The organism is Paraliomyxa miuraensis (genome assembly GCF_026337845.1).
Taxonomy (GTDB): domain Bacteria; phylum Myxococcota_A; class Polyangia; order Nannocystales; family Nannocystaceae; genus Paraliomyxa; species Paraliomyxa miuraensis.
Window position 1 is genome coordinate 1 of the sequence record NZ_JAOVZF010000130.1, and the last position, 57671, is coordinate 57671.

46 protein-coding genes and 2 pseudogenes (1 of these 48 running past the window's edge) are annotated in these 57671 nt (G+C 70.3%); 22 read left to right on the forward strand and 26 right to left on the reverse strand.

The genetic code is table 11. From position 1 onward, the window contains the following. The 4 genes and pseudogenes from OEB96_RS03435 to OEB96_RS03450 form a co-directional block, all read left to right on the forward strand. A pseudogene (locus OEB96_RS03435) lies at nucleotides 1–1604 on the forward strand (hypothetical protein); the annotation flags it as partial. A 54-nt stretch (nucleotides 1605–1658) separates the two neighbouring features. Beyond that, nucleotides 1659–2135: a hypothetical protein gene (locus tag OEB96_RS03440; protein ID WP_266213980.1), complete on the forward strand. Its 477-nt coding sequence runs from the start codon at nucleotides 1659–1661 to the stop codon at nucleotides 2133–2135. 83 nt (nucleotides 2136–2218) lie between these two features. Beyond that, the gene (locus tag OEB96_RS03445; RefSeq protein ID WP_266213981.1) at nucleotides 2219–2692 is read left to right on the forward strand and encodes a hypothetical protein; all 474 of its coding nucleotides are present in this window, start codon (nucleotides 2219–2221) and stop codon (nucleotides 2690–2692) included. 47 nt (nucleotides 2693–2739) lie between these two features. Beyond that, nucleotides 2740–3243 carry a hypothetical protein gene (locus OEB96_RS03450; RefSeq protein WP_266214036.1) on the forward strand — a complete coding sequence of 168 codons (504 nt, stop codon included), beginning with the start codon at nucleotides 2740–2742 and terminating at the stop codon, nucleotides 3241–3243. 40 nt (nucleotides 3244–3283) lie between these two features. On the opposite strand, the pseudogene rhuM reads toward OEB96_RS03450, so the two are convergent. The 4 genes and pseudogenes from rhuM to OEB96_RS03470 form a co-directional block, all read right to left on the reverse strand. Continuing rightward, nucleotides 3284–3439, reverse strand: a pseudogene (gene rhuM / locus OEB96_RS46595) (RhuM family protein); the annotation flags it as partial. A 38-nt stretch (nucleotides 3440–3477) separates the two neighbouring features. Next, the gene (locus OEB96_RS03460; protein ID WP_266213982.1) at nucleotides 3478–3948 is read right to left on the reverse strand and encodes a hypothetical protein; all 471 of its coding nucleotides are present in this window, start codon (nucleotides 3946–3948) and stop codon (nucleotides 3478–3480) included. A 5-nt stretch (nucleotides 3949–3953) separates the two neighbouring features. Continuing rightward, nucleotides 3954–5576, reverse strand: coding sequence for a hypothetical protein (locus tag OEB96_RS03465; protein WP_266213983.1), 1623 nt, complete (start codon nucleotides 5574–5576; stop codon nucleotides 3954–3956). A 68-nt stretch (nucleotides 5577–5644) separates the two neighbouring features. Next, complete coding sequence (locus tag OEB96_RS03470) at nucleotides 5645–6226, reverse strand: SRPBCC family protein (RefSeq protein WP_266213984.1); 582 nt, start codon at nucleotides 6224–6226, stop codon at nucleotides 5645–5647. A gap of 75 nt (nucleotides 6227–6301) precedes the next feature. On the opposite strand from OEB96_RS03470, the gene OEB96_RS03475 reads away from it, so the two are divergent. Next, complete coding sequence (locus OEB96_RS03475; RefSeq protein WP_266213985.1) at nucleotides 6302–7219, forward strand: LysR family transcriptional regulator; 918 nt, start codon at nucleotides 6302–6304, stop codon at nucleotides 7217–7219. A 12-nt stretch (nucleotides 7220–7231) separates the two neighbouring features. On the opposite strand, the gene OEB96_RS03480 is transcribed toward OEB96_RS03475, so the two are convergent. Continuing rightward, the gene (locus OEB96_RS03480) at nucleotides 7232–7909 is read right to left on the reverse strand and encodes a TrmH family RNA methyltransferase (protein ID WP_266213986.1); all 678 of its coding nucleotides are present in this window, start codon (nucleotides 7907–7909) and stop codon (nucleotides 7232–7234) included. After that, entirely contained in the window at nucleotides 7906–9330 is a 1425-nt protein-coding gene (locus OEB96_RS03485) for a DsbA family protein (protein WP_266213987.1), read from the reverse strand. The genes OEB96_RS03480 and OEB96_RS03485 overlap by 4 nt, the downstream gene beginning before the upstream one ends. A 113-nt stretch (nucleotides 9331–9443) precedes the next feature. Here OEB96_RS03485 and OEB96_RS03490 point away from each other — a divergent pair, with 113 nt between their 5' ends. Further along, complete coding sequence (locus tag OEB96_RS03490) at nucleotides 9444–10547, forward strand: hypothetical protein (RefSeq protein WP_266213988.1); 1104 nt, start codon at nucleotides 9444–9446, stop codon at nucleotides 10545–10547. Between the two features lie 84 nt (nucleotides 10548–10631). After that, entirely contained in the window at nucleotides 10632–11918 is a 1287-nt protein-coding gene (locus OEB96_RS03495) for an aspartate aminotransferase family protein (RefSeq protein ID WP_266213989.1), read from the forward strand. Nucleotides 11919–11924: 6 nt separating this feature from the next. On the opposite strand, the gene OEB96_RS03500 is transcribed toward OEB96_RS03495, so the two are convergent. Together OEB96_RS03500 and OEB96_RS03505 are read right to left on the reverse strand one after the other, a co-directional pair. Further along, complete coding sequence (locus tag OEB96_RS03500) at nucleotides 11925–13637, reverse strand: AAA family ATPase (protein ID WP_266213990.1); 1713 nt, start codon at nucleotides 13635–13637, stop codon at nucleotides 11925–11927. Between the two features lie 25 nt (nucleotides 13638–13662). Further along, a complete protein-coding gene (locus OEB96_RS03505) occupies nucleotides 13663–16497 on the reverse strand; it encodes a serine/threonine-protein kinase (protein WP_266213991.1) in 2835 nt (944 codons plus the stop codon). Between the two features lie 153 nt (nucleotides 16498–16650). On the opposite strand from OEB96_RS03505, the gene OEB96_RS03510 reads away from it, so the two are divergent. After that, nucleotides 16651–17823 (forward strand): hypothetical protein, encoded by a 1173-nt coding sequence (locus OEB96_RS03510; protein WP_266213992.1) that lies wholly within the window; start codon nucleotides 16651–16653, stop codon nucleotides 17821–17823. Nucleotides 17824–17876: 53 nt separating this feature from the next. Here OEB96_RS03510 and OEB96_RS03515 read toward each other — a convergent pair whose 3' ends face one another. Beyond that, nucleotides 17877–19277 carry an MYXO-CTERM sorting domain-containing protein gene (locus tag OEB96_RS03515; RefSeq protein ID WP_266213993.1) on the reverse strand — a complete coding sequence of 467 codons (1401 nt, stop codon included), beginning with the start codon at nucleotides 19275–19277 and terminating at the stop codon, nucleotides 17877–17879. A gap of 199 nt (nucleotides 19278–19476) precedes the next feature. Then, nucleotides 19477–20079, reverse strand: coding sequence for a TetR/AcrR family transcriptional regulator (locus tag OEB96_RS03520; protein ID WP_266213994.1), 603 nt, complete (start codon nucleotides 20077–20079; stop codon nucleotides 19477–19479). Nucleotides 20080–20160: 81 nt separating this feature from the next. Here OEB96_RS03520 and OEB96_RS03525 point away from each other — a divergent pair, with 81 nt between their 5' ends. Continuing rightward, nucleotides 20161–20658 carry a DUF4188 domain-containing protein gene (locus tag OEB96_RS03525; RefSeq protein ID WP_266213995.1) on the forward strand — a complete coding sequence of 166 codons (498 nt, stop codon included), beginning with the start codon at nucleotides 20161–20163 and terminating at the stop codon, nucleotides 20656–20658. 57 nt (nucleotides 20659–20715) lie between these two features. Here OEB96_RS03525 and OEB96_RS03530 read toward each other — a convergent pair whose 3' ends face one another. Further along, nucleotides 20716–22191, reverse strand: coding sequence for a hypothetical protein (locus OEB96_RS03530; protein ID WP_266213996.1), 1476 nt, complete (start codon nucleotides 22189–22191; stop codon nucleotides 20716–20718). Nucleotides 22192–22264: 73 nt separating this feature from the next. Then, nucleotides 22265–22693, reverse strand: coding sequence for a Kazal-type serine protease inhibitor domain-containing protein (locus tag OEB96_RS03535; protein ID WP_266213997.1), 429 nt, complete (start codon nucleotides 22691–22693; stop codon nucleotides 22265–22267). 70 nt (nucleotides 22694–22763) lie between these two features. On the opposite strand from OEB96_RS03535, the gene OEB96_RS03540 reads away from it, so the two are divergent. Next, nucleotides 22764–24698 carry a hypothetical protein gene (locus OEB96_RS03540; RefSeq protein WP_266213998.1) on the forward strand — a complete coding sequence of 645 codons (1935 nt, stop codon included), beginning with the start codon at nucleotides 22764–22766 and terminating at the stop codon, nucleotides 24696–24698. A gap of 214 nt (nucleotides 24699–24912) precedes the next feature. Next, entirely contained in the window at nucleotides 24913–25743 is an 831-nt protein-coding gene (locus OEB96_RS03545; protein WP_266213999.1) for a hypothetical protein, read from the forward strand. A gap of 13 nt (nucleotides 25744–25756) precedes the next feature. Here OEB96_RS03545 and OEB96_RS03550 read toward each other — a convergent pair whose 3' ends face one another. Further along, complete coding sequence (locus OEB96_RS03550; protein ID WP_266214000.1) at nucleotides 25757–27694, reverse strand: M13-type metalloendopeptidase; 1938 nt, start codon at nucleotides 27692–27694, stop codon at nucleotides 25757–25759. Between the two features lie 93 nt (nucleotides 27695–27787). Further along, nucleotides 27788–30154: a hypothetical protein gene (locus tag OEB96_RS03555; RefSeq protein ID WP_266214001.1), complete on the reverse strand. Its 2367-nt coding sequence runs from the start codon at nucleotides 30152–30154 to the stop codon at nucleotides 27788–27790. Nucleotides 30155–30293: 139 nt separating this feature from the next. On the opposite strand from OEB96_RS03555, the gene OEB96_RS03560 reads away from it, so the two are divergent. Further along, on the forward strand, nucleotides 30294–31991 hold the full coding sequence (locus OEB96_RS03560) for a metallophosphoesterase family protein (RefSeq protein WP_266214002.1): 1698 nt from the start codon (nucleotides 30294–30296) through the stop codon (nucleotides 31989–31991). Nucleotides 31992–32021: 30 nt separating this feature from the next. On the opposite strand, the gene OEB96_RS03565 is transcribed toward OEB96_RS03560, so the two are convergent. Both OEB96_RS03565 and OEB96_RS03570 read right to left on the reverse strand, forming a co-directional pair. Further along, nucleotides 32022–34946: a serine/threonine-protein kinase gene (locus tag OEB96_RS03565; protein WP_266214003.1), complete on the reverse strand. Its 2925-nt coding sequence runs from the start codon at nucleotides 34944–34946 to the stop codon at nucleotides 32022–32024. Continuing rightward, nucleotides 34946–35542, reverse strand: a complete 597-nt coding sequence (locus OEB96_RS03570) for an RNA polymerase sigma factor (RefSeq protein WP_266214004.1) — start codon at nucleotides 35540–35542, stop codon at nucleotides 34946–34948. The genes OEB96_RS03565 and OEB96_RS03570 overlap by 1 nt, the downstream gene beginning before the upstream one ends. Nucleotides 35543–35792: 250 nt before the next feature. On the opposite strand from OEB96_RS03570, the gene OEB96_RS03575 reads away from it, so the two are divergent. From OEB96_RS03575 to OEB96_RS03585, 3 genes are all read left to right on the forward strand, one after another. Continuing rightward, the gene (locus OEB96_RS03575) at nucleotides 35793–36911 is read left to right on the forward strand and encodes an ADYC domain-containing protein (protein WP_266214005.1); all 1119 of its coding nucleotides are present in this window, start codon (nucleotides 35793–35795) and stop codon (nucleotides 36909–36911) included. Next, the gene (locus tag OEB96_RS03580) at nucleotides 36896–37537 is read left to right on the forward strand and encodes an RNA polymerase sigma factor (RefSeq protein WP_266214006.1); all 642 of its coding nucleotides are present in this window, start codon (nucleotides 36896–36898) and stop codon (nucleotides 37535–37537) included. The genes OEB96_RS03575 and OEB96_RS03580 overlap by 16 nt, the downstream gene beginning before the upstream one ends. Before the next feature lie 91 nt (nucleotides 37538–37628). Beyond that, nucleotides 37629–38252, forward strand: coding sequence for a hypothetical protein (locus OEB96_RS03585; RefSeq protein WP_266214007.1), 624 nt, complete (start codon nucleotides 37629–37631; stop codon nucleotides 38250–38252). A gap of 7 nt (nucleotides 38253–38259) precedes the next feature. On the opposite strand, the gene OEB96_RS03590 is transcribed toward OEB96_RS03585, so the two are convergent. From OEB96_RS03590 to OEB96_RS03620, 7 genes are all read right to left on the reverse strand, one after another. Further along, on the reverse strand, nucleotides 38260–38946 hold the full coding sequence (locus tag OEB96_RS03590; protein WP_266214008.1) for a hypothetical protein: 687 nt from the start codon (nucleotides 38944–38946) through the stop codon (nucleotides 38260–38262). Then, nucleotides 38943–39335, reverse strand: a complete 393-nt coding sequence (locus OEB96_RS03595; protein WP_266214009.1) for a hypothetical protein — start codon at nucleotides 39333–39335, stop codon at nucleotides 38943–38945. The genes OEB96_RS03590 and OEB96_RS03595 overlap by 4 nt, the downstream gene beginning before the upstream one ends. Nucleotides 39336–39337: 2 nt before the next feature. Next, a complete protein-coding gene (locus tag OEB96_RS03600; RefSeq protein WP_266214010.1) occupies nucleotides 39338–40240 on the reverse strand; it encodes a hypothetical protein in 903 nt (300 codons plus the stop codon). Nucleotides 40241–40329: 89 nt separating this feature from the next. Continuing rightward, the gene (locus OEB96_RS03605; RefSeq protein WP_266214011.1) at nucleotides 40330–41556 is read right to left on the reverse strand and encodes a hypothetical protein; all 1227 of its coding nucleotides are present in this window, start codon (nucleotides 41554–41556) and stop codon (nucleotides 40330–40332) included. A 38-nt stretch (nucleotides 41557–41594) separates the two neighbouring features. Then, entirely contained in the window at nucleotides 41595–42536 is a 942-nt protein-coding gene (locus OEB96_RS03610; RefSeq protein ID WP_266214012.1) for an HAD family hydrolase, read from the reverse strand. 208 nt (nucleotides 42537–42744) lie between these two features. After that, nucleotides 42745–44481: a class I adenylate-forming enzyme family protein gene (locus OEB96_RS03615; protein ID WP_266214013.1), complete on the reverse strand. Its 1737-nt coding sequence runs from the start codon at nucleotides 44479–44481 to the stop codon at nucleotides 42745–42747. Further along, entirely contained in the window at nucleotides 44481–44897 is a 417-nt protein-coding gene (locus OEB96_RS03620; RefSeq protein ID WP_266214014.1) for an HIT family protein, read from the reverse strand. Before OEB96_RS03620 ends, OEB96_RS03615 begins: the two co-directional genes overlap by 1 nt. Before the next feature lie 77 nt (nucleotides 44898–44974). On the opposite strand from OEB96_RS03620, the gene OEB96_RS03625 reads away from it, so the two are divergent. The 3 genes from OEB96_RS03625 to OEB96_RS03635 all read left to right on the forward strand — a co-directional run bounded on the left by OEB96_RS03625 (nucleotide 44975) and on the right by OEB96_RS03635 (nucleotide 48877). Then, on the forward strand, nucleotides 44975–45544 hold the full coding sequence (locus OEB96_RS03625) for a hypothetical protein (RefSeq protein ID WP_266214015.1): 570 nt from the start codon (nucleotides 44975–44977) through the stop codon (nucleotides 45542–45544). 130 nt (nucleotides 45545–45674) lie between these two features. Further along, on the forward strand, nucleotides 45675–47942 hold the full coding sequence (locus tag OEB96_RS03630) for a thiamine pyrophosphate-dependent enzyme (RefSeq protein WP_266214016.1): 2268 nt from the start codon (nucleotides 45675–45677) through the stop codon (nucleotides 47940–47942). A 137-nt stretch (nucleotides 47943–48079) separates the two neighbouring features. Continuing rightward, nucleotides 48080–48877, forward strand: a complete 798-nt coding sequence (locus OEB96_RS03635) for an oxygen-binding di-iron domain-containing protein (protein ID WP_266214017.1) — start codon at nucleotides 48080–48082, stop codon at nucleotides 48875–48877. Between the two features lie 41 nt (nucleotides 48878–48918). On the opposite strand, the gene OEB96_RS03640 is transcribed toward OEB96_RS03635, so the two are convergent. The 3 genes from OEB96_RS03640 to OEB96_RS03650 are packed head-to-tail and all read right to left on the reverse strand — an operon-like array spanning nucleotide 48919 to nucleotide 53323. Then, a complete protein-coding gene (locus tag OEB96_RS03640; protein ID WP_266214018.1) occupies nucleotides 48919–50466 on the reverse strand; it encodes a phytoene desaturase family protein in 1548 nt (515 codons plus the stop codon). Continuing rightward, nucleotides 50463–52133, reverse strand: coding sequence for a phytoene desaturase family protein (locus tag OEB96_RS03645; RefSeq protein ID WP_323137330.1), 1671 nt, complete (start codon nucleotides 52131–52133; stop codon nucleotides 50463–50465). The genes OEB96_RS03640 and OEB96_RS03645 overlap by 4 nt, the downstream gene beginning before the upstream one ends. Continuing rightward, nucleotides 52130–53323 carry an aminomethyltransferase family protein gene (locus tag OEB96_RS03650; RefSeq protein ID WP_266214019.1) on the reverse strand — a complete coding sequence of 398 codons (1194 nt, stop codon included), beginning with the start codon at nucleotides 53321–53323 and terminating at the stop codon, nucleotides 52130–52132. Before OEB96_RS03650 ends, OEB96_RS03645 begins: the two co-directional genes overlap by 4 nt. Nucleotides 53324–53456: 133 nt before the next feature. Here OEB96_RS03650 and OEB96_RS03655 point away from each other — a divergent pair, with 133 nt between their 5' ends. The 4 genes from OEB96_RS03655 to OEB96_RS03670 form a co-directional block, all read left to right on the forward strand. Further along, nucleotides 53457–54665, forward strand: a complete 1209-nt coding sequence (locus OEB96_RS03655; protein WP_266214020.1) for a hypothetical protein — start codon at nucleotides 53457–53459, stop codon at nucleotides 54663–54665. 96 nt (nucleotides 54666–54761) lie between these two features. Next, on the forward strand, nucleotides 54762–56135 hold the full coding sequence (locus tag OEB96_RS03660) for a ferritin-like domain-containing protein (protein WP_266214021.1): 1374 nt from the start codon (nucleotides 54762–54764) through the stop codon (nucleotides 56133–56135). A gap of 52 nt (nucleotides 56136–56187) precedes the next feature. Continuing rightward, nucleotides 56188–57282 (forward strand): DUF5924 family protein, encoded by a 1095-nt coding sequence (locus OEB96_RS03665; protein WP_266214022.1) that lies wholly within the window; start codon nucleotides 56188–56190, stop codon nucleotides 57280–57282. Nucleotides 57283–57295: 13 nt separating this feature from the next. After that, nucleotides 57296–57671, forward strand: partial view of a hypothetical protein gene (locus tag OEB96_RS03670; RefSeq protein ID WP_266214023.1) — the start only. 842 nt of this gene lie beyond the right edge of the window; the window shows 376 of its 1218 coding nt (coding positions 1–376); it begins with the start codon at nucleotides 57296–57298; its stop codon lies off the right edge, out of view.

A 57671-nucleotide genomic window follows, 5' to 3' on the forward strand; every position in this document is an offset into this window, starting at 1 on the left:
AGGAGCCGGATGCGGGAAATCCGCACGTCCGGATCTGTGGGGGGCCGGTCCCGGGAGTCATCCCGGGACCGGTCTACCCGACCACGTCTGCGCTCGAGCCCATCGGCGGCAACCTCGTGCGTACGATCCTGCTCCAGAACGGCCCGATCGCAGGATTCGGCGATACGCAGCTACTCTTGGTGCTTCGACACGAGCTCGGGCACATGATGGGCTTCGTCCACGAGGAGGTCAATCACCCGGGGTCGATGGGGAACGGCTGTAGCGATTCCGACCCTCGCCACCTGACGCCGATCGACCCTACCTCGGTGATGAGCACGCCCGGGTGCACGGGCTTCTCCGATGATGCCGAGCACCTCACACACTACGATCGCCTCTCGGCGTTCTTTCTTCAGCACACCCCTCGGGCTCGCTTCGAGACCAGAGCGCCCGCGCTCGGCTATCGATATGCTGGCGTCCTCGGCCAAGGCTCCGAGATACTCTGGCACGTCGAAGGCGCGACCGAAGGGATCCTGTGGCGACCGCAACTGGGACCCGACGGGATCACGTTCACGGCCGCGTCGTTCCCCTATTCCTCGCCGCAGCCGCCGCCAGCGGGAGGATGGTTCCCGAACGCGAGCGAGGTCGTGATTCCGCTGCAACTGTCCGATGACGCGACGACCTTCGACCTGCTTTTCTTCGGGCCTGGTCCCGACGTCACCGACCTCGCGGTCTTCAACTCCGGCCTCACCACCACCGCCTTCGAGTGGCCGCACGACTCGTTCGCGGTGCCCGTCATCGGGCGCTTCGACGGTCTGCACCTCGACCGCGATGTCGTCTATCTCTACCGGCCCGGCAACGAAGCCGATACCGCGGTCGCGGCCGCGAGCAATGCCATCAAGGAGTGGGCCGACGTGCCGCAGCAGTCCGACTTCGCGTATCCGCTCGCGGCTCCCTACCGTGGAGCCGGACGCCCCGACGACATCGTGTGGTTCGAGCCCCAGGCGGGCCGCGTGACCACGTGGCGGCTCGACGATGAGACGTTCGAGGTGGTCGAGACGTCCAGGAAGCCACAAGGCGAGCTCGGGCTGGTACCCGGCGAGAACATCCCCGCGATCGGAGACTTCAATGGCGATGGCCGAGCCGATATCATGTGGCAAGGAGTCTCCAACCTTCCGGCCGGCTTCCTCGACATCGAGGACGTACTGTGGCTCTCGACGAGCACCGCGACCCGGCTCGGCTTCGCCACGATCCCCAAGCGGGTGGGTCACAGCTTCAGACCGTTCGTGGGTGACTTCGACGGCGACGGCATCGACGACATCTTTTGGCACCGCAGCTGGGGTCTGACCTCAGAAGGCGCGTCGGCATGGGCAACGGGCCCGAGCTACGTGTGGTACCATGATCAAGCGGGCGGGCACGAGGCCAAGCCGTTCTCGCTCGAGGGAGACTACAGCCCCTATGTGGGCGACTTCGACGCCGATGGCTGCCACGACGTGGCATGGTTCGATGCCGTCGGCGACATGCTGCACGTGTGGCGCTGCATGCCCGGAGAGAGGGACTTCGATTGCGGGGTCACCATGCCAACGCCGCCCGACCACGCGCCCGTGGGGATGCACTGGGGGTTCTGAGATGCTACGGTGGCTCTACGACGCCAACCAACGGGAGGGAACGGGGTGGGGTTCATGTCCAAGACCATCACGATCGTGGCCCTTGTAATCACCTTCGCGGGCTGCGGTCCCGAGATCGACGACGACCCACCGGGGACACTCGAATACGAAGACCCTTTCGCACGATACTATAGGCTCGAACGGCGTGTCGACATCGTGGCGAAGGATCCCATGCTTGCCCGTTCAGGATGTGGATTCCTAACCGACCGAGCCTACGACGATCTCATGAACACGATCGATGCGCTCGATCCCAGCGTAGACTACGGCGTGCACCCAGAGTGCTCACAAACTGCTCCTCCGGCGGACGACTGGTTCTACATCGAGGGTTTCACGCACAGCCCCTTCCTCTGCGCGTGGTACTGCTGTCATCCCGATCTCATCCGGGCTGCAACGGTCTACTTCGTCGTAGGAAGCAACCTCTTCGATCAAAGGCCCAACATCGACGGCGAGCCCTACGTCGCCCTCGAGCCGGATATGCCGTGCCCGGAGTGACACTTGCGGTCGTGGGACGGGATCGTGCGCGGCGACATGTTGCACTTGTGGAGTTGCATGTCCGGCGCGAGGGGGTGGGGCTCATGTACAAGACCATCACGATCTTGGCCCTTGCGATCATCTTCGCCGGCTGCGGCCCCGAGACGCCCGACGAGGACGATGAGCCGCCGGGCACGCTCGAGTACGAGATCCCCGAAGCTCGGTTCTACCGGCTCGATCGCCGCCTCGACATCGTTGGCGTGGACCCCTCGGTCGACCGCTCGGGCTGCGGGTTCTTGACCGATCGTGCCTACGAAGACCTCACCGGCACGCTCGAAGGACTCGATCCGAATGCGGAGTACAGGCGATCCGACTGTGAGTACAGTCCCAACGGGTTGCTGTACATCGAGGGCTTCGCGAATAGCCCCTTCGATTGCAATTGGTACTGCTGCCATAGCGAGATCCTTCCCATGGTAGTCGTGTACTGGTCCGCATTGAACAACATCTACGGTCAAAGGCCCAGCATCAACGGCGAGCCCTACGTCGCCCTCGAGCCGGACATGCCGTGCCCGGAGTGACACTTGCGGTCGTGGGACGGGATCGTGCGCGACGATACGCTTCACGTGTGGCGCTACACGCCCGGCGCGAGGGGGTGGGGCTCAAATACGAGACCATCACGATCTTGGCCCTTGCGATCATCTTCGCCGGCTGCGGCCCCGAGACGCCCGAGGATGAGCCGCCGGGCACGCTCGAGTACGAGATCCCCGAAGCTCGGTTCTACCGGCTCGATCGCCGCCTCGACATCGTTGGCGTGGACCCCTCGGTCGACCGCTCGGGCTGCGGGTTCTTGACCGATCGTGCCTACGAAGACCTCACCGGCACGCTCGAAGGACTCGATCCGAATGCGGAGTACAGGCGATCCGACTGTGAGTACAGTCCCAACGGGTTGCTGTACATCGAGGGCTTCGCGAATGGCCCCTTTGCCTGCAGTTGGTACTGCTGCCATAGCGAGCTACTTCCCATGGTAATCGTGTACTGGGCCGCGGGAAGCAGCCTCTATGGCCCAGATCCGAACATCGACGGCGAGCCCTACGTCGCCCTTGAGCCGGACATGCCGTGCCCGGAGTGACACTTGCGGTCGTGGGACGGGATCGTGCGCGGAAGCCCTTGATCATGAACTCGCGCAGGGTCTTGGTCGCCCAGATGCGGAATTGGGTGGCCTGATGGCTGTTGACGCGGTAACCGACGGCGATGATGGCGTCGAGGTTGTAGAAGGTCGTATCGAGCTCGCCAGACTCGAAGACTCTCTCGAAGTGCTTGCTCATCGGGGCGTGCACCGATGCAAGCGCACGCGAATCAGCCCTCAGTACACCACCACCCCGTCATCCACCACCCCCACCCCGTGCTCATCGACGCACCGCCTCCGACCAACCCCCCCGGTCCAGCGCAGCTCCGCCACCCGAAAGCAGTCCTCCCGCTCGTGCCGGATCACCACCAGCGGATTGCCATCCGGCGGCCCGCAGCGCCGGCCGGGGCACCGAGCACGCGGGCGCTCGGTCCACATCGCCACGCCCGGCTCGCCGCCCAGCCGCTCGGCTGCCGCCGCACAGGCGGCATCGGTCCCTTGCACGTGCACGAGCGACACGGGCTGCTCGCGGTCGTCTCGCGCCTCCTCGACCGCACGCCGCAGGACCACCTCGCAGGCCCCCACGATCTCCTTCGCGGGCGGCTCGACATCCCGCGCGGCCCGGCACCCCGCGCTCGCCCACGTCGCCAGCGCCACCACCATCCCGGCCCCGACCCCGGCCCCGCCCCATCGCACCGCGAGCGTCATCCGGCTCAATCCCCGAGCCGATACGCACGGTGCTTGCCCGCCGCGAACGTGCGCGGGTACACGAATCGATAGTGCGACGGACTGTCGAGCCCCCGGTTCTCGAGGTAGTCGAGCGCCCACAGGGCATGCTCGCGAGCCGCCCGGGGCAGCCGCGCCAAGATCGCAGCAAAGGCCTCGTCGCCGTAGCCGCGCATGATCGAGTCCACGGTGGATGCGTGGATGTCGAGCACGGGACCCTCGATCCGAAGCCCCACGAGCTTGCCCGCCGCCTTCTCGCTGCTGACCGCCTTGGCCACGAGCGCTCGGTAGTCCTGGCCGAACCACGTGCGTACCTGCGTGGGCAAGGGGTCCTCGTCGGTGCCCGCTGCGTGGAGCCGAGCGAGCGCCTCGAGCAGCTCGGGCTGCGGCTCGCTCGATCCGAGCGCTTCCGGCCGCTGCGTCCCGCCCCGGAGACGACATGCGCCCGCACTGTCCCAGCCGCGCTTCGACGAGCCCTGCCACACCTCGCGCCCGTCGAGCTCGTCACCGGGGTGCGCAGCAACGACCATGCGGCAGGCCTTCTCGATGCCCTCGAGCCCGCCCACGATCGCCTGTTGCTCGAGCTCCACGCAGGCCTCGGCCCGCGCACGGCAGGACGTGCCCGAGGTGCCGTCGCGCTCGGTGCAGGCGCACCACCACGCGCGCACGACATCCACTGGGGGCTTGCCGGGCGGCGACGGATCGAGCGCAAACGTCTTCGGATGGGTCTGCCGGTAGTGCCGGGGGTCGTCGATCTCGGTCAGCTGGATCGACCAGTCGATGTGTTCGAGCACCAGTGAGATCGTCGACCGGGACTGCGCGGCGAGCACCCGCGCGAAGGCCTCGTCGCCGAAGCCGAGCAGCAGGCTCTCGAGGTTGGGTCCGTGGACCTCGGCGCCGGCACCATCGAGCCGTAGCCCCATCAACACCGCGAGCGCAGCCTCGTCGCCCTTGGTGGCCGCGAGCATCTGCTCGACGTAGTCCACCTTGTGCCAGCGCCGGGCCTGCGAGACCTCGTCGCTCCGCCTGATGCGAGACGTGCCTTCGCCGTACTCCCTGGCGAGGGACTCGAGCTGCTCGGGATGCGGCTCGGGAGTCGGCGGTGGTGGCGGCTCCTCGGGCGGAGGCAAGGGCATGAGCGAGCCGTAGTCCTCCGGTAGCAGACACCCGTGGCGATGCGTCCGCACGAGCGGATCGCCGTCCGCATCCCAGCGCTCGGGCCACCCCGCGGCCCGGCGGGGTTCACCATGGATTCGCTTGCATCGCATGGTGAGGCTGTTGGCCACGATGGTCTCGGTGCCGGTCCTCGCCTCGCGCTCGCGCTCGAGGCACGCCGCCTTGCGGGCCCAGCAGGTCATGAGCTCGCTCGACCCCTCCTCGCCGCCGTGCTCCGAGTCGCACGCACACCACCAGGTGAGCTCGGGCGCGGGCGCCAGCTCGACCGGTGCCTCGGGGGCGACCGCGGCCTCGACCTCGGGAGCGGCCTCGGGCTCCTGCTGCGCCGGCTCGGGCGGATCCGCCTCGATCTCGGGCGAAGCCTCGACCCCCACGGACGGCGCTGCCGGCTGTGCCTCGGCCTCCGACCCCGAGCCCTTGCACGCGGCGAGCATGCATCCCACCAACAGCAATCGTGATCGCATGTTCGACCCCTGCGGCCGAGCATACACCCACCGCGCGCTCAGCCGGCGTCGGCACGCGCGTCGGCACGCGTCTGGGCGGTGCGCTGGAGGTCGGCCGCGAAGGCATCGAACGCGGGGCGAAAGTCGGGGAGCTTGCCCTCGATCATGCCCATCATCGAACCGGTGAAGACCTCGGCCATGCGAAACTCGGTGGCGCCGTCGCCGCGAGGCGTGAGGGTGAACGTTCGAACGCCCTTGAACGCCTTCCCGCCGTCCTCCCACACGAGCGTGCGGTTCTCGTCGAACGTGCTGACGGTGAGCTCGAACGTGCGCTCGGGATCGATCGTCGCACGCAGCTCGATCTCCTCTCCGGCTGCGATCGTCCCGTCGATCGAGATCACCGTGGAATTCCACTGCGGGTAGCCACCAGCGTCGGTCAGCAGCGCCCACAGCACCTCGGGCTCCGCTGCGATCGTGGCTCCCACGCGATACTCGAGGTAGCGCTGGCCATCGAGCACGACGGCCGGCTCGTCGAGCGCGATGGGTTCTTGGGCCTCGGGCGGAGGGGCCGATGCACAGGCCCCGGTCAGAGCAGTGAGGGCGAAGGCGACGATTCCCTGGATTGCAGTGGCTGCGTTCACGCAATGGGTCTACGATTGTTATCGAAGATGGGGTAGTGCTCATCTCGAAAAGACATCGTTGCCAGGATGATAACAGTGAGCCTCTCCACGCTGAGCATCGACCTCAACGACGTGGTGGTCTTCACCGAGGTGGTGACCCAGGGCAGCTTCACGGCGGCGGGCAGGAAGCTCGGGTTGCCCACGTCGGCGATCAGTCGGCGGATCGGCCGGCTCGAGGAGCAGCTCGGGTTTCGTCTGCTCCACCGCACCACGCGGAGCGTGGGGCTCACCGATGCGGGGCGCGTCTATTACGAGCGAACCGCTCGCATCACGCACGACGTGGAGGAAGCGGCGCGGGCCGTGAGCGAGTTCCGAGCGACGCCCTCGGGTCTGGTGCGCGTGACGGCGCCGCCGGACGACGGCGGCGTGATCTGGGCGATGCTCTCGGGCTTCGTGCGTGATCACCCAGAGGTGGAGCTCGAGCTCCTGCACACGCTCGAGAAGGTGGACATCATCGAGCGGGGCATCGACGTGGCGCTGCGCGGCGGAGCGCCGCCCGACTCGACCCAGCTGCGCGCGTACAAGCTCGTGGACTCCCATGTCGTGCTGGTGGCGAGCCCCGACTACCTCTCGCGCCGCGGTACCCCACAGCGGCCCGAGCAGCTCGCCGGGCACGACTGCATCGCCATGGACAATTGGGTGCCCAATGCGATCCGCACGCTGCTGGGGCCCGATGGCCCGGTCAAGGTGGACTTTCGCAACCGTGTGCGCAGCAACAGCCAAGAGACCGCCCGCAAGGCGGCGCTCGACGGGTTCGGCATTGCGCCCCTCGTGGCGTTCACCTGCTGGAAGGAGCTCAAGTCGGGGGCGCTGGTGGAGGTGCTGCCCGGGGCGCTGCCCATGCCCGCGCCGATGTGGGCGGTGTATCCGGCCTCGCGCAGTCGCAGCGCGGCCACGCGAGCGCTGGTGGATCACCTGGCGCGCACCGTGCCGGCTCTGGCTCGAGACGTGTGAGCGGGAGCCGGCTCACCCTTGGTCCACGGCGCGCTCCGCATGCCGCCGGCACCACTCGTACATCGCCACCGCCGCGGCCGCGCTCGCGTTGATCGATCGCGTCGACCCGAACTGCGGAATCGAGAGCACGGCAGCCACCGCTCGCCGTGCCTCTTCGCTGAGCCCGGGCCCCTCCTGCCCCAGCAGCAGCACGCATGCGCGCGGCAGCACGGCGCGATCGATCGGCCGCGCCCCGGGCAGGTTGTCGACCCCCAGCACCGGCAGCCCGGCCGCCTCGGCCCACGCCGCCAGCTCGGCCACCGACTCGTGGTGATGCACGTGCTGGTACCGCTCGGTCATCATCGCGCCTCGTCGATTCCAGCGTCGGCGTCCCACGATGTGCACCGCCGCGGCCATGAACGCGTTCGCGCTGCGGACCACCGCGCCGATGTTCGGGTCGCGGGTCCAGTTCTCCACCGCAACGTGGAAGGGATGACGCCGGCGGTCGAGATCGGCCACGATCGCCTCGACCCGCCAGTAGCGATAGCGGTCGAGCACGTTGCGCCGGTCGCCGTGGGCGAGCAGCTCGGGATCGAGGCGAGGATCGTCGGGCCACGGCCGTGGATGCGGGCCCACCCCGGGCACGCGCTCGTCCGGCTCGCCCGGCCCGTCGGGCTCGCTCGCCCCGGCGATGGGCTCGCGCTCGCTCACCGGCCGCGCCGTAGCTCCTCCTGGATCACCTGCTCGAAGTCCGCCAGCGGCCGGGCGCCGCTGAGCAGCCGGCCATTGACGAGGAAGCCGGGGGTGCCGCGTACGTCGTTGGCCGAGCACGCGGCGCTCTGCGCCGCCACCTCGGCCGCGACCGCCTCGCTCTGGAACGCCTTGCGCCACTTCTTGACGTCGACGCCCGCCTTGCGCGCGAGCTTCTCGAGATCCGCATCGGTGCGCTTCTTCTGGTTGTCGAACAACAGGTCGTGCATCTTCCAGAACTTGCCCTGTGCGTGGGCAGCCGTGGCCGCCCGCGCGGCCGGCTCGGCCCCCTTGTGGAACGGGAGCGGAAGGTGGCGGTAGAACAGCGCCACGTCGTCGGGGTGGTCGGCCAGCAGCTCGTCGAGGGTGGATCGCACCCGACTGCAGAACGGGCAGTCGAAGTCGGAGCACACGACGATCGTCACCCTGGGATCGGCGGCTCCGCGGCGAGGCAGCCCGGCGGTGCTCACCTCGCGGCGCACGTCGTCGGCGATCTGGTCCGGTCGTGCCGATGGCTTGGCGCCGGCGGCCTCCATGAGCGCCGCATGCATGAAGTGCGCGTAGAGATGGGCCCGCTGCGCACCGGCATCCATCATGCGCCCCGCGAGCTCGAGCTCGGACTGGATCTCCTGTCGCAGCTCGGGCAGCGGGCGGGCGCCGGAGAGCATGCGACCGTTGATGAACATGGCCGGGGTCCCGCGCATGCCCAGGCGCGTGGACTGGCCCACGTCGGCGTCGACTGCAGCGGCGATCGAGGAATCCTCGAGGTCGGCCTCGAAGCGGCGCAGGTCGAAGCCGAGTCGGCCGGCGGTGTCGAGTACGGACGCGCGATCGAGTCGATGCTGGTCCTCGAACAGCGCGTCGTGCATGGCCCAGAACCGACCCTGCCGTCCCGCGGCGATGGCCGCGGTGGCGGCGAAGCGAGCGTCCTTGTGCATGGCCAGCGGGTGGTGCTTGAACACCACGCGCAAGTCCTCGGGGTAGAGCTCGACCAGCTCGTAGAGCGAGGGCAGGAGCCGCTTGCTGTAGGGACACTGGTAGTCGAGGAACGCCACGATGGTCACGGTGGGCCGCTCGGCGCCGAGCCATGGATCGCCTGCGCCATACTCGGCTCGCATGCGCTCGCCCGTGACCAGCTCGTCGTAGGCTCCGTCGACCTCCTGGGCGAACATCCGCGGCGAGGCCTCGGCTTGCGGCGCCGCTGCGGTCGCGACCGCCGGCTCCGGCGAGGGCTCGTTGGTCGCTTCCACGTAGTCCGAGCCGCGGGCGGGATCGGCCGAGGTCACGGCGACCGGCGCGGGTCGGCAGGCCAGCACGGACCCGAGGCTCCATGCGAGCAGGATGGACGGCAGACCCCACGGGGAACGGCGAGACGAGGGCATCGCGCCTACGCTAGCGAGCAGCGCTCCCGGGCTCAACCGCGGTCATGGGCGCGAATCCGGGCCCGCGGTGGCGGAATGGGCCAGGGCCGGCGATCGTAGGGCTCGAGGTCACCATGAAGCACGACGTCCTCCCCCCGTGGATCGCTCTTCTCGGGTCGCTGCTCGCGGTGGCCTGCACCGACGGCGGGGCGCCGGTCGAGGCCGCGCGAAGGTCGGAGGCAGAGGCCGAGGCCAAGGCGGAAGCCGAGGCGGAGGCCAGGGCCAAGGCGGAAGCCGAGGCGGAGGCAGAGGCCGCGCGAAGGGCCGAGGCGGAGGCAGATGCGAGGGCCAAGGCCGAAGAAGCCGCGAAGGCCGAGGCCAACGTGGAGCCCGAGATCGGGCCCGCGCGCACGAAGGTCGAGCTCTCGAAGGTCTACTGGGCCGAGCTGTCGTACGGCCATCGCACCGTGGTCGACGTGATCGATGCCACCGGCCCGACCGGGAGCGACGACCTCGCCATCCTCGCGTTCGCCGAGCAGGAATTCGACGGCATCGAGAGCACGCTGCCTTCGGAGGTCGAGCTGCCGGTGGGCTTTGCTCGTGAGGACGAGTGGCTCGTGGCCACCCCGGCCGGCCAGCGGCGCGGCAAGGTCACGGGGTTCGGCGTGGGGACGGGAGCCAGCGAGCTGCACTTCGTGGTGGCCCTCGACCTCGAGGACGTGCAGGGCCTGGCCATGCGAGCCCGCGACTACGAAGGCATGCTCCCGCCCCTGCGCAAGGCCGAGAAGGTCGAGCTCGGCACGCCGGAGGGCAAGGCGCTGCTGGAGGCGATCCGCCCCGCGGTGGCGGGGCTGGCCACCGACGAGGACTGTCGACGCGCGCTCGAGCGGAAGGCATTCGGCAAGCGCAACGCTCGGGCCGTGCAGGGGCGGTTCCCTCGGGGGTTCACCCATGTGGTGGCCATCGAGGTGCCGCTGCGCCCGTCTCCCGACGGTGCCCCGGTCGAGCACGTGGCCGCGTTGGTGCTGGCCGATGCCACCGGTCGGGTCGAGGCCGTGCATGGTCCTGGCCCGACCCTGGATTCCTACGCGATACGCTACCTGGTCGATCTCGAGGGGGACGGCCATGAAGAGGTCGTCTACGACAGCTCGTACTACGAGGGCGACTATCGCCTGCTGTTGGGCTGGGACGCGGATGGCAAGCCGGTGCACCGTACCCTCACGGGTGACGGGGCCTGACCAGGGGAGGGTCCCGGCGCGCGCCGAAGGCAGAGCGCCGGCCCGTCGCGTCGTCCTGGTGGTTCGGGCTATGCTCCCCGCCCCATGGAGCGCCAGGAGATCCTCGACAAGCACCAAGAGTTCCTGTTCCCTTGCGTGGCGAACTACTACGAGGAGCCGGTGGTCCTGACCGAGGGCCGGGGCTGCCAGGTTCGCGACGTCGACGGGCACGAGTACCTCGACTTCTTCGGCGGCATCCTCACCGTCTCGCTCGGGCACTGCCAGCCCGAGGTGGTGGAGGCGATTGCCGAGCAGTCGCGCCGGCTGGGCCATACCTCCACGCTCTATCCCACCGAGGGCCTGGTGCGCGCGGCCGAGCGCCTGGCGAAGATGACCCCGGGCCAGCTCAAGCAGAGCTTCTTCTCCAACTCCGGCACCGAGGCCGACGAGACCGCAATCCAGCTCGCCAAGGTCCATACCGGTCGCCACGAGATCATCGCCCTGCGCCACGCGTACTCGGGACGCTCGGCGCTGGCGCTCAGCGTCACCGCGCACAGCAACTGGCGCCCGCTTCCGGCCGCGATCGCGGGGGTGGTGCACGGCCACCCCGCCTACTGCTACCGCTGCCCGTTTGGTCTGTCCTACCCCAGCTGCGAGGTGCGGTGCGCCCACGACCTCGAGGAGCTGATCCAGACCTGCACCACCGGCGCCCCCGCGGCGTTCATGGCCGAGCCGATCCAGGGCGTGGGTGGGTTCATCGTGCCGCCGCCCGAGTACTTCCAGATCGCGGTGGGCATCGTTCGCAAGTACGGCGGTGTGTTCATCTGCGACGAGGTGCAGACCGGCTTCGGCCGCACCGGTGGCAAGTGGTTCGGCATCGAGCACTGGGGCGTGGAGCCCGAGATCATGACCTTCGCCAAGGGCATCGCCAACGGCATGCCCGTGGGGGCGACCATCGCCAGGCCGGAGATCGCCGCGTCGCTTCGGGGCCTGTCGCTCTCGACCTATGGCGGCAACCCGGTGTCGATGGCCGCCACCAACGCCACGTTCGACGTGATGGAGCAGCACGACATCCCCCGCCGCGCCGAGCGCCTCGGTGCCGTGCTGCGCGAGCGGCTCGAGGCGGCGCGTGAGCGCCACGCCTTCATCGGCGACGTGCGCGGCATGGGACTGATGCAGGCGCTCGAGCTGGTGGAGGACCGGGGCACCAAGGAGCCATCGCCGGGCAAGGCGGCGCAGCTGATGGAGGCGGCCAAGCGCGAGGGCTTGTTGCTCGGCAAGGGCGGACGCTGGGGCAACGTGCTGCGGATCGCCCCGCCCATGCTCATCGACGACGATGCACTTCGAGAGGGCTGCGATCGCCTCGACCGCGCGCTGGCGGCGGTGAAGTAGGCCGGCTCAATCCTTGGCGCGGGCCACCCACGCTCGCTTGCCATCGAACACCGCGGCCAGCTCGATGATCGGGCTGGCTCCGCGCTCGCGCAGCTCGGTGGAGTAGTCGCGCTCGCGGATCTGGTGCAGCGCGTCATCGAGAGCCGCGCTCGGGGTCTCGCCGTGCTCGACGTCGATCGTCTTCAGCTCGAGCACCACCCCCGGCCGGCCCGGGCTGCGCGGCAGCACCATCACGTCGTAGCGCCCATACCCCGACTCGCGGTTGCTCCGGACCTCGTGGTCGGGCTGCAGGCCCACCAAGAGCCCCACGATGAAGCCATGGATCACGCGCTCGGGCTCGCGGCCCCCGGTGTCGTGATACGAGAGGCTCACCTTCATCATGTGGGAGAGGTAGCGCTCGAGCGTGCGCGTGTCGCCGCGGAGGAGCGCCTGTAGGAGTGCCTGGAGCTCGGAGGAGCCGCCCACCTGCTCGCTCATCCAGCTCTGCACCATGGCGTTGAGGGCCGCACGAACCTCCCGGTTGGGGAGGTCCAGCCGCGCCCATTGCAGATCGAGCGCATCGGTATAGAGCTCGCGCGCCCGGAGGTACCCCGTGAACAACAAGAAGCTCCACACCGCGTCCGGCTTGGTCTCGATCTCGCGCAGTACGATGTGTTCGTCGATCGGCTTGTCGACGGTGCCCCCCGCCAGCAGCATCTCGAGCTCGGTGCGCAGGCCCCGGGGTCCCGTGGCGAGCAGATCGTAGACGAGCTCGTTGGAGCTGGTCGTGATCCAGTAGGGCCGGAACTTGCGATCCGCGCTGTCGAGGAAGGAGAGCACCGACCACGGGTTGTAGAGCTTCTGCTCCCCGAAGCGGTAGCCATCGTACCACTCGCGGATCCCCCCGAGCGCCTCGGGGGAGCCGGCGAGCGCGGCGAGCTCGGCCACTTCGGGCTCGGTGAAGCCGAACGCAGTGGCGAATTCGGGCCGAAGGATCGAGTAGACCGCAAGGTTGTTGAGCCCCGAGAAGATGCTCTCCTTGGCGACGCGCAAGATTCCGGTGAGCACGCCCTTGAAGAGGTACGGGTTGTCCTTGAGACCGCCCGACAAGAGACTGCGCAGGTGGCCCACGGCCTGCTCGTAGTAGCGGCCGTAGTAGGCCGCGTGCAGCGGGGTGTCGTACTCGTCGATCAGGATCACGACGCGTTCGCCGTGATGGAGCGCAAGCCAGCGAGACAGGTCGCGAAGCGCGGTCGCGCCCTGGGCCACGGTTGCCTTCTCGCGGAGGATCGCGGTGAACGTCTCGCGTTCGTGGGGCTGCAGGACGTCGCTGTCGAGCAAGTAGACGTGCTCGCGGTAGACCCCTGCGAGCACGTTGGACATGCGCTCGACGCACGACTCCCAGGACAGCTCCTTGACGTCCTTGAAGGTCAGGAACATGACCGGGTAGCGCTGTGCGTGGAGCCGTGCGATCTCCGAGCCTTCGACCGCGAGGCCCGCGAACGACCCGCTGCGATCCTCCCCCCTGCTGCCCGGGGGAGTTCGATCGAGGTAGTAGCGCAGCATCGAGAGGTTGAGCGTCTTGCCGAAGCGTCGCGGTCGCGGCAGCAGGAGTACCTGTGCGCTGGCCTCGAGCACGTCGACGATGAACGCGGACTTGTCGACATAGGCGCAGCCCTGCTCTCGCAGCACGCGAAAGTCCGATTGGCCGATCGGAAGGCGGAGCGCCGGTCGATCCACGCCCGAACTCTACCCCAAGCGTGCGCTACCGCGAAGGAGCTACCGCGGCCGTCCCGTCGAGCCCCACGCGCCATGTTGCGATCTCCTGGACCACTGGTGCATTGGGGTCCGCGGCCTTGGCTTCCGCTTCCGCCGCCGTGGCGAGCTCGAGCGCTCGCGCTCGATCATCGGGTCGATGCTCGGCCAGCGCCTTGGCCAGCGCGAAGCGCCGAGCCGCGCGCTCGAGCGCCGGACGCTCGAGCGCCTCGGCCATCGCGAGCGCGTCCTCGAGGTCGCGCACGCCGTCGTCGACTCGCCCGGCGGCCAGCTCGATTCCCGCACGCAGACCCAGCACGTCGAGCACGTCGGGGTGCTGCTCGCCCCGGGTCCGTCGTAGCTGCGCCAGCGCCTGGTCGGCATGCTCGGCGGCCATGCGCAGATCACCGCGCCCTTCGGCGATGCTGGCCAGCACCCGCAGCGCCGCTCCCACCCCGGGGTGGTCGTCACCCGACCGCGCGCGCCGTAGCTCGAGCGAGCGCTTGGCGTGTGCCTCGGCTTGGTCGAGCCGCCCCTGGTCCATCAGCACCACCGCGAGGTTGTTGGTGAGGTCGGCCACGGCCGGGTGATCGGGACCGTGCGCGCGGATCGAGGCCTGCAGCGCCTCTTCGAATTTGGCCACGCACGGCTCGCCCCGACCCTGCGAGTAGCACACGGCCGCGAGCGCATTGAGGAGGTTGGGGTACTCGGGATGATCGAGGCCATGCGAGGCGAGGAACAGCTCGGTCGCGCGCTGATAGTCGTGCTCGGCTGCTTCGAGCTGTCCCGCCGCGTAGTGGGCGTTGCCAAGGGCGCGGTGAGCCACCCCCGTGCTCGCGTGCTCGGGCCCATGGCGCACGATCGACAGCTCCAGGGCCTCCTGGCACAGGGGCATGGCCCCCGTTGGATCGCCCTTGTCGGAGCGCATGAAGCACAGCGACTGGTCGAGGTCGATCGTGTCGTTCATGTCGCGCCCGCGGCGACGCACGGCAGCGCCGGCCAGTCGACCCCAGCGCTCGGCTTCGTCGTAGCGCGACAGGTTCACCCCGACGAACGAGATCAGGTCGGTCGTCGCGCGCACCAGCACCTCGTCGTGCCCGGCGGCCACCGCCTCGTCCACCGCGGTGTAGAGCTGCTCGAGCGCTTCCTCCTCGTGCCCCACGTTGGCGGCCACCTGTCCCATGGTCAGGGCCGCCTCGGCCCGCAGCGGCGCGTAGTCGAGCTCGGCGGCCCGGGCCACCACCGCGCGGGCCTCCGCCAGCCCGACCTCGGCTCGGCCGGTCAGCCCCAGCGCGTTGGCCCGCGCCAGGCGACCGCGCAGCGTCTCGACCTCGGCCTCCATCGACGGCTCGGGAGGACTGTAGGCGGCCATCAATGCCTCGGGACGGGCACACTCGTCGAGCGAGGGCAGGGCCATCACCGCCCCCACCGAGCGTGCGATCACGTCGCGGTCGCCGGCTGCCAGCAGCTCGGTGGTGGCGTCGAGTGCCAGGCGTCGGCGGTCGAGACAGGCCATGCGGCGATCGAGCAGCTCGCTCGATTGCTCGTGTCGAACGTGGGTGGCCTCGCAAGCATCGCGATGGCCCTCGATCCAGCGCGTGGTGTAGGCGTCGAGCTCGTGCTCCACCGTTTGCTGGCTGGTGGCGGCGAACTCGGCCTCCACGGCGCCGAACGCCGCGGCCACCGCCTCGCGACGTGCATCGCCCCAGGCGGTGGCCAGCCGCTGCCGTCCCCCGCCGCAGGGATCCTCGCTCCCACCTCCCGACCACCACGCCGTCGCGCCCGACAGCGTGGCGATCGCGAGCGTGCCCAGGCCCGCCGCGAGCATGCGGCGACGGGTTCGGCCCGGATCACGATCGATCGCGGCCAGCAGGGCCTCCATCGACTCGAAGCGCTCGTCGGGCCGCAGCGACAGCCCTCGTCGAAGCGCACGCCGCAAGAACGCCGGCACGTCGCGGGGCGGCGGCTCTCGCAGCTCCCCCTTGCACACCGCCATGGCCAGCTGGGCTCGGTTGTCCCCGCGGAACGGTCGCTCGTCGTAGAGCGCCTCCCACAGGGTCACGCAGAACGCGAACTGATCGGTGCGGGCGTCGGTGGCCTGCCCGCGGTACTGCTCGGGCGCCATGTAGGCGGGCGTGCCCGTCAGCGCTCCGGTCGCGGTCAAGCGGATCGACGTGCTGTCCCGTGGCAGCCACTCGGGCTCGAGCGGCAGCTGTAGCCGCTCGCTGCCCTCGCTCATCGAGCGAGCCAGGCCAAAGTCGAGCACGCGCACCCGACCATCCCGACCCAGCAGCATGTTCTCGGGCTTGAAGTCGCGGTGCACCAGCCCCTGCTCGTGCGCGGCCGCCAGGCCCTTGCCGGCCTGCACCAGCACCTCCACCACCTCTCGCCACGAGCGCCGGGCTTGCTTGCGCCACTGCTTGAAGGTCGGCCCGTCGACGAACTCCATGGCCACGAACGTGCGGTGCTGGAACGTGCCGACCTCGTGCACGGCGACCACGTTGGGGTGCGCGAGCTTGGCCATCGCTTGCGCCTCGCGCAGCAGCCGGGCCTGGCCCTTGCTCTCCTTGGTCTCGGGATCGGGTCCGTGGTGGGCGTGCAGGAGCTTGATGGCCACGCGTCGATCGAGATCGCGATCGTAGGCGGCGTACACCACCCCCATGCCGCCCGAGCCCACGCGCTCGAGGATCACGTAGCGACCGACCGACTCGCCGCGCGGCAGCACCTGCTCCGATCGGCGCGCGCTCGGCAGCTCGTCGTCGACCCACGTGGCGGCGCTGCCCAGGAGCTCGGCCAGCGGCTCCGGCGACTGCGAGGTGGGGCTGGTGATGGCGCTCGAGGACACCGGCGCGGATGATAACGCCCTCGCGATGGGGCGGCGCGCGCCCGGTGGTTCGCGGACGGGCCGCTGGGCAGGTCGCTTCCGCTCGCTGGTCTCGGCCGGTGTCGGCTTGACGGTGCAGGGCTCGAGCGGCACGCTCGTTGCCCGATGGGGGTGGTGAGCAAGAGGCGGCGGGTGACCTCGAGCGGAGCGCTCGTGGTCCTCGGCGTGGCCCAGGCCTCGTGCATGGGATCCTCGGGTCGGGTCGGACGCGTCGAACGAGCGCTCCAGGAGCGCATCGAGGCCGCTCCGCTCCCGCGTGCTCCCCGGTCGGCGCTCGAGCCGGTGCCGGAGGGCGTGCGGGTGCTGTTGCAGGACGGCACGGTGCAGCTCGACGACGTGTCCGCCTGGCTGGCGCTCGGCGAGGACGCGCTCGGGAAGCAGATGACCGAGCGGGGCGGACCGCCATGGACTCACATGCCCGCCATCGCGCTGCCACCCCTGCCCGGCGATGGGGCCGAGGCGCTCGCCAACCCCACGCTGGTCGAGGCCATGGAGCGAGTGCATGCCGGGGCCGGCCTGGCGCTCGAGCTGCGCGGCGTGGGAGAGCCCGACCGCTACACCATGTTCGCCGACCGCGACGCTCCGTTCATCGAGGTCGTTCGCGTGCTCTACAACGCCGGACGGGCCGGGCTCACGCCTCCGCGCTTCGGCGTGCGGGGGGCCGACGGCAAGCTCGGCACCCTGCCCGTCCACGTGCAGCGCTACTGCGTCGAGGGCGAGGAGCCTCCGCATCCGCACTTCGGTCGGGATTGCTGGCGGCCCGATGTGATCGTGCTGGGCAGCACGATCGCCGTGCGCGGGCGCGAGACCTGGGAGCCGGCTTCCGGGTGTCTCTACGTCCAGCGCTACGAGCCGCCCGATCCCCGCGTGCTCGAGGCGATCGAGGCGATGAGCAAGTCCCTCGATGACACCGAGGGCGCCGACGACGTGTGGGCCGGGCTCATGGGGGTCGATCTCGGCTCGGGCACGCTCGGGCTGGGCTCGCGCGGGTTGATTGGGGCCGAGCACACCGGGCCTCGCAAGCCACCACCGCCTCCGCCGCCTCCGCCTTGCCGCACCGTCGCCCGCAATCGTGTCGAGCAGGATCCCACGCTCCTGCGCCGAGCGATCGAGGAGCTCGCGACCAGGGAGCCGTGCTCACGGGCCGATGTGCAGAGCGCCAACGACGTGCCCTGGCAGGACGTGATCACCGCCTTCGACGTGGTTCACTCGCTCGGGTACGAGGACGTCTCGATCTCGGCGCCGGCCGACCTCGATACGGCGGCATGCGAGCCGGCCAGCCTCTGAGCGCCCGATCGTCGTACGGCGACCGGGCGGGCGATCGGGTCGATCCTCGGGGCTCACGCGGCCCGGCGACGACGGCGAACGACGACGCCGAATGCGGCCATCAGCAGCCACCACGCCCCGCGCTGGCGCGAGGGCTCGGTGGTGCAGGCACAGCCGCTCGGCTCGGGCACCTCGCCAGCGGTGAGCGCCCCCGAGCTGGTGCCGTCGCCCCCCATCGTGTCGCCGTTGCCGGTGTCGTCGTTGTTGGTGTCGGAGACCACGGTGCCGCCGACCCCCGACTCGCCGCCTCCGGTGCCGTCGGCCCCCGTCTCGCCCCCGGTGGTGTCGTCACCTCCGGTGCCCTCCGCGCCGCCGGTGCTCTCGTCTCCGCCCGAGCTGCCGGCGGGCAAGGGGACGCAGGAGTTGGTGCCCGGATCGCAGAGCTCGTCGGCCGCACAGTCCCCGTCGCCGAGGCAGCAGCCCATGATCGGCTCGTTGATGCAGCCCATCACGGCGTCGCACGACTCGGCCGTGCACACGTTGCCGTCGTCGCAGTCGAGCGCGCTGCCCGAGCACATGCCCATGCCACACACGTCGTTCTCGGTGCAGGGGTCCCCATCGTCGCAGGGGTTGGTGTTGAGCGCCAGCGCACAGCCGCTGCCGAGCTGACAGAAGTTGTCGGTGCACACGTTGCCGTCGTCGCAGTCGACGGTGGTGCCTCCGCACACGCCCATGCTGCACACGTCGTTCTCGGTGCAGATCTCACCATCGTCGCACGGGGCGGTGTTGGGCGCGAACCCACACATGCCCATGATGCAGACCGGATCGGTGCATGGGTCACCATTGTCGACGCAGTCGCCGTCGGCCATGCACACGCCGATGTTGCCGTCGCCCACGATCAGGTTGTCGATTCCGAAGCTCCCGTTTTGCGTGGTGCCACCCATGGTGAGGCCGAAGTGGATGCTCACGATCCGCTCGGGCGCCGCGACTCCCCAGAACTGGCCCGCGGCCGGCAGCGCGATGTTGGCGGTGGTGCCGTCGCCGAACGTGATGAAGGCGAAGTAGGGCACCGCCATGCTGTGGGTCTGGATGTCCACGCCCACGCCGTTGACGCCCACGGCATTGCCCACGCTGGTGGTCTGGAACGAGAGCTGGAACGAGCCGTTGCAGCCGGCGCAGTAGTAGGGATCGGCACCTCCGGCGCCGGAGATGATGTTGAGGTTGTTGAACCCCGTGCTCATGTAGTCGGTCTCGCCGAGCACGCCGCTCATCACCGCGTTGTTCTGGATGAAGACGTAGCCAGGGTTGCTGTAGTCGTCGGTGACGGAGCTGACGATGTCGGCCTGGAACGCCGGGAGACTGTTGTAGTAGGTGGGGGCGGCCGCTTCGGCCGTGTCGGCCGCGAGCAGTACGAGAGCCCCGATGGGGACGATGAGCAGGAAAGAAGGACGAATGGTGAGCGTTCCGCGTGCCATGGGTAACCCGAGGTCGATCCTATCACCAGGGCTCGGAGCGCTCGGGGGAGAATGCGTCGCGACCGGATCCGTGCGGGCGAGCGCTCGACGCTTCGCGCATGGGATCCTTCGCATGGCGGCAGCTCGTCTCGCGAGATGCGCGCGGGGTTGGAAATCGCTCTCGTTCACGACGAAGGGTCGTCGCGAGAACGAAGGAGCGTCAGCCTCCCAGCGGTCCTCGCCACAGCGACAGGACCGCGCGAGCCAGATCCTCGGCCGCGTCTTCGTCGGTGACCAGCCCCGCGGGAACGCGGCCGTCGAGGATCAACATCGAGAGTCCATGCGGGATCGACCAGGCGGCCACCGCTGCATGCCGCGGGTCGACCTCCGGTCCGGTCACGGCCACCGCCGCTGCTTGCAGCAGCTCGAAGGCTTCGCGGCCGAGCCCGGCGGTGAGCGAGTCGTCGTCGGGCTGGAGCGTGAACATCACCCGGTGGTGCACCGGGTGCTCGAGGGCGAAGCGAACGTAGGCGACGCCGTAGGCATCGAGTCGCTTGCGCGGATCGGTCAGGCCGTCCATCGCGGCTCGCCCCGCTTCGTGCAGCCAGGCAAAACCTTCCTCGGCGATGGCCACCAGCAGCGCGTCCTTGCTCTCGAAGTGGCGATAGGGCGCGGCATGGGAGACACCAGCGTGTCGCGCGCACTCGCGCAAGCTCAGCTTGGCCACCCCGTGCTCGGCGATGAGCTCCACCGCCGCGCGCAGCAGCGCCGCCCGTAGATCGCCGTGGTGATAGCCGTCGCTGGCCTTCTTGGGGGGTGCCATGGGGTCGAGGGAAATCGTATCCCAGGATGTTGACGATGCCAACATCCGTGTCATGTTGGCATCGTCAACATGGAGGACCCCATGCAGATCCACGACCAACGACTCACCGTGCAGCGCGACGAGGGCTTCGTCGTGTTCCTCATTGGCGCCCGCATCAACAAGTGGTGGCTGCTGCCCGTGGCGTGGGCGGTGGGCCGCGCCTTTGGTCGCATGCTGGCCGAGCTGCAGGCCGATCCCGACTCGGGCCTGCTCTCGTTCGAGTCCTACGTCGGTCGCACCACGCTGACGCTCCAGTACTGGCGCTCGCTCGAGGACCTGCAGCGCTACGCCCACGCCCGCGAGCGTGCCCACGTGCCCGCGTGGCGGCGGTGGATCAAGGAGTGGGGTCTGCGAGCGGCGGTCGGCATCTGGCACGAGACCTACGTGGTCGAGCCAGGGACGTACGAGTGCTTCTACCAGCACATGCCGGCGTTCGGCCTCGGTCGCGTGGGGCCGCTGGTGCCGGCGAAGGGAGAGCTGAGCAGCGCCAGGGGTAGGATCGCGGCGGGTCGACGCAGCGCGGTGGTCGACGCCGCATGACGCCCGCGCTCGAGCGCCCGCGCTCAGCGGCTGCCCACGAGCGCGGGTGCGTGCGGTTCACCCCACCGGCGGCGGGGGCTCGTAGGGCGTCTGGCACACCCCGATCTCCATCACCAGGTACATCAGCACCAGCTCCTGCGGGGTGAGCCCCACGTAGCTGCGGCCCTCCACGGTGTGGTAGGCGGTGAAGAGGATCCTGCCGCACCCGTACTCGGCCGAGATCGTCAGCGGGTGCTGCTGCCCGGGCGGGGGCACGCCCCAGGTCGCGCTGCCCTCGCCCTCGATCCACACCTTGTGCCCCACGTCGACCGTGCCGCCCATGCCGTCGTCGACCATCACGGAGGCGAGCTCGCGGATGCCCGAGTATGCGTACACCGTCTGCAGCTGCGGCAGCATGCCGAGGGTGGGCAGCGGGTCGAGGGTGGGATCGTTTTGCGGGTTGATGTCGGCGAGCGCGGGCGGCAGGGCCTGCAGCCACGCGAGCAATTCGGGGTCGAGCACCGTGCCCAGCGGATCGTAGTGCCCGAGATCGAGCCAGTCTTGATCCTGCCACTGGGCCACGGTGGGGCTGTCCTGGCGCTTCCAGAACGTCTGGTACTGACCAAAGGGCTTGTCGATCGCCTCGCCGGACCAGTCGGCCACGTACCACTTGCCGCCTGCGGCCACCCAGCTGCGGATGTTGTCGAGCACGATGGGGTCGTCGAGCACGGCCGGATACTCCCCGGCCTGGAGCGAGCAGGGCACGAAGACGATGTGGTACTGCTCGAGCAGCACGGGGCTGCTCACGAGCTGGGCGAAGTCGCCGAGGCTGCCGGGGAGATCCTGCTGCGGCGAGTTGTCCCAGACGTCGAAGGGCTCGGTGCCGGCGATCAGCTCCTCTTCGTAGCCGTCGATCGACGTGTCGCCGAGCCCGAGCTTGGCCAGCGAGTGTTCGAGTCGGTCGTGGTCGCCGAGCGCCACGGCAATCCGCGGGATCGACAGGCCGGACGCGGGATCGTTGTGGTCGGGCAGGGTGGTGAGCGCCGCGTCGAGGGCGGTGGAGCCCTCGGAGAGCTCGAGCGGGGTGACCCGCCGAAACTGGCCCTTCTGGACCACCAGGTAGCCGCTGCCCGCGTGGGTGTCGAACGAGAACGAGCCGTCGGGCTCGGTCAGGGCGTAGGGGTCGTCGCAGGTCAGCTCGATGCAGTCGAGGCAGTAGACCAGCTGGGGTACGGGATCGGGTGGATCGGGCGTGAAGTAGACCACGGCCCCGGCGATCGGGATCTGGCCGTTGGGGGCGTAGACGGTGCCGGAGAGGATTGCGTCGCCGTTCACGCCCGGGCATGCACCACCGCCGTCGTCGCCGGCCGTGTTGCCTCCATCCATCACGTCGAGCTTGGGTGAGCCCGTGGTGCCGTCCGCCGAGGTGGTGGCGGTGGGGGTCGAGGTCGCGGTGGTCGGCATCGAGTCGGTGCCGTCGTCGAATGGCGACGAGGGATCGCGGCCGCCGCAGCCGAGCAGCACGAGCACGGGGAACAGCACGGGACGACGCATGAGGGGGATCATCCCGCGCAGGGCGGCGGCGGACAACTGCTGCAAGGGTGCAGGAGAACGAGCGTTCCGCCGGTCACCTCGGACTCCGTCGCTTCGAAGGACGACGCGACCTCGTGCACGCGAGCACGAACAGCACCAGCGCCACGAGGCTCGGCCCCTGCGGGGCGACCACGCAGCTTCCCTCGCAATCACCGAAGCACGGGCCATCGTGGCGGATCTCCACGCCGGCCTCGAACGCCGAGCACGGATGATCGTAGGTCTCACCATCCTTGCCGCACACCGGATCGTACTCGGCGGTGCAGATGAGGCCGTCGTCGGTCGCTCCCTGGCCGGTCGGGTCGAACGTGGTGCTGCCCGAGCCACTCGATGCGTTGGTGCTCGAACCGTCGGTGCTCGCACCACCACTGGTCGAGGCCGAGCTCGAGTCTCCGGTGCTCGTGGCGGACGAGGTGCCCCCCGAGTCATCCAGGGTTCCGGTACTGTCGCTCTCGGTGGTGTCCATGGCCGCTCGCGTCCAGGATAGCGCGGGTATTCACCGCCGTGCTCGCGTTGCTTCGCGCTACCATGGCGCCGTGATACCGATCCTGCTGCTCACCTCCCTCCTCGCCGTGACCCCGCGGTGGTCGTTCGAGGACGCCTACGACAACGTTGCCGATGGCGACTGGTACATGGGGCAGGACAACACCTCGGCGAACCTGGCGTGGGGCGAGTCGTACGTGATGAGCGCCCTGGCGGCGATGTTCCGGGCCACGCGGCACCCGATGTACCTCGAGCGTCTGGCCGCGCACGCGGATGCGGTGCTGCAGCAGCGCGACGATGCCCTGGGAGCGACCGACTACCGCGGGGTCTCGGGCGCGTGCTGGCGCAACACCAGCTACCAGGCGGGCGGCGAGCCCTACTGCTACGCGGTGCACACGGGGATGATCGTCCAACCCATGCTGGAATTCGTGGCCGCGCTGCGGACCGAGCCGCGCTTCGAGTCGCGGGTGGCGCCCGACGGCGAGACCCTCGGCGAGAAGGCCGAGCGCTACCTCGTGGCCGCGCAGGAGTCGGTGGCGTTCCACGAGTTCGAGTGGAACCCCGCCGGCTACTACGTGTTCGCGCCCGATGCGACGTTCCTGGCCTACGCGGGGCAGGATCAGCCGCTGAACCAGAGCAATGCCCTGGGGCGGGTGCACGTGCTGCTCGCCGAGCTCGCGCCCGGCGGCGACGACGAGGCCAAGGCGATCGCGCTGGCCTCGCGCATGCAGTCGATGATCACGGTGGGCGGCGACGGGGCCTACCTGTGGAACTACTGGGGCGGGCCGTATGCCGGCAACGGCGAGGACGTCTCGCACGCGGCGATCAACGCCGACTTCATGGCCCTGTGTGCGGCCCATGGCCTGGTGTTCGACGAGGCCGACGTTCGTGGGCTGGCCACCACGTTCATGGAGCGGGTGTACGTGAACGACGGCACGTTCTCCGACTGGGTGGGCGGTGGCTCCACCAACGACCCGGGCTATCGCCCGCAAGTCGGACGCTGGCTGGCGCTGTCGCGGGCGCGGACCGGGGTCTACACGGCGGTGCGCGACCTCTACGATGCCGACTATCCATCCGGTGGGATCGGCTCGGGCTCGTTGCTGCTCGGCTGGGCCCTGCTGGCCGAGCACGAGCCGCGCCTGTGTGCACCCTACTTCTACGTGGTGGACTGGGACGATCTCGGCGATGCGCGCCAGGCCACGGCCTACGGAGCCAACCTGCTCACGGTGCCGCCCGAGCTCTCGCAGCCGTGTGCGGTGGAGGTGACCTTCGATGCCGCTCGCGTCACCGACGTGGAGCAGTGGGACGGCGACGCCTATCACCGCGGAGCCACGTGGAGGGCGACCGCCGGGTTCGTCACGCGTCACATCCCCTACGATCCGAGCTGGCCGTTCGTCTACGACGGCACCGGGGTGCTGTTCCAATTCGCCGACGCGTTCGTGCCGGGTGAGGGCATCGTGGTGTCGGAGCCGAGGCAGCTGGTGCTGCCCGCGATCACCACCGAGCCCGCGCTCGCGGCCGAGGTGGGCGTGCCGTGGGCCTACGCGCCGCAGGGTACCGGCGACCCGCCGTACTGGTGGTCGCTGACGGACTCGCCCGGCGACGCCGACATCGATCCGGCCACCGGCGCCATGAGCTGGACGCCGCCCGCCATCGGGAGCTACGCGTTCACCGTGCGGCTGGCCAACGACGTGGGCTTCGTGGAGCAGTCGTTCGTGATCGATCTGGTCGACGGTGGCCTCGACGAGTCGGGCGACGGTGGCACGGATGCCGCGAGCACCGGGGGCGAGGCCACGGGCGCGGCCACGGACGACGGTGCGAGCACCACGGGGATGGGCGACGCGACCGGCCTGCCAGGAGGCACGGAAGACGACGCAACGGACGGCTGCAGCTGTCGGACGCGAGGCGAGGGCACGGGATCCGCATGGTGGGGCTTGCTGTGGATCGCGCCGTCGCTTTGGTGGGCGAGGAGATCGAAGTCGAGGTAGCGGCCCTCGGGACCCTGCGTGCGTCCCTCGGTGCTCGACCCCGGGCGTCGGATCCCGCATCATGCACACCATCATGCGACGTTCGAATTTCCCCGGAGCGTACGGTACAGCTGCCGTCTTGGCCCTGGTCCTGGCCGGCTGCGGCGGGGGCAAGGGAGCGGAAACCGAAATGGGCTCGAGCGACTCCTCGGGGATGGGCACCACTTCGCCCCCGATGACCACGAGCGTCGACACCACCGTGGGACCGCCGCAGACCACCAGCAGCTCGAGCACGAGCGTGGGTCTCGATGACACGGGCACCAGCAGCTCGGGCGCTCCATCGACCGACTCGACCGGCTCGAGCAGCTCCAGCAGCTCGTCGGACTCGGGAAGCACCACCGATTCGGGAGGCACCACGGACTCGGGCAGCGAGTCGTCGGGCAGCGAGTCGACCGGTGGTGGCGGCTTCGTGTGCCCACCCGGTGGCGGTGGTGCGTGCATCGCTCCGGGCGAGTGCGCCAGCAATGCGTGCTATTTGGTCGGCCCGCTCGGTGGGGTGTGCTCGGAGTGCGACGAGGATGCCGACTGCGCCATGGGCTGCAGCCCCGGCAACCCGGTCACGGGTGCATGCGCGCTGTGCTGTGACGGCAGCCTGGGCTGCGGCTGCGAGACCGGGCTGGCCTGTCAGGCGGGTCTGTCCTGCGCGCCGATCCTCCAGATCCCCGGCATCCTCTCCACCTCGGCGTGCAGCGAGTGCGTGGATGATGCTGGCTGCCCGGCCGGGCTGCTGTGCTCGCCCACGTACGATCTCGACGGGCTCTCCGGCCACTTCGCCTGCGTGCTGCCGGGCTCCAAGGCCATCGACGAGGGCTGTGACTTGACGGGCTCCGGCGATGCTCAGTGCGCAACGGGCCAGTGTGCCCCGGCCGCGATCATGGGCATCCCGGTCATCGGCGTGTGCTCGGAGTGCAACGAGGGGACCGATTGCGCCTCTGGCAGCTGCATGCTGCCCGAGGTCGTGATCAACGGCACCATGCTCGAGGTGGCCACGGGCATGTGCGTGTGAGGCCGCGGACTCGTCACCACGGGGCGCAGTCGTGCTCGATCCGCATGGGATCCTCGGGCTCGCATGCGAAGGCGTCGGCGAACTCCGGCATCGTGGCCAGCGCGGCATCGATCCGATGGTGGGCCACGGAGGTGCGCGGATCGTCGGGATTGGGCACCATGCAGAACAGGCGCGCGGAGCCGATGAAGAACAGGGCATCGGCCGACAGCCCCGCCGCGCTCGGAGGCGGGCTGGGCAACGACTCGCGGTAGAGCCCGAGGGCGAGGCGTCGGCCTGCGAGGTCGGAGATGGTCTCCTCGAGGTGTAGGCCGTCGTCGTCGAGCGGGTAGGGCAGCGCGACGCCATGGGCGGCGTACGTGCGGTCGAGGCACTGCGTGAGCTCGACCAGGGGAGCGGCCGCCGCGGCGTTCAGGCCCTGGTGCTCGAGGTTGGCCCCCAGGTGCGAGGGACCGAGCGAGTGGTACATCTCGTGCCCCATGACCCAGCCGATCGTCGCCATGTCGATCCACGCGGGACGGCTGCCGTCGAACAGCGGGGGCTGCAAGATCCCGAGCCCGAAGTTCAGGGTGTGATCGAAGGGGTCGTTCCACGCCGCGGCCGTGAGCTGATCCTCGTCCCAGCCGTGTCCGTTGCCGGCGTGGTAGTCGGGGGCGAGACTTCTTCGCACCTCGAACGCTCGCATCGACAACACGTTGGCCAGGTGGTCGGAGGGCGAAGGCGTGGGTAGCTCGCCCCATGGATGGTCGATCCATCCGAATCGAGGCTGTAGCCCACCAAGGATCGAGCGCATGGCCACGGCGAGCTCGGGGTCGAGCCCCGTGCCATCGAGCTCGGCGAAGCGGGCGTCGCGGATGCGCTCGAACATCGCGTGCGCCCGCTGGCGCTCTTGCTCACCGAGCCCGAGCGGGCCTTGGGCCGCCGAGAGCTGCGGGGCGAACCAGCGCCCGACCTCGCTCGCACAGCGGGTCGCCGTGCCGGCCTCGAACGGACCATCGAATTGCATGGCGAGCGGCAGGTCGAGGCCGAGCCCGACCAGCAGTCGCCAGCGCAAGTAGTCGCGCAGGACCTCGGGCGAGGCAGCGGCGGCGATGCGCGGCACGGCGTCGAGGTAGCCACCATCGTGGACCCGGGTGCGCTGGGGAAGCGCATGACCCAGGCCTGCCGCGTAGGGAGCCCACGCAGGGTGCTCGGCCCGCTCGCGTACCTCCACTCCAACGTCGCCCTCGTGGGCGGCTGCGACCAGCTGTGCCTCGAAGCGCAGCACCGCGCGAGCACGGTCGGCGGTGTCCTCGGTGGGATCGAGGACCCGCAAGGCGGAGCCGATGCGGTCGACGGCGGCTGCAAACGCGGGATCGGCCTCGTTCACCTCGCTCGACGCGACTGGCTCGAACGGCCCATAGACGTAGGGCGCCCATGCTCCGTCGGGGTGTGGATAGTCGGTGAGCCCCAGCACCGACCCGACGCCGTGGGCCCCGAGCGTGCCCACGGCGGCCATGAAGCTGGGAGGGTCGACCACCGCGTCGATCGAGGCCCGCAGCGGCTCGAGTGCGGCCACGCCCGCCGCGGTGCGGGCATCGTCGTCACGGCAGGCCTCGAGCCAGGTGCGGAGCGCGGTCGTTGCAGGGTCGTGGGGCGGATCGGATGCGGGAGCCTTGATGAAGTCCCACAGCGCGTCGTCGAGCCGCGCGTACATCACGTCCTCGGTGCTGTTGCCTCGGTCGCTCGGCTGCAGGCCTCCGCAGGCGAACGCGTAGAAGCTCTGGCAGGGGTCGGCGTTCCAGTCGACCGTGGACAGCAGATCTCGCATCGCGGGATCCTCGAGCGCGTGGGGCTGCGCTTCGCCAAAGACGGCCTCGGGACCAGGAGGCCGCGCGCATCCAAGTCCCAGGGCGGCACACGCCAGCCACGAGACCCGCAGGACGTCGCGGCATCGATTCGCGATCGGCTTCATGGGCGCGTCGACCATACCACTGCCGACGGCTCGGTCGGCTCACGCGATGCGCTCGGCCATGAGCGAGGGAGGTAGAAAGGACGATGCCCGTGCTCACCCGGGCATCGGACACTCCGCCGACACCGTGCTGGCCCCATTGTTGCTCTCGTCGCACTCGAGCACCGCACCGTCGCCTCCGCTGCCGTCGACCTCCACGTAGTACGACAGTGCCTCGGTCCCGGGGGGGAACGGCACCGTCCACTGCATCACCACCTGCGCTCCGGGCAGCAGCGGGGCCGGTGTGGCCTGGGTGCCCACCACGCTGCCCGTGGCGTCGGTGCCCTCGTAGAGCGTGACCTCGACGCCGGCCGGCACGCCCAGCGAGCCCACGTTGCGCACGGTCGCCAAGAGCACCAGCTCTTGATCGAGACAATTGGCCAGCCCCACTGCGAGCTCGGCCGTGAGATCGGGCGCGTTGAACACCCCCTCGCCCTGCACGTTCTGCCGGTAGTTGTTCAGGCCCGGCTGCAGCCAGTTGTTGGTCTCGACCGCCGGCACGATGCCCTGCGCGGTGGAGTTGGTCACGTGATAGGTGTGCTGGGTCCACACGCGGCGGGTCTGTACCCACTGGTCGAAGGTATCGCCGAACGAGCGCACGCCCCGGGTGTAGGTATAGCCAGGGATCCCGTTGCACGCGGAGTGCCCGTCGTTGGCGACCACCAGGATCTCCGAGTTGCCGTCGTCGTCCACGTCGACCACCAGCGGGTACTCGTGGATCGTGCCGGTGGAGTTGGGCAGCTCGAGCAGCACGGTGCCGTCGACCCCCGAGTAGACCCTCATGTAGCACTCGTCGGCGTAGACCACCTCGGCCACGCCGTCGCCCTGGAAGTCGAACACCGAGGAGCCGGTGGCGTTGGAGCTCTGGTCCTGGGTGGGCTGCGACCAGCGCACGTAGATCGAGCCCGAGGTGGGCATGGGGTTGCCGGCTGGCACCACGATGTCCTCGCCGGCGCGGGCCAGATCGTAGACCGAATAGGAGCTGCCTCCGGCCGCGGCGATCTCGGGGCGGCCGTCGCCATCGAAATCGGAGATCGTGGGCGGCCCACCCAGGCCCCCGCCGGGAATCGCCACGGAGGCGGTGCGCAGGGTGGGATCGGCCTGGCACATGGCATCGGTGGGATCGACTCCGCACCACCCCAGACCGGTCTCGCCGTCGAGCACGCGCACGTAGCCGCTGGCCACGACCACCACCTCGGGCGTGCCGTCCTGATCGAGATCGGCGATCGCCGGGTAGCCGTCGTTGCCCCCCGCGTCCCATAGCAGCGACACCGTCACGTTGGGCACGCCGCCCACGTCCTGCCAGTCCACCGACCATGCGTGCCGGCCCGAGACGATCTCGGGCGTGCCATCGCCGGTCAGGTCGACCAGGGCCGAGATCCCGCCACGATACGAGCCATTGGTGCCGTAGTTGGCCCCATCGCCGCCCTGGTTCCACACCACGGTCCCGTCATCGTCGATCACCGCGGCCCCGAACACGATCTCGGCCTCGGGATCGGCGTCGAGGTTGGCCAGCGAGGCCGCCCCGTTGACGATGTCGAGGCGGCGCGGGGTGCCGTCGGGATCGTGGGAGCTCCACAAGAGCGTCCCGTTGGTCCCGTCGACCGCGTGCACGATCGAGCCGCCGGCGGCCTGCCGCCCCGCGTACACGATGTCGGGGCGTCCGTCGCCCGAGACGTCACCCACCCCCAGGCTGTGGCGCCCGTGCGAGCCGTAGCTTCCCGCGCCCGGGTTGTGATCCACCCGCCACAGCTCGGCCCCGGTCACCCCGGAGAGCACGACCACCTCGCCCTCGGGCCAGCTGCCGCCGTCCATGTGGGTGGTGTTGACGATCACCTCGGGGCTGCCGTCGCCGTCGAGATCGGCCACCACGGGGCTCGACACCACCTGGTCGGCGGTGAAGGCCCACTCCTCGGTGGCGTCGATCTGCTCGAATTCGGGCTCGAGCTCGCAGACCACCGGCTCGCTCTGCGGCAGGCACTCGTTCAGGGTGGGCTCGCAGAACTCGCCGAAGTCGCAGTCGAACGAGTCCTGGCAGGGGCCGGTGGGCGTCACGCACGTCTCCGAGAGACACACCTGACCGGCTTCGCAGCACACGTCTTGCGCGGCTCCGCACCTCACTCCGCTGTCGCAGGCGGGCTGGCAGGTCCCCGCCGCGCACTCCTCGTCGGCGCCGCAGCACGCGGCCGCCTCTCCGCACAGCACGGTCTCGCACGGGAGCTCGGGGCCGCCACTGGTCCCGTCGGCGGTGCCCGCCTCGGTCGTCTCGCCGGTGTCACCCGTGGGCTCGCCGGTGGTGGGGGGCAGGGTGTCGATGCCCGTGGTGGAGGTACCGTCGCCCGCGGGGGGATCGTCGGGGCAGCCGGTGAGCGGGAGCGCGAGCGCGAGCGTCCACCCCCACGTTGGGCGTAGGCGGGGTTGCACGGGGCAGCGGAGGGAAGGAGCGGATCGAGGCACGCGGGTAAGACACCGACATCGCCTGGCTTTCCGGCCCATCAGGAGCGCTGCCGCCCTGCGACCGGGATCATCGGGAACCTCGGGGCCGGCTGCTACACTGTGGGCCGTGAGCCCGCCGGTCCTGCCGGAAACCCTCGTCCTTCGCTTTCGCGATCTGGCCACCGATCCGGGCGAGACGATCGAGCGGCACCACGACATCTGCGCCCGCGAGGGGCGCGTGTGGTGGGGGTGGTGGCACAAGGCGCGCGAGCACGTGCCCGTGGCCGCGTTCGCGCACATCAACGAGCGCGCCAAGGGGGACGGGCTCGAGGTCTACCTGCTCAACGCACACGAGCGCCGGGTCCATCGCGCGCGCCTCATCAAGATCCACTGGAAGGACGACCTCGAGCCGTTCACCTCGCCGTTCCCGTGGTTCACGCCGGGCTACTACCGGGGTCGTCGCTGCAAGGCATGGTTCGAACTCTCGAAGGTCGAGGCCGACGAGATGTCGTTCGACCCGCTCAACGAGCTGGTGCAGGTCTCGGTGCCCGCGTTCTTTCGCAGCGAGGAGCCGCCCGAGTTCGCCCGGCTCGACGGTGTGCGCCTGGGCAGCTCGGAGCTCCTCGACGAGCAAAACCGCACGATCTGGTTCGTGCGTCGCCCGCGGACGGGCGAGACCGTGCGCTCGATGGAGGAGTTCATCGGCACGGGCAACCGGCGCCGCACGAGCCCCGTGGGCGCGCACGAGGACGCAGGCTTCTCCCGCGACTACTTCCTCACCCGGGGTCGACGCCTGCTGTGGCTCTCGGACCTGCACTTCGCCAAGGGCGAGCACCGCCACGTGCACGGCTTTGCCTACCAGGGCGAGGACACGGCCTACCAGTTCAACCTTCACCAGGAGATCGAGCGCGTGCTCGAGGACCACAAGGTGCTGCTCGACGTGGAGGGCGTGCTGATCTCCGGTGACATCACCTGGAAGGGCGACCCCGAGGAGTATCGCGAGGCACGGACGTTCATCCGCGAGCTCATCGCCAAGACGGGCAAGACCGATCAAGCCGCGCGCGTGGCCTTGTGCCCCGGCAACCATGACATCCGCTTCTCCGCCGAGCCGTGGCGCAAGGGCCGGCCGATCGACGTGGCCACCGACACCGCGCGGGCGGCCTACTCGTCGTTCTACCAGACCTTGTTCGAGCTCGAGCCCAATCGCCACCTGAGCATGGGGCGTCGCTTCTTGCTCGGGGGAGCGGTCCCGGTGGAGATCGTGTGCCTCAACAGCAGCGTGCTCCAGCAGGAGCAGGGCGTGTTCCAGGGGCACGGCTTCATCGGCGAGGACCAGCTGCGCCACGCGGCTCGCGAGGCGGGCTGGGAGCAGGCCCGTGACACCGGCGACCCCGATCTGCCACGCGCCGTGCGGATCGTGGTGGTGCACCACCACCTGCTGCCGGTGATCCATCAGCTGCTGCCCGAGCGCGGCGGGGGGCACAGCTACAGCACGCCGCTGGATGCCGAGCGGCTCGCGAGCTGGATCGTGGAGCACCGCGTGGACCTGGTGCTCCACGGCCACATGCACGAGCCGTTCTGCGTGGAGATCAATCGCGGCACCACCATCGAGTCGCCTCGCGAGCACTGGCACACGTTCACCGTGTGCGGCCTGGGCAGCACGGGGGTGTCCCGCGAGTTTCGCCTCAGCGGCACCCCGAACCTGGCGGCGACGCTCGAGTTCAACAGCAAGTCGGTGCGGATCGAGATGTACGAGATCGTGGCCAGCGGACCCGTGCGCCGCAAGCATGCCGAGCTGGTGGTGCCGATCCGGCGGCGCGTCTGAGGCGGTCCGCGCCCATCGACGAGGTACGGCTCACGGGAGCGGCTCGGGCTCGATCGGAGGCGCGGGGGTCGAGCGCTGGAGCTGGGCCAGGGTGTCGCGGGCCTGACGCATCGCGGGGCTGTCGGCGTCGAAGCCCCGCAGCGTCTCGATGGCTTGCTCGGCGTGGTGCAGGGCCGACGCCGCCCGCCCCTGGCCGGCCTCGGCCTGCGCGAGCGCCTGCAGGGCCTGCGCACGCTCGAGCGGCTCGAGCTGGCTTTGGCGTGCATCGGCGGGGACCAGCGGCGAGAGCCGTGCTTCTGCCTCCGACCAGCGTTGCTGGGCCACGAGCGCCTCGCCCAGCAGCAGGTGCAGGAGCAGTCGATCCCACTCGCCATAGTGCGGACTGTCGACCAGTGGGATCAGGAGCGCCTCGGCCTCGGCGGGGCGGCCGAGCCGAAGCAGTACCTTGGTGCGGCCCAGCACCAGTCCGATCGCCTCGGGTCCCGCCGTCTGGGCCATGACCTCGAGCCCGTGCAGTCCGGTGGCGTCGCCGCGGGCCGCGGCCACGCTTGCCTCCGTCGCCAAGAACCAGTGATCCCAGAACGTCACGGGCTGGCCGGGCTGGGCGAGCTGCGGCGCGGCGCGACGGCACCAGGCCAGCGCGCCGTCCAGATCCTCGCGAAGCAGATCGAGTCGTGCGCGCTCGAGCAGCATCCACAGCGGCGGCAGCTCGGGAGGCCGGTAGCGCTCGAGCACGGCGGTGAGGGTGGCCGCGGCCTCGGCGTAGCGGCCGCCCATGCGCAGCATCACCGCCAGGTTGGCCTCGACGTCGCGCAGCTCGGGGTGCTGCGAGCCCAGAAGCGCCGTGAGCGACTCGACGGCCTGCTGCGTGCCTTCGATCGCCTGTCGCGCCTGGCCCTGCCGGAACCGAACGGACCCCATGTTGCGCAGCGTCGTGGCGCGCTCGAAGGTGCCCTCGTCGCCCGCTTCGGGGATCCACGCCAGCGCGTCCTCGAAGGCGGCGAGCGCCCCGGTCTGCTCGCTGCGGCGCCACAGCGCGACTCCGACGTTGTTGTCGAGCGCCCAGCGGATCCGCCAGTCGGCCGCGCCCGAGCGATCGACCAGCGCGCGCGCGATGGCGATCGCCTCGCTCACGTCGGCGGTGCGATCCTGCAGCTCGACCCGCACGAAGATCCGCTTGGCCGCGGCCTCGGCCGCGACCGCGCGCTGCTCGGTGGTCAGCGCCAGCCACAGCGCCTCGTCGAGCGGGCCCATCGCGTCGGGGTTGCGGGCCTGCATGAGCGCGCTGCCCCGGCGCACCAGCGCCTCCGCCCGTAGCGGCTCGTAGTGCAGCGCCCCGGCCTCTTCGAGCACCGTGGCGGCTCGTTGGGCCGCGCTCTCGAACGAGCCCAGCGACTCCTCGGTGGCAACGCGGGCCAGCTCTTGCCGCAGCAGTGCCACGCGCGCCGCAACGGCGGGGTCGTCGGGCGGTGGCTGCTCGGCCAACAGCACCTCGACGTCGTCGCAGCCCGATGGCGGAGGCAGCGAGAGGATCGCCTTGTTGGCGTTGAGCACCGTGCCCTGGTCCGCACGACCGAGCCGCTCGACGAGCTCGGAGAAGCCCGCCTCGCGCCGCGCGAGGCAGGCCACCCGAAGGGCGTAGTGCTCGTCGGGTACGAGCCCTCGACGGTGGCCCTCACAGGTTTGCTCCCGGGCGTCGGCGAGCGCGTCGGCGTGTCGATCGAGGCGCGGGGACAAAGCCTCCCAGGTCTGCTCCGCGGCCATCCCCGCGGCCTCGAGGACGCCGCGATGGGCCGCCTCGCGGCGCTCGGGGTCCCAGAACGCTCGTAGCTCCACGCACGCAGTGGGTGCCTCCGCGCGGAGCTCGGCGATCACGAGACCTCCGCCCACGGTCAGCAGGCCCACCGTCGCCACGCTCAGCGCTCGCCGCCGTCGCACCGCTGGATCGCGGGCCAGCTCGCGCAGCAGCGCGTGCATCGAGGGGTAGCGCTCGACGGGCTCGCGGGCCAGGCCACGCTCGAGCACCCGCCGCACCCACCCCGGCACGCCGGGCTCGCGGGGAGGCTCCACGCGCTCGCGATCGTCGAGCGACGGGGACCCCGCGGAGGGCTCGCGCGCGAAGGGGAGCTGGCCGTAGAGCGCCTCCCATAGCGCGACGCAGAAGCCGAATTGATCGCTGTGAGCATCGGCCGACAGGCCACGCAGCTGCTCGGGCGCCATGTAGGCCGGCGTACCCACGATCGTGCCCGGCCGCGTGAGGCGATCGTTGCTGCTCGGCGATCGCGGTTCACCTGTCGGGTGCGACGAGGTGGCGGCCTCGGGCGAGGGATCGGTGGGGTGGATCTCGACCCGGGCCAGGCCGAAGTCGAGCAGCTTCACCACGCCGTCGCCATCGCGGCGGATCGCGTTGTGGGGCTTGAAGTCGCGATACACCATGCCCGCGTCGTGCACCGCTGCGAGGCCCTCGCCCGCCTGGCGGTACACCGCCAGCACCTCGCGCCACGGCCTGGGCTCGCGCTGCCAGCGGGCGAGGTCCTCGCCCTGCACGAACTCCATCGCGATGTAGATCTCCCCGTCCTCCTCCCACACCTCGTGGACGGTGACGATGTTGGGGTGGGACAGGCGTGCGAGCGCCTTGGCCTCGCGCAGCAATCGGGCGTGGCGCTGGTCCTTGGCCTCGGCGGCGCGCCGCAGGAGCTTGACGGCCACGCGACGGTCGAGGCGGGGGTCGTAGGCCGAGAACACGGTCCCCATGCCGCCCTCGCCCACGAGCTCGAGCACGTCGTAGCGACCGAGCTTGGGTCGGGACACCTGCGCGGGAAACAGCTTGGCCAGGAGCGCCTCGCACTCGAGCTGCGCGCCCTTCTGCTCCGCGCGATCGTCCTCGGGGCGACCGCCGAGCAACAGCTCGGAGATCGGACGCTCGTCGTCGCCGGTCGAGTCGAGCTGGCTCATCACTCCGGGCTTCGATCGAGCTCGGCACGCAGGCGACGCGCCCACGCCTCGAGGCCGATCGAGGGCTGGGCGCCGGACTGCGGCGCCTGGACGAGCGCACAGAGCTCCTCTTCGAGCCTCAGCTTTGCGCGGCGCAGTCGGGTGCGGACGGTGGGCTCGGGGACCTCGTAGATCTCGGCGATCTCGCGGGCATTGAGGTCTTCCCAGTAGTAGAGCTCGATGACGATCTGCTGGTCGACCGGCAGCCGCCGCAGGGCTTGCAGCAGCAGCTGCGATTGCTCGTCGTGCGCCAGCTCGGAGGTGGGCGTGGGGCTGAGGTCCTCCACCGTCTGCTCCGTGAAGTCGATGCGCGCGTTGGCTCGCTGCCCCCGGTAGTGCTCGAGCAGCACGTTGCGCGCCACGCCGAACACGAAGCAGCGAAAGCTCGCGTCCTCCCGGATCCGGTGGCGGATCTCCAGGCATCGCAGGAAGCAGCGCTGCACGAGGTCGGGGGCCGACGGGCCCACCTTGCTTCGGTAGAAGCGAGCGACCGGGGCGTAGCTCTGGCGAAACAGCTCCGCACCAGCCCCGTCGTCGCCGTGCTTCCATGCCGCCACCAGATTTGCGTGCTTTGCGCTGGATGGGTCCATACGCCGTTCCCCGCGCTATAATACCGAAAATTCCACCCGAACCCGTAGGGCACGGGACCGAACGAAAAAGTTTGGCGGGAGGTGAATTGAAACGGGCTCGAGGGGCCATTCCCCCGTTGAGCTGCCCAGTGGCGGCTCGACGGGCTCGACAGACGACGAGCCTCGACTTGCCTCACCGATATCGAAACGAGACGAAACGATGACCCCCGCTACCCGAATGGCAGTCCATGCAATCTACGCAACCGCGCTCTTGGTGCTTCCTGGCTGTGATCCAGAGCCCGCGGATTTCGACGACGAGGACTGGAGCTTCCGTTGCACGCAGCTCAATGGCTGTCAGGGAGGCGGCACCGGTGGGGTCACCGGCGGGGGCGGCAACACCAGCTTCCTGGGACAGATCAATACCGTGGATGTGTTCCCGCTCAACAACCTTCCGCTCGACGGCACCGCGCACGGCGATGTGAGGATCGAGAGCATCGCGGTGGCCATGTGCATCGATCGTGCTGGTTTCGTGGGGCCGGGCATCAGCGAGATCAACCCCACGCTGTCGGTCGACGCGACCGGCAAGCTGCTCACCAAGACGATGACGCGCACGGGCGATCCCAGTACGGAGTGCGATGTCTACGACGACTACTGGGTCGGCAGCAAGTGGACGATCTCCTACGACCTTCCCGAAGGCCCCACGACCTCGTTCCAGACCGTGCTCACGATCAATGGCATCACGATCGACGGCGATGGGGCCCCACTCTACGAGATCTGGCTCGATTCGGACACGGTCCCCGACGATCGCACTGGCCCGAAGCCGCTGTGCGGCTATGCGGACGAAGAGAACGAGCCGGGCATGGACTTCGAGGCCTACTTCATCCCGGAGATCGGGATCGATGAGGACGGAGGACTGCTCACTGTCGATGACACGGTGTTCATCGGCTGTATCAGCGGCTCGTATGGCAAGGCCGAGTATTGGGGCTACAAGCACTTCATCCCCGAGATCGGCATGTCGGGCTTCGAGGTGGCGAACAACGCCCTTCGCGCCGAGTACTGCGGTGATGACGTCACGTACACCGAGCCCAACACGCCCATCTGGTTCCAGAGCATCTTCACCGACGAAGGGCCCGACCCGCTGGCTCCCCCCGCCACCAGCAACTGGGAGCTCGAGGCGGTGTGGTCGGATGATCCCACCGAGCCCGCCTTGTGCGTGGGTACGACCCGTCTCTCGAGCAACCAGCCGCTTCTCGACGAGTCGTTCGATTGCCCGATTGCCCCGCTGCCCATCTGCGACTCTTCCTACTTCAGTGCGACGGGGGCTGTGCTAGCCACATGGGCATGGACCGGCGACTGAGCTCGATGACCGACGAAGCGCTGCTTCGGGCTTGGGCCGCGGGAGACGAGGCTGCCGGTGCGACGCTGTTCCGCCGGCACTTCGTCGCGCTGCGTCGGTTCTTTCGCACCAAGGTGCCGCTCGACTACGACGATCTCATCCAGGCCACCATGCTCGAGTGCATGCGCTGCAAGGATCGCTTCCGCGGTGACGCATCGTTCCAGGGGTTCCTGTTCGGAGTGGCGCGCAACTGCCTGCTGCATCACTTTCGCTCGCGCCTTCGCGACCGACTCGACTTCGACGCATCGCAGAGCTCGGTGGCCGACCTCGATCCCCGACCGAGCACGCTGGTGGCTCGCAACGCCGAGCACACCCGACTGGCGGAGGCGATGCGCCGGATTCCCCTCGATCTACAGATCGTGCTCGAGCTGCACTACTGGGAGAACCTCTCCACCCGCGAGCTGGCCGAGGCGCTCGCGGTGCCCCAGGGGACGGTCAAGAGCCGGCTGCGACGGGGACGCGAGGCGCTCAGGGAGGTCCTCGACGGAGCCGCTGCGGTGGGTTCGGCGGCGGGCTCGGCCGCGGCCGACGAGGCCGGGCTCGAGGCGGACGTGCGGGCGCTGCGAGCCGTGGTCGACGTGGGGTAGGCTGGTGGTCGGGCGCGGGGCTCGGCCACCGTGTCGGAGCAGGATGACCCGAGCGCGAGCGGCAAGCCTGGAGGCAGGAACGGCGAAGGCGATGACCCTCGCGCTGCGCCACGGCGAGCCCTTGTGCGCGACCGACGTGCGGACCTTGCTGGACACGGTGGCACGACGCCCGCCCGCCGCGGCGTGGCATCCCACGGGCTTCGTGGTGGTGCCGCTCCACCACGACGACCACGGTGCGCTACGCCTGCACCTGTGGCCGCCCGACCAGCGCGAGCACGGGAGTCCCTGCTGGCCGATCCACGACCACGTGTGGCACCTGCGCTCGCACGTGCTGTGCGGCACGGTGGAGAGTCACGGCTACGAGGTCGACGACGACGCGGAGGGCGAGGCGGTGCTCTACGCGGTGGAGTACGGGCCGGGGCATCGCTCGTGCCTGCGGCGCAGCGAGCGACGGGTACGCGTGCGGGCCATGGCGCCGCGCAGGGTCGCGGCCGGTGAGAGCTACGAGGTCGACGCGGGGGCGTTCCATGCCTCGCAGGTGCCCGCCTCGTCCATGGCCGCAACGCTGGTACTCACGCGACGCACGGACCAGCCATGGCCGTGGGTGGTGGGAGAGCCCGACGCGCCGGCGCGGGTGCCGGTGGAGCGCCCGCTGGCCGATGGGGCCATGGTGCGGGCGGTCCTGCAGCGGGTGAGCGCGGCGCTGCCTCGGTGAGCGAGCGTCAGAACCGGATGCTCAGGCCTCCCGGGGCGGCCCCGACCCGCACCTGTGCCCGCTGCCACTCCTTGTAGCGCGCGCGGGTCATGATCCCGGCGATGAGCACCCCCAAGCCGCCGATGACGAGCGGCGCGCCGATCCAGAATGCGGCCTCCATGGTGTCGTCGGCCCGACGAGCCCGGGCATATCGAGTCTCGCGCGAGGAAAAGGCCAGCGGATCGTCATCGTCGGCGCGGTTCTTGGCGATGTCGCGCACGATCGAGGCTGGCACGGCCACGAACAGCAGCGAGATTCCGCCCAAGCTCGTCATGGTGGCACCCGTGACGAGCAAGCCCACTCCGGTGCGCGGGGGAGGCTCGGCGGGTGGGGCCGGCTGGGCCGCGGGGGGCGGCGATGGCTCGGGCGCGGGTTGCAGGGTGACGGTGGGCGCGGGCATGGGCTCGGCCGCGGGGGTCGGGGCAGGCTCGACCGGTGTCGGGGTTGGCGTCGGTGCGAGAGCCTCGGCCGGATCGGGCGCCGCCGGAGTGGGAGCGGGGGCCGGGGCCGGAGCCGGAGCCGGCGCCTCGCTCGGCGCCGGCTGGGCCATCCGCATGGTGAGGATGGGCCGTGACGGCGCGGCCGCGAGGCGAGGATCGGCACCGCCCACCATCAGGGTCATGGCCGTGGACAGGGAGATCAGCGCATGGCTCATGGCGTCACCTGCTCCACCACCGTGGCATCGAGGGTGTCTTCCTCGCGACCGTTGACGAGCACGCGGATCACGGTCTGCCCGAGCCCCGCGCCCGCGAGCACGAACTGATCGAGCTCGGGCGCCGGGGCCACGAACATGATGCGCTCGTTGTAGGACTCGAGGTCGACCAGGTCGAAGCTCTCGTAGTCTTCGTAGGGATTGTCGGAGATCGGCCGGACCTCGATGATCGTGGCCTGACCCTCCACCACCTCGAGGCGATCGTGGGCATGCTGTCCGTCGCCGAACAGGAAGCGGATCTGCACGCCGTCGTAGTGGGGCTTGCAGGCGCTGCCCAGCAGCAGCGTGCCCAGCCCGAGGACGATGCCGAGTCGTGTGATCGTGCGTGCCATGGCTAGGTCGTGCCTCCCGTGCTGCCGGTGCCGCTGCCTCCGGTGCCGCTGCTCCCACCGGAGCCCTCGGTGCCACCAGAGCCACCGTCCGAGCCCGAGCCCGTGCCGCCGCTGCCCGAGCCATCGCTGCCCGAGCCGCTGCCGTTGCCGGTGTCGGGGTCGACGGGACCGTCGCCCACGTGCACGGTGACCTGCTTCTCGAGCTCGCCGAGCCCGATGCGCACGACCGCGGTGCCGACTCCCTGGGCCTGGATCCTCACCAGGTCGCCGCCCGAGACGCTGACCACCGCTTCGTCGCTGGTGCTGACGGTGGCGGGGATGCCCCCGCCCAGCTGTGTGCAGCGGCTGCTGCGCGGGAAGGCCCGCAGCTGCTCGGTGTCGCCGAGCGTCAGCTCGAGCTCGGTGGTGGGGGTGGCCGGGTCGCGAGCGAGCACGTCCATGTCGTCGGGCTCGACGATCGGGAGGTGGAAGATGTCGAGCACGCGCTCGCTCTCGCGGACGACGAAGGCCGCCTCGCCGGTGCGCACGGCCTCGAAGTCGTCGTCGCCGCGGAAGAAGTCCTGGTTGACCGACTCGATGTAGAGCACCGGGGTGATCGTGTCGAATTCGAGGGCCGAGTCGTCGAGCAGGCGGTACTCGAGGTCGAACCTTCCGTGCAGGGCGATGCACTCGGGGAAGTAGTCGGGATTGGACGCCGACGACGAGAACTCGCAGGCCGGGTCGCCACCGACTCCGCAGGTGTAGAGGAAGTCGCCGTTGCCGAGCTCGCCGATGGCCCCTTGCTGGGTGGATTCGTTGCAGGTATCGGAGCACCCGGCCAGCGCCAGGAGCAACCCCAGCGCGAGGCGTCGCCGTGGGGGGGGATGTTCGGGACCCGAGGGTCCCGGCTTCAAGCCATGGTTCATGTGCCATCGAGGCTAACGCAACCGCAGGCCCGGGCAAGGCGCGAATGGACCCGACCTGGAGCGATTGCGCGTCGGTGCCGAGGCGGGGTTCAGCCGTGGGTCGGTCCGCTGCGCGTTCCGGTTCGGGTCGGGGGACCCACGATCGTGGCCAGCGCGTCGAGGACCCGTGTTCGCGGGCCTTCGGGCAGCGTGCTCAGCTCGGGTGCGGTCCAGAGCCCCCGGTGCTCGCCTTCGCGAGCGAGGCGCTGCAGCAGCGCCGCCACCAGGCCGGGGCGACGTACGCGGGCGACCCGGCTTCGCGAGGTCCAAAGCCCGATCTCCGAGCGTCGGGGGTCGCGCGTGCTGATCGAGGTGTAGCGATAGTCGGGTGCGGCCGACACGGGCGACAGTGGATCTCCCGGACCATCCTCCGCGTGGGGATCGAGCTGGATCACCTGTGAGCCCACCACGAAGCGCAGCCAGGCGGGCTCGGCGGGCGTGCTCGGTGGCGCGGGCGCAGCGAGGATGCATGCGCTCGGATCGCGGACCACGATCCGCACGAGGTCGGCGCGTCGCCAGGCCGCGGGCACGTGCACGCCCGCGGCTGCCAGGGCCTCGCGCTCGAATCGCGGGCTGTCGTAGCAAAGCCGTCCGGGTTCCACCTCGACCTCGCCCAGCTGCCCGGCGAGCGACAGGATCGAGGCGCGATCACGGAGGGCGCTGGGGCGGTGGAGTGATCGCATCAACGCAAACAGCACGCATCCTCCCGGACGCACGGCAGCCACGGCCGCGCCGAGCCAGCGCTGCAGCGCATCGGGGTACCAGGGCGCATCGAGCACGACGGCATCGTAGGCTCCCGCATCGAGCCGCGCCGTCTCGATCGCCTCGTCGATCGCCTCGAGCGCCTCGCCCCCGCGGTGCCTCCGAAGCGCCAACGGGTTGCGATCCACCAGGGTCACGCGTCGCAGCGCGGGATGCTCGAGCAAGGCGAACGCCACCGTGGGTGTTCCCATGCACAGCACGCTGCGGTCGGGACCGGACACGCGCATGGCCAGATCGGCGGCACAAGTGGGCGTGAAGTACCACTCGAAGTCCCGTGCATGGAGCTCGGGCTGCCATGGATCCTCGGGCTCGCGCTCGGCCCCGACCGTCCACCCGTGCACGGGCAGGCCGAGCGCCTGGATCCGCTGGGCCACGAGCCGAGGATCGGCGCCGTCGCTCGCCACGAGCACCCGTGCCCACGCTCGGTGGCCGCGTTCCGTCGCAGCCCGCAGGCGCACGTCCACGGCTTCGCGGTGCTCGGCCACGGCAAGATCGGCGTGGATCTCATCGCTCACCGCGGCCCACCTCGGCTCACTGCGGCTGGAGCTCGTGCTCACTGGGCCGCCAGCTCGACCTGCGGGGCGGTGGCTTCCATCATGCCATCGTCGGCCGAGTCGGCGGGGCGCTCGTGCTCGTAGTGGGCCGGCGCGAGCTCGAAGTGTTGCAGCAGCTCGCTGAACGACTCGTGCAGCACCACGTGGGGAGCCACCTCGGCCTCGGCCATGGGCTGGCATGCGGCGGCTCGCTGGGCTGCCGTCCAGGGGCTCACGTCGACGACCCGCTGCCAGTCGCGTGGATCATGGCTGGTGCCGTAGCGCGCCCATGCCGTCCACAACCCACCGTCTCGTGCCATGCGAACGTCGCGAGCCAGGCTGTCGCCCACGTAGAGCGCCGACCGAGGGCTCACTCGCAGGCGCTCGCACAGGTCGAGCACCACCGCGGGGTTGGGCTTGCGCTCGTCGGTGTTCAGGCAGCGAACCGGGAACGGCAGCTCCGTCGAGTCGTCGGCGAGGATCGTGGGATCGTCGGGGGCGGCCGGAGCGGCCAACAGCGCCACGAAGGCATGCTCGAGCCCCAGCGCGCGCAGCCGGGCCGCGGCGTGATTGGCCGGGGCCTCGGTGTGACCCACCACCATCACGCCCAGCGCGGCCATCCGCTGCAAGGTGGAGCGCACGCCGGGGTAGGTTCGCAGGCCGTTGCCGTGCGCGGCGTGGTAGTACGAGGCGAACACGCGAGCCAGGGCTTGCCGGGCTCGGGTTGCGCTGCCAAAGCAGCGCTGGATGCTGGGCGCATGCAGCAGCGCCTCGGGTTGCTCGAGGCCCTGCCGGCTGCGATAGAGCTGCTGCATCTCGGTCAGCAGCTGCCCCCGCGGGACATCGGCTCGAGCCGCCGCGCCGTCGAGCATTCGATAGAACGCGCGCGAGTACCATGCCACCCAGTCGTAGAGGGTGTTGTCGAGGTCGGTGAAGACCAACGAGATGGCAGGTCGGGTCACGAGGCGGGAGCGAAGCGAGCGGAAGAAGAGAGGAGAGGAAGCGCGGGTCGGGCGCGAGAGCATGGACAGCATGCCCGATGAAATCGCTGGGCGCACGTGCTCCGTGAGGGTGTCCCTCCGTGATCGTGGTCCAATATGCCCAATTCGGGCGTTCCCGCTCCTCGAAACCGGCCCCTCGGCCTCGTCGGAGGACCTGCGGATCTAGGGTCTACGGGACCGTGGAGCCGGCGGCGGCCCCAAATCGGTCCCGAAGGGTTCCCTTGAGGATCTTGCCGGTCGGGTTGCGGGGGAGCACGTCGATCGTCTCCCAGCGGCGCGGGACCTTGGCCCTGGCGAGGCGGGCTCGGGCCCAGGCGGTGGCCTCGTCGGGATCGAAGCCCTCGCCGGGTACGACCACCGCGAGCAGCCGCTCGCCCCACTCTTCGTCGGGCACGCCGAGCACGGCCACGTCGAGGATCCGGGGGTGCTGCGACAGCACGCTCTCCACCTCCACCGGGTACACGTTGACGCCGCCGGTGATCACCATGTCGCGTGCGCGTCCGGTGAGGAACAGGTGGCCGTCCTCGTCGAGGTAGCCGAGGTCGTCGACCGTGATCCAGCCGGGCTCGGTGAGCTCGCCAGGTGCTCGCTCGACCCCGCGGGCCCCATCCTCGAGGTAGCCGCGCATGTGCTGACCGCTGCGGGTGTAGATCTTGCCCACCTCGCCCGATGGCAGCGTGCGTCCTTGCTCGTCCACCACGCGCAGCTCCTGCCCGGCCAGCGGCTGGCCGAGGGTGCCCGGTCGCTCGAGCATGTCCTCGCCGCTGGCGAGCGTGACCCACCCCAGCTCGGTGGCGCCATAGAAGTCGAAGATCGTGCGCGCTCCGAAGCGTGCGATGGCCCGCTGCCGCAGGGCGGCGCCGAACGGGGCCGCGCCCGAGACGATGGCTCGCAGCGCGGGCGTGGGCCGATGTGCGTGATGCTCCGGCGGGAGGTCGAGGATGCGCCGGATCATGGTGGGCACCATGAACGTGCTGTGGATCCGCTCTTGCGACAGCAGGTCGAGCGCGCGTGCGGCATCGAAGTGGTCCATCAACGTGACGGTGGCCCCCAGCGCCGTGTTGATGAGCACGAACGCCTGTGCGCCCGAGTGATAGAGCGGAGCCACCACCAGGTGGCGATCCCCCATTCGCAGGGGGAGGCGCTCGAGGATCCGCAGCAGCTCCATCGCTCCGAGCGCGGCGAGGTCTCGCACGGCGCCCTTGGGACGGCCGGTGGTCCCCGAGGTATAGACCACGCTCGCCGACTCGGAGCGCCCCCGTGGGCTGGGGAGGGGACGACCGAGACACGTGCGCACCAGCGCGTGGTACGACGATGCGCCGTGGGGGGCGGGCGCCTGCGGCGAGCCCACGTGGAACAACCGCAGCCCGAGCTCGGGATGGGCCCGGGCCACGGCGTCGGCGGTGGGCCAGGTTGCATCGGACACGAACAGCCGCCGAATTCGCGAGCGCTGCAGCAGCGGCTCCAGCTCGTCGGGCGTGGACGAGGTTCCCATGTGTGCGCAGGCGATGCCCAGGCGGGTCAGGCCCATCCACGTCGCCACGTACTCGCAGCGGTTCTCCATCAGCATGCCCACCGGCTCGCCGCGGCGTGCACCGTCTTCGTGCAGGGCCAGGGCGATGGCGTCGATCTCCGCGTCGAGCGTGGCGTAGTCCAGGCGCCGGTGGGCGTCGACCAGCGCGGTACGGCCCGGGGCAGCCGCGGCATGCAGGGCGTGCATGCTCCGCACGTCGAGGCCGCGACGCACGGCGACCGCGGCCAGGGCCAGCAGGTCGCCACCGGCACGCAGGGCGTGGGTCTGCCGGGTCACCCGCAGCGCACGGGCCATGATGCGATGCGGCGGATCGGCGGCCACGCGCTGCGCGAGCGTGGACAGGCCCAGGCCGGCCAGGCGTTCGCGCAGCATCACACCGACTCGATCGCGGCGGCGATGCGCTGGGCCAGCTCGGGCGCGGTCGCCTGGTCGAGCGAGGATGCGGGCCAGCCGATCCCCAGCCCGCGCTCGCCGTCACGGGGGATGATGTGGAAGTGCACGTGGAACACGGCCTGGTGGGCGGCTGCGCCGTTGTTCTGCAGGATGTTGTAGGCGGTGGAGCCGGTCGCGTTCATCACCGCCCGAGCCAGACGCGGAAGCACGCGGCCGAGCGCGGCCGCTTGCTCGTCGGACAGCTCGTGCAGGTAGGCCTTGCGCTCCTTGGGGATCACCAGCGCATGTCCCGGTGCCAGCGGAGCCACGTCGAGGAATGCGAGCACGTGGTCGTCCTCGTAGATCTTGTGGCAAGGCAGCTCGCCGTCGAGGATCTTGTCGAATACGGTGGCCATGGGCAGGTCCTTCGCGGGTGATCTCCTAGCACGATCGCGGCACCCGGGGCGGAAAGTCGCGGTATGCTCGGCCGGCAATGCGCTCCAAGGGGCTCGTGGTGATGGCGGCGGCCGGGCTGGTCCTGGTGCTCTATGCCTTCTATGTCCTGCTCGATTCGGGGCTCGACTCGGGTTCGTCGCGACCCGAGGTCGCCGAGCGCTCGGGTGCTCGGAGCGCGAGCGAGGCACGGGGACGGTCGCCAGCCGAGGAGGGCGAGGAGGACGAGCTGCCGCAGGACTCGCGCGAGCGCCGGGGCCCTCCGGGCGCAAAGCAGCCGACGGTTCGAGTGTCACCGCCACCGCAGCCGGGTGAGCGGGCCAGCGCCCCGCCGAGCCTCGATCTGCCCCCGCGACCCGAGCCGGAGATTTCACTCGAAGAGGCGCGCACGCGCTTTGGCGAGGTCCTGGCCGAGCTCGATCGTCTCTCCGAGCAGAACGTTGCCCTCACGTCGCCGCAGTGGGTCGACTACTACAAGCGCGGCAACGATGCCTTGCTCCCGCTGCAGCAGCACCTCGATGTGTCCGTGCCCGACCAAGCCGACGAGCTGCGTCGAGCCAACGAGGATCTGAGGGCCAAGCTCCGCGTGCTCGAGCCGAACGGTCCATGACCAGGCCCGATGTGATCTACATCAAGCGCCGTGGGCGAGTCACGGGGGCACGGGGGTGCGCGTCAACGCACACAGCGAGCCGCAATGGGACACAAGCGGGTAGAGCCGTCTCGCACCATGCTCCGCGGTGATGTCGAACCGCGAGCCTGCCTCTGCGCCATCGGTCGATCGAGCCTTTCGCCACGGGATCGAGCACGAGCTGCCCGCCGTGGAGGTCGAGGGGGTCGAGCGGCTCGGATCACTCTCGGTCGAGCTCGCGCTCGAGCTGTTCGACGTGCAGCTGCGCAGCCGTCAGCTCGATTTCGCCGCCCTGCGGCTGCGCGAGCAGGGTCGGGGGTACTACACGATCGGGTCATCGGGTCACGAGGGCAACGCCGCCGTGGCGGCGGCCATGCGGGCCGATGATCCGGCGTTCCTGCACTATCGCTCGGGGGGGTTCTTCCTCGAGCGCGCGCGCAAGGGCCAGTACCCGCATGCGGTTCGCGACGTGCTGATGGGGATGGTGGCGGCCAGGGACGAGCCGATCGCCGGTGGTCGTCACAAGGTGTTCGGGAGCCGGCCGCTGTGGGTGCCGCCGCAGACCTCCACCGTGGCGTCGCAGCTCCCCAAGGCGGTGGGCATGGCGTTCGCGCTCAAGCGCGCCAACCGGCTCGGGGTGTGCGAGGAGCTGCCCGCCGATGCGATCGTGATGTGCAGCTTCGGCGACGCCTCGGCCAATCACTCCACGGCCACCGGGGCGATCAATGCGGCCTGCTACATCGCGCACAAGGGGCTGCCCGTTCCGATCCTGTTCGTGTGCGAGGACAACGGCCTCGGGATCAGCGTGCGTACGCCGGTCGGTTGGATCGAGCAGAACCATCGGGGGCGCCCGGGCTTGCGGTACTTCGCGGCCGATGGCTGCAACCTCGTGGCGGCCTACGAGGCGGCGATGGAGGCGGTGGAGTACGTCCGCCTCAAGCGGATGCCCGCGTTCCTGCACCTGTCCACGGTGCGGCTGCTCGGGCACGCGGGATCGGACGTGGCGCTGGCCTATCGCGACATCGAGGAGCTGCGCTCGGACGAGGCGCGCGATCCGGTGCTGGCCACCGCGCGCACGCTGGTGCGGGCGGGCGTGCTGCGACCCGAGCAGGCGCTGCAGCGCTACGAGCAGGCCGCGCGCGAGGTGGAGGCGCTGGCTCACGAGGTCGCGGGCAGCCCCCAGCTGCCGTCGGCAGAGGAGGTGATGGCGCCGCTGGCTCCCCGCCATCTCGAGCGCATCGGGGCCGAGGCCGATCGGGTGGTGGCCGAGCCCGAGCGCCTGCAGTTCTGGGCGCCCAGCGTGGTCGACGACGAGGCGTCGCGCAAGCAGTCTCGCCGTCGCCTTCCCGAGGCGGCGGGTCCGCTGCCGCTGGCCGGTCACATCAATCGCTGCCTGGGCGATCTGATGCTCAAGTATCCCGAGCTGATGATCTTTGGCGAGGACGTGGCGCGCAAGGGCGGGGTCTACGGGCTGACTCGGGGCCTGCAGCGGCGCCTGGGGATCGGGCGGGTGTTCGACACCCTGCTCGATGAGCAGACGATCCTGGGGCTGGCCATCGGAGCGGCGCAGGCGGGGTTCTTGCCGATCCCCGAGATCCAGTACCTGGCCTACCTGCACAACGCCGAGGATCAGATCCGCGGAGAGGCGGCCACCCTGCAGTTCTTCTCGCGCGCGCAGTACCAAAATCCCATGGTGGTGCGCATCGCCAGCTATGCCTATCAAAAGGGCTTTGGCGGGCACTTCCACAACGACAACTCCGTGGCCGTGCTGCGCGACGTGCCGGGGCTGATCATCGCCTCGCCCTCGTGTGGGGAAGATGCGGCCGCGATGCTGCGCACGTGTGTGGCAGCGGCCAAGGTGGACGGCGCGGTGGCGGTGTTCCTCGAGCCGATTGCGCTCTACAACACGCGCGATCTCCACGAGGAGGGCGACGGTCTCTACCAGAGCACGTACCGGCACGACGGGCCCGGCGCGGAGCTGGGGCGTGCGCGGCGGTACGGCGAGGGCAAGGACCTGCTGCTGGTGTCGTTCGCCAACGGGGTTCGAATGTCGCGGCGGGCGGCACGGCGACTGTCGCAGGAGGGGATCGAGGCCTCGGTGCTCGACCTGCGCTGGCTGGCCCCGCTGCCCGTAGACGACCTGCTCGCGGCCGCGGCCGAGTGTGCCGCGGTGCTCGTGGTCGACGAGACGCGTCGCAGCGGCGGGGTGTCGGAGGGGATCGTGGCGAGCATGCTCGATGCCGGCTACGACGGACCGCTGCGGCGGGTGACCAGCCGTGACAGCTTCATCCCGCTGGGTCCGGCCGCCGATCTGGTGCTCTTGGGCGAGGACGACATCGTGGCCGCGGTGCGGGCGATGAAGGGGCGTTCGCGGCGGTAGCGGTCGCAATGTGGGTGGACCCGCCCCAGATCTAGGGGTTGGTGAAGCCCAGTGCCACACGAGCGGGGTCTTGGGGCATGCTTCAATTCGGCTGAAGCCGATGCGTCGTTGCGTAGACCATCCTCGGAGGACTTCTCATGGAAACGCTCACCGCCCTGGAACCCGTGTTGGTCGCACCGGATACGTTCGTGCTGCCGGCGTTCCTGCCCGTGCCCGGGCTCGGCATCCTGCCCATGCATGCGTTCGTCGTGCGCGCCGCCGATCCGGTACTCGTCGACACCGGGCCGGCACCGCTGGCCGGTGACTTCGTCGATCGCCTGGCCAAGGTGCTCGACCCCGCCGATCTGCGCTACGTGTGGCTCACCCACGGCGACCCCGATCACGTGGGGGCGCTGGGCCCCGTGCTGCAGGCCGCTCCCCGGGCGCAGGTGGTCACCACGTTCATCGGGATGGGCAAGCTGGCGCTGGGCCCCGAGCCCCTGCCCTCCGAGCGCACGCTGGTGGTCAACCCCGGTCAGCAGCTCGACCTGGGCGACCGCGCGCTGCATGCCCTGCGGCCGCCGGTGTTCGATTCCGCGGAGACGGTGATCGCATTCGACGATCGCTCCCGGGCGCTCTTTTGCGCCGATTGCTTCGGCACGTTGCTCGATGCTCCGCACGACGACGCGGCGGCGATGACGTCGGCCGAGCGAAGCCGAGGCATGCTGACCTGGGCGAGTGTCGACACGCCGTGGCTCGAGTACGTGTCGGCGGAGGTGTTGTTCGGCAACCTTCAGCGGCTGCGTCGGCTCGACCCCCAGTGGGTGCTGGGATCGCACCTGCCCCCCTCGCGTGGGCTCATCGGTAGTCTCGTGAGGGAACTGGGGGAGGCTGCGGGGCAGAAGCCGTTCGTGGGGCCGGACCAGGCGGCCATGGACGCGATGGCGGCGCAGTGATCACGAGCTTCTTCGGCGAATCTTCGGGGGACGACGGAGTCCTACCGGGCCGCGAGGATCGCCTGCGCCGCCAGCTCTCCCGGCGCGCAGCTCAAGCCTCCGCCCGGGTGGCTCCCGCTCCCGCACAGCCACAGCCCGGCGATCGGGGTGGCGTAGCGGATGCATTCGGGCGTGGGCCGGATCATCAGCTGATCGAGCGCATGCTCGAGATGGAACGGGTGCCCGCCATGGAGCCCGTACTTCGCCTCGAGCTCCACCGGCGTGAGCACCTCCTTGGCGACCACCGCCGCGCCGATCTCGGCGTCGTGCCGCGACAGCAGCTGCACGACCCGCTCGCCGAGGGCGTCCCGTGACGCGTCGTCCCAGCCCCCCTCGCGGGCGTGGGGCACGAACAACACCGTCGCACACAGCACCGCGTGGCCCTCGGGGGCGAGCGAGGGATCGGCGACCGTGGCCACGTGCAGATCGAGCACGGGGGTCTGAGTCATCTCGCGGTACTTGATCGGATCGAACGCACGCTCAAGGTCGTCGAGGCATGCTCCGGTGCGCGCGAATTCCACCGGCTCGGGACCCAGCCGCGGCGCGCGTGAGAGCGCCAGCGACACGATCGCCACGCTGCCCCGGCTTCGCAGCGTGCGTACGCGATGCTCGAAGCGATGCTCGATCACCCCCGGCGGCAGCAGCTCGCACAGCGTGTGCCCCGGGTGGCACGAAGCCGCCACGAGCCTTCCGTCGATGGCCTCGCCGTCGGCCAGCTCGACGCCTGAAACCCCATCGGCACCGAGCCGCAGCCGCCGGACCCTCGCGTCGGTGCGAACCTCCACCCCCACGGCCAGGGCCGCCCGGTGCAGCGCCTCGACCAGCATGGGCCCGCCGCCGGTGACGCCGGGGCCGCCCAGGCACTCGCGGCGCAGCAGCTCGAGCATGGTCCCGGGCGACCTCGGACCCGCGAAGCTCCCCAGCAGCGCAGGCAGAGCGAGGGCCGCCTGGAGCACGGGCGAGGCGAAGCGCTCGCGCAGCACGTCGGCCACGGCCATGGGGGGCAGCCGCAGCAGCTCCATGAGATCGGCCTTGCCCATGCGACGCACCGCCAGCGCACGCTTGCCCAGCGCCCACACGTGCTCCGACTCGATGTCGACCAGGTCGATCGGCTCGCGGCCGAACAGCGCGCGCAGCCCGGGAGCGAGGCGGCGAAGGAGCTCCCGCCAGGTCCGGTAGGCATCGGCGTCGGCCCTGGACACCCGCCCGATGGCCTCGGCGGCCCGATCCTCGTCGCCGTGGATCGGCAAGGGCTCGCCCTCGCCCTCGCCATTGCCGAGGGCGAGCACCGTGGGAGGCACTGTCCGCAGTCGCAGGCCATGGCTCTGCAGCCCCAGCGCCTCCACCACCGAGGGTCGCACCATTGCGCTGTCGAACAGCACGCCCGGCCGTCGATACCCCGGGTGGAATTCCTCGGCCGCCGCCAGCCCGCCCACGCGATCGCGCCGCTCCAGCACGAGCACCCGCCGTCCGGCCTTGGCCAGCCGCGCCGCGGTGGTCAGGCCGTTGTGGCCGGCCCCGATCACGATGGCATCGTAGGCCCGGCTCATGCGGCCCCCGCCTTCAGCATGGCCTTGGCGGCCAGCTCGCCCGGCGCCCCCATGATGCCGCCGCCGGGGTGGGTGCCCGAGGAGCACATCCACATGTTGCGGATGGGCGTGCGGTAGCGGGCCCACCCCGCCATCGGGCGCTGGAACAGCAGCTGCTCGAGGCTGAGCTCGCCGTGGAAGATGTTGCCCTCGGTCAGGCCGAACTCGTGCTCGAGATCCCAGGGCGTGAGCACCTGGCGGTGCAGGATGCTCTCCTTCAGCCCCGGGCAGTACTCGGCCAGCGTGTCGACCACGGTGTCGCCGAAGGCCTCGCGCTGCCGTGGCCAGCGCTCGGGGCCGCCCTCGAGATCGTAGGGGGCATACTGAACGAAGCAGGAGATCACGTGCTTGCCCGGCGGCGCCACCGTGGGGTCGACCAGCGACGGGATCACCACGTTGAGATAGGGCCGCGAGGAGAACGCGCCGTACTTGGCCTCGTCGTAGGCACGCTCCACGTAGTCCACGTTGGGCACGATCGCGATGTCTCCCTCGAGGTGCGGGCCGGGGCCGGGGCGACAGGTGAAATCGGGCAGGCGATCGACCGCGAGGTTGACCTTGCCCGAGCTGCCGCGCAGCTTGTAGCGGCGAAGCTGCCCGACCAGCTCGGGCTCGAGGTGCTGCTCGCCGATGAGTCCGAAGTAGGTCCGATGGGGATCGCAGCCCGACACCACGGCCTTGGCGGTGATCTCGTTGCCGCTCTCGAGCACCACCCCGGTGGCTCGACCCGAGGTGATCCGCACGTGATCGACGGTGGCCTCGGTGACGATCTCCACCCCGAAGCCACGGGCGGCGGCCGCGATTGCGTAGCTCACGGCCCCGGTGCCCCCCTTGGAGAAGCCCCAGGCGCGGAAGGCCCCGTCGATCTCGCCCATGTAGTGGTGCAGCAGCACGTAGGCGGTGCCGGGCGAGCGCACGCCGAGCATGGTGCCGATGATGCCGCTGACCGACATGGGGCCCTTGAGCACCTCGCTCTCGAACCACTCGTCGAGGAAGTCGGCGGCGCTCATGGTGAGCAGCTTGAGGTTGAGGTAGCGAACGTCACGATCGAGCGCCTGATAGCCCCGGCCGAGCCGCAAGAGCTGGAGCAGCTCCCGGGGCGCGAGCGAGGTGGGCTCGGGCGGAGGGTGGTCGATGACGTGCTTGGAGAACCGCGCCAGCTTGGACATCGCCAGTCCGAACTCGGGGTAGACCTCGGCGTCGCGCGGGCTGAACTGGGCGATCTCTCGACGCGTCCGGGCGTAGTCGCCGAAGCGGGCCAGCGAGCGGCCGTCGGGGAGCGGGAGGAACGAGCAATCGAGCGGGATCACGTGGAAGCCGTGATCGACCAGCCCCAGCTCGCGGATGATGTGCGGCCGAAACAGGCTCACCACGTAGGAGCACACCGAGAACGTGAAGCCGGGGAACACCTGCTCGCTCACCGCGGCGCCGCCGAGCACGTGGCGACGCTCGAGCACCAGCACCTTCTTGCCGGCCTTGGCGAGGTAGGCGGCGCAGACGAGCCCGTTGTGGCCACCGCCCACCACGATCACGTCGTAGCTGCGGTCGCGGGGCTGGCCCACTCCCGAGATCGGAGAGCCCGCGGCACCAGGAGGGGCCGAACTCGAGGTCTTGGTCGCGCCTTGGGTCACGCAGAACGCTTTCGCTCGGGGTTGAAGAACGGGGTCTTGCTGACGATGGCCGAGATCTGGTGGCGCTCGTACTCCACCGTGACCTCGATCCGCAGTCGGGTGCCGAGCGCGGCGTGCTCGGGCCGCACCGAGGCGAGGGCGAGATTGGCCTTGAGCAGCGGCGACCAGGCGCCGCTGGTGGCCCGGCCCACCTGACGGCCGTCGCTTCCGTAGACGGGCACGCCGTCGCGCCAGGCCGCGAGCGGCACGTGGGGAGGCAGGCCGAAGCGGGCGAACAGGGCCTCGTACTCGTCCCAGTCGTAGCGCAGTCCCACCGTGGCCCAGGCGGGTCCGCGCGCGCGCTCGGCCCGGAGCGCGGCCTGGCCCACGAACGGCTCGCGGTCCAGGTTCACCGTCCAGCCCAGCCCCAGCTCGTAGGGGGTCGATTGCCGCGAGGGCACCAGGCAGTGGTGCGCGCCCCAGTAGTCCACGCCGTTCATGATGAAGCCGGCCTCGATCCGCGCGACGTCGAGCGCGTCGAGCCCCAGCGGCAGCACCCGGTGGTCGAGCCCCACCGCCATGATCGCGTCCCACACGGTCAGCGCATGCTCGCGGTCGACCCAGATCTCGTAGCCCAGATCGCCGGTGTAGCCGGTTCGGGAGATCCACACGTCGACCTCCTGCAGGCGAGCCCGGGTCACCCCGAAGAACGGCAGGCGGTGAAGCGGTGCGTCGCAGATCCGGGCCAGCGCATCACGGGAGGTCGGGCCCTGGATCGCCAGCGCGGCGAGCCGCTCGCTGCTGTCCTCGATGGTGACGTCGTGGGGGCCCGTGAACCGATGCAGCCACGCGAACGTGGGCTCGGCCGCGGTGAGCCGAAAGTGCTGGTCGTCGAGGCGGGAGACGGTGCCGTCGTCGAGGATCTTGCCGTCGTCGTTGCACCAGCACAGGTAGGTCACCCGACCGACGCGGAGCTTGCGGATGTCGCGAACGGTGATGCGAGACAGGAGGTCGGCGGCCCCCGGGCCACGCAGCTCGTACTTGTGCAGCGGGCTGACGTCGAGCACGCCCGCGCCGTTGCGCAGCGCGAAGTACTCGCGCTCGTGGCTGACGTCGTAGGAGCGGACGGCGTGGTACCCCGCCCACTCCTTCCAGAACATGCTGGTGCACAGCGCCGCGGTGCGCGGGTGGAATGGCGTTGGGATCGGCATTCGCGAGGGGTTCCGCTCGGAGGCGCCCACCCTACTCAAAAGCCCTGGCCCGCGCATAGGGGGGCGCGCGCCGTAGGGTGTCCCGCGCCACTTGCGGCCAGGCCAGGCCCGGGGCGTATGCTTGGCTTGGTACGTGCGCTCGTCCCCACCATCGCCGCGGCCAGCCGCGGGCTCGCACGCCGAGCGAGGGCCGCGGCGAGCCCGGGCACTGCCGTGGCTGCTGTCGTTGGGGCTGCACGCGCTGGTGCTGGCGTGGTGGGCGAGCTTGCCCGAACCGCCGCCGCGGCAAGGCGTGGTCGAGCTCGAGATGCGGCCGATCGAGCTGGTCGAGCTCCCGGAGTCCTCGAGGCCGGAGGTCGAGGAGCCGGAGGTCGAGGAGCCGGAGGTCGAGGAGCCGCCGTCCGAGCGGCCGCCCGACGAGGTCACCCCCGCTGCTCCGGAGCCGACCCCCGCGCCTCGTCGCGCAGGATCCTCGCGCGGCGGCGAGCCCGGGACCGATGAGCCCGAGACCGGCAAGCCCGGAACCGACGAGCCCGAGACCGGCGAGCCCTCGGGGGCGGTGGCGCTGCTCGGTCTTCGCGGCGGGAGCCGGAGCACGGGCTCGTCGACCAGCCTGCGCCCCTCGCTGCCTCCGCCGACCGTGGGGCACGGTCATGCGGTGCGAAGGGTGGGGTCCGCCAGCGATGGCGGCGAGGTCCAGCGCGACGGCAAGCCGCGCTCGCTGGCCGAGGCGGGGTTTCGGTCGCGCCGCAACGGCAAGCTGGTGTTTCGCGATCACACCGGCCGCTTCACCGCCACGCTCGCGCCCGACGGTCGGGTGAAGTTTCGCGACATGCCCGTTGCGATCTCCCGCGATCCCATCACGGGCGCGGCTCGTGGGATCGCGATGCCGGGCCTCGCCGAGGGCCTGCGGGCGGCCTCGGGGCAGGAGCTCTACAACGAGGAGAAGCGCCGCCTGCTCGAGGAGACGTTCGAGCTGCGCCTGCAGATGGCCGTCGCGTTCGCCCGGGACAAGATGGATCGGCGCCTGCGCTCGCTCTATCGCGAGCTGCTGACGCAGTGGCAGGACGAGCGCACCACGGAGGCCGAGCGCCGCAAGGCCCTGTTCCAGCGCTGGGACGATTGTGAGGAGCTGACGGTGTCGTTGCCGGGCTTTTCGGGCGAGGCCGCCTCGGAGATCGACGAGCTGCGCCGCACCACGGGAACCGAGGCACGAGAGACCATCGAACGCTTCATCCGAGCCCAGCTCCCGGCCGACTCGCCGCAGGCCTACACCGACGAGGAACTGCGGCGCCTGAACGCCACGCGGCGCAGCGAGGCGCGCTTTGCTCCCTATCGCTGACCGGCGGGGCGCGTCGCCGTGAACCAACCGGGGCGTCGCGGCATCTTCGGGCAGGGAGACCTCGTCTCCCGGCCTTGGTCCTCGTTACCTTGCGAAGTGAACGATCCGATGAATTACAGCACCAGCCCCCTACGGCAGCGCATCATGGCCATCGTGGGCCTTGCCCTCCTCGCCCCCTCCTGCGCCGATGACGTGGTGCACGAGGACGGCAGCGGCTCGGCCTCGGCGACTTCGGGTCCGACCTCGGAGCCCACGGCCTCGGAGCCCACGGCCTCGGCCTCCGATCCGTTTCCCACCGACGAGTCACCCGATTGCGGTGCATCGGTCTCGCGCGTCGTGTGCGTGCCACCCCCGGGACAAGACGGCTCGACGGGCGATGGCACCGACACGGGCGACAGCGTCGGCGATGCCACGAGCACGGGGGACCCGGGGACGGGGAGCGAGGGCACCGCAAGCGGGGGCACCGGCGATGCGAGCACCGGCGGTGGCTCGGGGACGGGGAGCGAGAGCACCGGAAGCGGGGACACCGGCGGCATGACCGAGCCGGTGAGCTGCGAGGGGGCGATGCCCGACGACTACAGCTTCTGCGTGTACGAGATGGGGGAGATCTTCGAGCAGGACGGCCAGTGCTGCCGGCTGCTCGAGGGCACCGAGAATTGTTGCGATGGACGTCCGTTCATCGTGGGCGAGGTCGCCCGCATCGCACCCACGATCGATCGCGCCGACTGGTGCGGCGCGGTGGCGGGCCCGAGGCTCGATGGGCTCGACCCGCGTGCCCGCGCCGAGCTGGCGGCGGCGTGGCAGGCCGACGCATCGATGGAGCACGCCTCGATTGCCAGCTTCGCCCGCTTCATCCTGCACCTGCTCGCCCTGGGCGCACCGCCCGAGCTGGTGGCCGAGGCCCAGCGGGCGCTGGCCGACGAGATCGAGCACGCGCGTCAGTGCTTCGCGCTCGCCAGCGCCTACGGTGGCCGCCCGGTGGGGCCGGGCCCGCTCGCGGTGCACGACGCCCTCGATGGGCCCGTGACGCTGGTGACGGCCGCGGTGGCTGCCGTGCGCGAGGGCTGCATCGGCGAGACCATGGCCGCCTACCAGGCCGAGGTCGCCGCGGCCCGGGCCACGGACCCCGCGGTGCGAGCCGTGCTGTCGGCGATCGCGGAGGACGAGGCCCGCCACGCGGCGCTGGCCTGGCGCTTCGTGACGTGGGCCCTCGCGCAGGGCGACGCTGCGGTCGAGGACGCGGTTCGCCAGGCCTTCGAGGAGCACGGAGCCGACGCGGCGCTCGACGATCGACCGGCCCCGATCGATCCCGCGATCTGGCGCGCGCACGGGCGGCTGTCCTCGCGCGAGATCGGGCAGACCCTCCGCCGGGGACGACGGGAGATCGTGGGTCCGTGCGCGAGGGCCCTGCTGGCCGCATCTCGTGGGTACGCGAGCCGTGCCGCGGAGTCGGTCGTGTCGATCGCGTGAACCCGGAGCACCGGGGGTCAACCCGGGCCCGCCCTGCTATGCTCACGACCGCATGGCGCGCGGCTCCCCTTCGCCCGATGCTCCTTCGGGCGAGCCCTCCTCCGAGGCCGCTCCCGAGCCGCCCAAGCGCGGCATCCGGGCGTTCTTCGTCCGCTACGGCCGCATGCTGTGGTGGTTCCATTCCTTCTATGCGCTGGGCCTGGGCATCTTCATCATCATCTTTGCGCAAAAGGGCTTCTCGCACGCGCGCTGGCTGAGCATCTCGCTCGCGGGCGCGTGGATGCTGCTGCTGCTGTTCTTTCGCCTGTTCGGCAGCGGCAAGACGCGCGCGCTCGAGGGCCGAGGGGCCAAGCTGCGCTTCTTCGTGATGACCTACGTGCTCAAGAACCTGTACCAGGGCATGCTGTTCTTCCTGCTGCCCTTCTACTGGCGCTCGGCCACGCTCGACACCCCCAACCAGTGGTTCGTGGTCGCGCTGGCCGCGTGTGCGTTCCTCAGCACCCTCGACGTGGTCTTCGACCAGGTGCTCATGCGCTGGAAGGTCGCCGCGTCGCTGTTCTACTTCGTCACCCTGTTCGCGTGCCTCAACCTGGTGATCCCGGCGCTGCTGCCCAACAGCCGCAGCCTGGTGACGATGACGGCGGCCGCCGCGATCTCGGCGATCGCGTTTTGGATGATGCACGTGCCCACCCGCTGGCTCGCACGCCCGGCGGTGGTGGGGATCTTCGTGGTGTGGACCATGGGCGCGGTGATCGGCGTGTACTTCGGCCGCGCGGGCGTCCCCCCGGTGGCGATGTACGTGTCCCATGGCGCGGTGGGGCCGAGCCTGCTGCCCGATGGGCGCCTGGCGATCGAGGCCAGCAAGCTGCACCAGTCGCTCATCCACGAGCTGCATGCGGTGACCGACGTGGTGGTGCCCGGGGGCAAGGGCGATCGCCTGGAGCACGTGTGGACCCACGAGGGGCAGGAGGTCAGCCGGGTCACCGAGGTCGATCCTCGCGCACAAGGGCCCACCGGGACCATTCGGTTGCGATCGCAGCTCCCACAGGATGCCCTGCCCGCGGAGCCGGCCGGGGCCTGGACGGTCGACGTGGTCACCCAGGACGGTCAGCTCGTGGGGCGCGCGGCGTTCGAGATCACGCAGTAGGGTACGCACGATCATGCAGCACGACGTCGCAATCCTTCACGGCTCCTTGGTCCTCGCGCTGGGGCTCGTTGCCTGCGGTCGGGAGCCGGCGCCGGCGGATGCGGCTCCCACCGCGGCCGCGTCGAACCCGGCGCCGCCCGCTTCGCCCCCGGCCGCGCCAGCCGGTGAGGTGGTCGCGTCGACCGATCCAGCGCCGCCCTCGGCGACGCCGTCCGAGACGGATCCTCCTCCTGCAGCCGCGCTCGATCCGGCGGCCGAGGGCACGCCAGCGGCCGCGGACGAAGCGGCGGTGGTGCCGGTGTCGACGACCGGGGACACGCTCGTGGTGGTCGGTGACGGGGGAATCGTCGAGCTCGACCTCGACGGCAAGGTGCTGCGAACGCTGACCT

Excerpts from the sequence above, each read along its gene's own strand:
- OEB96_RS03650 (WP_266214019.1), bottom strand. The coding sequence starts at position 53,323 with ATGCCGATCCCAACGCCATTCCACCCGCGCACCGCGGCGCTGTGCACC.
- OEB96_RS03665 (WP_266214022.1), top strand. The coding sequence starts at position 56,188 with ATGGCGCGCGGCTCCCCTTCGCCCGATGCTCCTTCGGGCGAGCCCTCC.
- OEB96_RS03585 (WP_266214007.1), top strand. The coding sequence starts at position 37,629 with ATGACCCTCGCGCTGCGCCACGGCGAGCCCTTGTGCGCGACCGACGTG.
- OEB96_RS03485 (WP_266213987.1), bottom strand. The coding sequence starts at position 9,330 with ATGCCCTCGTCTCGCCGTTCCCCGTGGGGTCTGCCGTCCATCCTGCTC.
- OEB96_RS03445 (WP_266213981.1), top strand. The coding sequence starts at position 2,219 with ATGTACAAGACCATCACGATCTTGGCCCTTGCGATCATCTTCGCCGGC.
- OEB96_RS03515 (WP_266213993.1), bottom strand. The coding sequence starts at position 19,277 with ATGGCACGCGGAACGCTCACCATTCGTCCTTCTTTCCTGCTCATCGTC.
- OEB96_RS03460 (WP_266213982.1), bottom strand. The coding sequence starts at position 3,948 with ATGACGCTCGCGGTGCGATGGGGCGGGGCCGGGGTCGGGGCCGGGATG.
- OEB96_RS03635 (WP_266214017.1), top strand. The coding sequence starts at position 48,080 with ATGGAAACGCTCACCGCCCTGGAACCCGTGTTGGTCGCACCGGATACG.
- OEB96_RS03600 (WP_266214010.1), bottom strand. The coding sequence starts at position 40,240 with ATGAACCATGGCTTGAAGCCGGGACCCTCGGGTCCCGAACATCCCCCC.
- OEB96_RS03525 (WP_266213995.1), top strand. The coding sequence starts at position 20,161 with ATGCAGATCCACGACCAACGACTCACCGTGCAGCGCGACGAGGGCTTC.
- OEB96_RS03615 (WP_266214013.1), bottom strand. The coding sequence starts at position 44,481 with ATGCTGCGCGAACGCCTGGCCGGCCTGGGCCTGTCCACGCTCGCGCAG.
- OEB96_RS03520 (WP_266213994.1), bottom strand. The coding sequence starts at position 20,079 with ATGGCACCCCCCAAGAAGGCCAGCGACGGCTATCACCACGGCGATCTA.
- OEB96_RS03545 (WP_266213999.1), top strand. The coding sequence starts at position 24,913 with ATGACCACGAGCGTCGACACCACCGTGGGACCGCCGCAGACCACCAGC.
- OEB96_RS03440 (WP_266213980.1), top strand. The coding sequence starts at position 1,659 with ATGTCCAAGACCATCACGATCGTGGCCCTTGTAATCACCTTCGCGGGC.
- OEB96_RS03495 (WP_266213989.1), top strand. The coding sequence starts at position 10,632 with ATGGAGCGCCAGGAGATCCTCGACAAGCACCAAGAGTTCCTGTTCCCT.
- OEB96_RS03580 (WP_266214006.1), top strand. The coding sequence starts at position 36,896 with ATGGACCGGCGACTGAGCTCGATGACCGACGAAGCGCTGCTTCGGGCT.
- OEB96_RS03550 (WP_266214000.1), bottom strand. The coding sequence starts at position 27,694 with ATGAAGCCGATCGCGAATCGATGCCGCGACGTCCTGCGGGTCTCGTGG.
- OEB96_RS03640 (WP_266214018.1), bottom strand. The coding sequence starts at position 50,466 with ATGAGCCGGGCCTACGATGCCATCGTGATCGGGGCCGGCCACAACGGC.
- OEB96_RS03535 (WP_266213997.1), bottom strand. The coding sequence starts at position 22,693 with ATGGACACCACCGAGAGCGACAGTACCGGAACCCTGGATGACTCGGGG.
- OEB96_RS03530 (WP_266213996.1), bottom strand. The coding sequence starts at position 22,191 with ATGCGTCGTCCCGTGCTGTTCCCCGTGCTCGTGCTGCTCGGCTGCGGC.
- OEB96_RS03565 (WP_266214003.1), bottom strand. The coding sequence starts at position 34,946 with ATGAGCCAGCTCGACTCGACCGGCGACGACGAGCGTCCGATCTCCGAG.
- OEB96_RS03590 (WP_266214008.1), bottom strand. The coding sequence starts at position 38,946 with ATGAGCCATGCGCTGATCTCCCTGTCCACGGCCATGACCCTGATGGTG.
- OEB96_RS03595 (WP_266214009.1), bottom strand. The coding sequence starts at position 39,335 with ATGGCACGCACGATCACACGACTCGGCATCGTCCTCGGGCTGGGCACG.
- OEB96_RS03620 (WP_266214014.1), bottom strand. The coding sequence starts at position 44,897 with ATGGCCACCGTATTCGACAAGATCCTCGACGGCGAGCTGCCTTGCCAC.
- OEB96_RS03490 (WP_266213988.1), top strand. The coding sequence starts at position 9,444 with ATGAAGCACGACGTCCTCCCCCCGTGGATCGCTCTTCTCGGGTCGCTG.
- OEB96_RS03630 (WP_266214016.1), top strand. The coding sequence starts at position 45,675 with ATGTCGAACCGCGAGCCTGCCTCTGCGCCATCGGTCGATCGAGCCTTT.
- OEB96_RS03465 (WP_266213983.1), bottom strand. The coding sequence starts at position 5,576 with ATGCTCGCCGCGTGCAAGGGCTCGGGGTCGGAGGCCGAGGCACAGCCG.
- OEB96_RS03625 (WP_266214015.1), top strand. The coding sequence starts at position 44,975 with ATGCGCTCCAAGGGGCTCGTGGTGATGGCGGCGGCCGGGCTGGTCCTG.
- OEB96_RS03575 (WP_266214005.1), top strand. The coding sequence starts at position 35,793 with ATGGCAGTCCATGCAATCTACGCAACCGCGCTCTTGGTGCTTCCTGGC.